The sequence below is a fragment of the Allobosea massiliensis genome, assembly GCF_042655245.1.
In the GTDB taxonomy this organism is placed as follows: domain Bacteria; phylum Pseudomonadota; class Alphaproteobacteria; order Rhizobiales; family Beijerinckiaceae; genus Allobosea; species Allobosea massiliensis.
The window spans coordinates 1-54,758 of the sequence record NZ_JBHSLU010000018.1; the positions used below are offsets into that span (position 1 = coordinate 1).

Here is a 54,758-nt window from a genome sequence, read left to right on the forward strand (position 1 = left end):
ACCCCTCGAACGCTTCAGGCCAATCCGGGCTAACCGCTTCAATCCAAACAACTTCAAATTCCCTTAGCGTGTATTAATGTAGAAATGCCCACGGAGCCCCGGATCGGGCTGGAGCCGCGCTGGTACATCGGCGGCTACGCCCTGATCCTCGAAAAACTCATCACCGACGTCCTCGTCGCGCGCTGGCCGAAGCGTCGCTTCGGCAGCGGTTCGGAGGAAGCCACCCAGCGGGCGGCCGAAATCAGCGCCTTGGTCAAGGCGGCGCTGCTGGACATGGACTACGCGATCTCGGTCTACCTGGAGGCGTCCGAGGCGGCCCGTCTTCGCGTCGAGGAGCAGGCCAAGGCGATTGAGCGCTCCCTCGCCGCGGAACGCGAAACGGCCGTCGCCTCGGTCACCGAGGCCATGGCGGCTTTGGCCGACGGCAACCTCACCTTCCGGATCAGCCAGGACATTCCGGCGGAGTACGCGGCCATCCGCGACAACTTCAACGGCGCGATGGACCGGCTCGAGCAGATGGTGTCGACCATCAAGACCAACTCCTCCGCCATCGCCGCGACCTCTCAGGAGATCAATTCGGGCGCAAACGATCTTTCGATGCGCACGGAGCAGCAGGCTTCGGCGCTCGAGGAAAGCGCTGCGACCACCGAGCAACTCGCGGCCTCGGTCAAGACCTCGGCCCAGGCCTCGCGCCGCTCCGTGGCGCTCGCCGACGACGCCACCAAGATCGCCCGCACCGGCGGCGACATCGTCAAGAACGCGACCGACGCCATGGCACGGATCGAGGACGCCTCGAAGAAAATCTCCGAGATCACCAGCGTCATCGACGGCATCGCCTTCCAGACCAATCTGCTGGCGCTGAACGCCGCCGTCGAGGCCGCCCGTGCCGGCGATGCGGGGCGCGGCTTCGCTGTCGTTGCCGCAGAGGTCCGGGCGCTGGCGCAGCGCTCCTCCGACGCCGCCAAGGATATCACCGGCCTGATCGCATCCTCCGATGCCGAGGTGACGGAGGGCGTGAAGCTCGTTCGTCTGGCCGGTGGCACGCTGGAGCAGATCGTCGAGGCCGCGGCGGCCGTCTCCTCCACCGTCGAGGAGATCGCCAGTGCCTCGGGCGAGCAGGCCAACGGCATCGAGGAAATGAGCCAGACGGTCAGCCATATGGACGAGATCACCCAGCAGAACGCCGCGCTCGCCGAGCAGAGCGCCGCCTCCTCGAAGGCGCTGTTGGACCAGATCGAGCAGCTCAACCGGCTGATCTCGAGCTTCAGGACCTCGCAGGACGGCCGCATGGCCGCCCAGCCCATGCACCGCCGCCGCGCAGCCTGAGCGACCCCCGGCGCGTGCGTTGCGCCGGGCTAGCCTGCCAGCCGCCAGACGGTGCTGTGCTTGATATCGGCGTCCTCGAGGGTGCGCGTCACCGGTACCGCGTAGCTCGCGAGGGCCTCGAGCCGCTCCTTCGGCAGATAGCTGCGACCGGGATCGCCGATCAGGACCTGCGCCCCGCGCGCCGACAGTGTCGCCAGCCATGCGACGACGCTGTCGGCCATGGCGCGCTCGTAGCAGACATCGCCGGCGCAGATGACATCCCAGCCTTCGTCGCGCCCGATCAGATCCTCCAGCCGGATCGTCACTGAGACGCCGTTGGCGGCGGCATTGAGGGCCATCGCCTCCGCCGCAAAAGCGTCGATGTCGCAGGCCTCCACGCTCGCGGCCCCGCAGCGGGCCGCTGCAATGGCGACCAGTCCCGAGCCGCTGGCGAAGTCCAGCACCCGACGGCCGCGTGCGATGACCGGTTCGTCGAGGAGGTAGCGCGCCAGCGCCTGACCGCCCGCCCACGCAAAAGCCCAGAAAGGTGGCGGCAGCCCGATCGTGGCGAGTTCGTCCTCGGTCTTCTGCCAGAGCTCCGTCGCCTCCTCGGCGACATGGATCGCGATCTCAGGCGCATGCGGCACCGGTAGCAACCGGGTATGTTCGCGGATGAAGGCGCGCCGGTCGAGCGCCGGGGCGCTCACGCGGCAATGTCCGTCGTCGGCCGCGAGAGCAGCCCGCGATACAGCGCCTTGACCGCGTTCATGACATCGCGCTCGGTGTGGCCGTCGATCAGCCGCGCCCGGGCGCTCGCGCCCATGCGTTCGGCGAGAGCCGGCGCGCGGGCGAAGACGATCAGCGCCCGCGCCAGCGCCGCCGCATCACCCGGCGGGACCACCATGCCGTCCTGGCCGTCGCGCACGAAGCTGCGGCAGCCCGGGACATTCGTCGTCAGGATCGGGCGGCCGCAGGCTGCGGCCTCCAGGATCGTGCGAGGCAGACCCTCGCCGCCGCGCGAGGGCAGGATGCAGAGATGATGCTGGCGCCAGACGCCCTCGATGTCGCGCGTCGGGCCGGCCCAGTCGATCCCAGGGCGCGCGGCCCACTGCTTCAGCGTCTCCTCGGGAACCGCCTTGGGATTGGAGGGATCCGGTGCGCCATGCAGCGTCAGCTCGACCCGCGCCCCCTCGGCCCGCGCCAGCCTCACCGCCTCCACTGCGAGATCGACGCCCTTCGACCAGAGCAGTCGGGCGACCAGCGCCACCTTGAATGGCGGGGCCGGCGGCATCGGCTCCGGCATCAGGATGAGCGGATCGACCCCCGCCCCGCCGACGAGGGCGACCTTGGCGCGATCCTGCGGGTCGAGCCCCAGCGTGACGGGGTCGTCCGGGTTCTCGAACAGGAACCGCACCTGCGGCCCGTCGATCACGCCGCGCAGCCAGGCAATCGCGGCCCATCGCGCCGCTGCTGCCACCAAACCCTGGCTGGCCCCGAGAAATCCGAGCCCGGTCAGCGCGTAGACGCGCCGCTCGACACCAGCCAGCCGACCGGCGAGCCCCGCCAGCGCGATCGGCTTCAGCGCGATGCAGTGCAGGATGTCGGGCCGCTCCTGCTCGATCAGGCGCCGCAGCGCCACGATCTGCCGGAACAGCACCCGCGGGTCGAGGCTGCGCCTTTCCGCCTCGAGAGGGATCAGCCGCACGCCCACCGCCTCGAGAACGCGGCGGTGATGGCGCTCGCGCGCGATCACCGCGACATCGAAATCCAGCTCGCGCGCAGCCCGTGCCATCGGCAGGAAATGCGAGGCGAAGAACCAGTCCTCGGTGGCGACGAAGAGAAGGCGGGGGCGGCGCATGGGCGGACATCAGTCCGATGCGGCGGCCAAGGTCAAGCGGCGCGATGCGCCGCGGCGCCGCTCTCCGCTTGAAACGACCGCCCACCACCATGCTAGGCTGCCTGGAATGCAGGAGACGGACATGCACGGGACGGTCGAGACGGCGGCAACAAGAGACTTTCCGGCCGCACTGGCGCGGCTACGCGAGGCACTCGCCCATGTCGCCAACGGCGAGGTCGGGCCGATCAAGGCGCTCTATTCCCATGCCGACGATGCCACCAGCATGTATGGCTGGGGCGGCTACGAGAAAGGCTGGGAGGCCATCTCGCGGCGCTGGGACTGGGCCGCCAAGCAGTTTCGCGGCGGCACGGTCAGCCATCAGAATGTCACGACCGTGGTCGGAACGGAACTCGCACTCGTCACCGACATCGAGAACTTCGAGGTGCTGCTTCCGGATCTGGACGCGCCGACGCGCTGGACCAACCGCGTGACCCATGTCTTCCGCTTCGAAGGCAGCGAATGGCGCCTGCTGCACCGCCATGCAAACCGGCTGGAGCAGCAATACGAGCCGGCGCCGCGCCTCGCCCCGGCGTCAGGGACGTGAGGCTGTGAGCGGCTGGGCCCGCGACAGGGCAGCGGCGGCGTCGATGCGGCCGGCACCGTAGACGGGGTCGCGCCCGCGCGATCCGAGATCGACCGCCGTCTCCGTCAGCAGGCGGCGCATCGCCGCAACGTCCAGCTCCGGCCGCTTCTCCAGCACCAGAGCGACCAGCCCCGAGACATGTGCGGCGGCGATCGAGGTGCCGGACGAGAAGACGTAGCGCCCCTCGGGCTCCGCCGCGAGCACGTCGACCCCCGGCGCCGCCACGGCGATATGGCTGCCGCGATTGGCGCGGACGTAAACCCGGTCTTCGGCATCCGTCGCCGTCACCGCGATGACATTGGGATCGACCGCGGGATGGAGCGGCGCCGAGGCCGGCCCGGCGTTCCCGGCAGCAGCGACAGCGACCACACCCTTGGCCGCGAGTCCCGCGAGACCGCGCGACAACAGCCGGTCCTCAGGGCCGGCGAAGCTGAGATTGACGACGCGCGCGCCCTGATTCACCGCCCATTCGATCGCCGAGAGGATTTGCAGGCTGGTGCCGTTGGCTGCGCCCGATCCGGCCTTGCCGGAAAAGGCCCGCGCCACCAGCAGCCTTGCGGCAGGCGCAACGCCCTGCAACTGTCCCTGCGCGACGATCGCCGCCGCCATCGAGGTGCCGTGGGCATGGGGTTCGAACGGCCCGCCGAGCGCATCATAGGCGCCGAGGATCGCCCCCCTCAGTTCCGGATGCCCGACATCGACCCCGGAATCGATCACGGCGACCCGGACTGCATTGCCGCGCGCGACCTTGTGGACCTCCCCGAGGCGCAGCTTGTCGACCACATACTGCGCCGGCAGCTCGCGCCGGACCGGCGGAGCGCGCAGGGCCGCGGGATCGGACAGGCGCAGCGTCGGGACATCCGAGCGCGTGCTGGTCGCGGTGGTGCTGACCGGCTGTGCCAGATCCTGCTGGAGTTCGAAGGTGAAATTCGGCTGGGCCCCTGCAATGGCGTTGTCGCTCGCCATCTGGGTCAGGACGGCGCGCAGGTCGCGCCCTTCCGCGAGCCGGGCGCGGATGATCGTCGTGCCCGCCAGTTCGACGCGCCGGCTCGCGATCAGGGTCGCGCCGTAGCGGCGCAGCACCGCCTCGGCCTGGGCGTCCGGCGCAAGCTCGAACAGAATCTCCCCGGGCACGAAACGGGTCTCGTCGGCCGCGGGGACGACGGTGCGCGACGGCCGCTGGCCGAAGATGCCCGGAACCTGCCAGGCCGGCGGCGGCACGGTGATCGCGCGGGTTGAGCCTCCGGGCGGGCTGGCCGGCGGCGTGTTGCCCTGGCCCTGCTGCTGCGCCCCCGCGGGCGCTGCACCCAGCGCCAGCGCGACGCAGCCGGCAGCCATGAGCAGCCCGGTCAGGGAACGGAACGACCTCATGATGCGCTCTCCCGATGCGCTCGGATGCGGCGAAGCCTTACCAGAACCATGCCCCGCCGTCACCGCCGCGCTCAGGGCGCCGGCGCGACGAAACGCACGATCGCGGCCTCGGATTTCATCCGGGCCGCGATGGCGTCGACCTGGGCCTGGGTCAGCGAGGCATCGCCGACGCGGACCTTGAAGAAGCCGTTCGCGCGGGGGCCATCGACGACCGAGGCGTCGAAGCGCTTGAAGAAGGAGGCGATGTCGCCCGCCCGCGCATCGGCCGAGAAGCTCAGCAGCACATAGCGCTCGGACGCCTGCGACACGCTCGAGGCGGTTTCGAAACCGGTCCGCTCGCGCAGGACGAGGCTGGTCAGCGCGATCCCCTGGATCGCGACCAGCGCGATCGCCGCCGCACCCGCATAAGCGAGCCGGCGCGGCGGCTGCGCCGCGAGCAAAGTCCCGAGCCAGGTGAAAAAGCCGCCCTTCGCTGAGGAGAGAAGGCTCTGGCGGCGCGGCTCGGCCTCGATGCCGGCCATCAGCCGGTCGAGGACCCGCGGCGAGGGCGCGCCGAGCCGCTCGTTGAGCAGCACGGTCTCGGCCATGTCGTCCCGCACGATGTCGAGACGCAAGGCAAGGTCGCGATCCTCCGCCAGGGCCGCCTCGACGCGGGCCTTGTCGGCCGGCGACAAACGTCCCGTGGCATAGAAGGGCAGAAGCAGCTCGATTTCGGCCCGCTTCGGATCGGTCGCGATGGCGTCGGTCATGACTGAACTCCGGAATCGCGCACCGCCTGGAAACGGATGGCGCAGGGACGGAAACGCATCGGCATGGCGGAGCTGCGACCTGCGGCGCGCGGCGTCCCCTCAGGGCCAGCCACGGTCGATCCCGGCCGCCTTGAGCAGCTCTCCCAGCTTCTTGCGAGCGTGGAAGAGCCGGGTTTTGACGGTGTTCTCGGGGATGCCGACGATCCGGGCAACCTCCTCCACTGAACTCTCGTGATAGTAGACCAGGTCGATGACCTCGGCATGCTCTCGCGAGAGCTTGGACAGGCAGGCCCGGATTGCGAGCCCCTTGTCCTGCTTCTGGAGAACGACCTCGGGGTCGTCCGCCTCGTCTTCGATCCCGGCGGCGAAATCGTCGTCCAGCCCCGCATCGCGCCGCTTGCGCAAGGCCGAGTAGGACTTGTTCCGCGCGATGGTGAGGAGCCAGGTCGTGACCGAGGATCGCGCCTCGAACCGGTCGGCCTGACGCCAGAGGTCCATGAAGACGTCACCCGTCACATCCTCCGCCATCGTCTCGTCGCGCAGCAGCCGCAGCGCAAAACGATAAACCCGCGTCTGGTGCCGCGAGAACAGCACCTTCATCGCGAGCCGGTCGCCACCGGCGATCCGCTTGACGAGTTCTTCGTCGGATTCCGTATGCATCGCCCTCGAGGCCTGACATCCGGCTCGCGAGGGTTGGTCGCAGCGAGCGTAGGAGAGGTTCAACCGCCGGCACGAAAAATTCGCCTGCGACGATTTCGCCTACGTTATCGGCGCGGCGGCCCGACGGAAAGGGGGAAATCCCGCGCAGCTCAGACGCGGCGACGTCCGCGCGCAAAGGGCACGAGACGCGAGGAGGGTTCCGACGCCACAGATGGGTCTGATATGCCGCCGTCAGGCGGCGGGCTTGGCCTTCGCCCGGCCCTTGCCGGCTTCGGCCTTGCTGGCCTTCGCGGCGGCCTTGGCCTCGGCGATCGCGGCCTTTGCCTGCGCCTGTTCGGCGGCGACGATGGCGGCGGTCTCGGCGTCGGCGGCTTCCTTGGCGAGGCGCAGCGCCCTCAGCCGTGCCGTCTTCTGGAGAACGGCCTCGCGGGCGAGCTGCTCGGCCTCGAGCGCGCGGGAGGCTTCCTGCTTGCGCGCATCGACCTTGTCGAAGGCGCGCTGGGCGCGCAGCTTGAGTTCGTCGGACGAAAGGCCTCGCGTCGCCATGGCGGCTCGCTCCGGGTTCGCGGCAGCGGCGGGTTCACGGTCCGGCCGGAGGGCGCGGAGCGACCCGCCCCTGTGGGAGGCATGTCACGGCGGAAACCTCGCTGGGTCCCGCGGCCTCGGCAGGCGGTCGATCAGGCGATCCGGCCGCCGGGGCCAGGTCTGACGGGCAGGGCAGAGCCCGGCCGGACAGCAATCAGCGGCGGCCCTTGCCGGCGGCGCGCATCTGCGCGTACTGCACGGCCTCGAGCAGCACCTTGCGCGGGCGCTCGGCGTCGCGCTTGGCCTGCTCGGCCTTGCGGGCGGCCTCGCGGGCGAGTTCGGCGATCCGCTCTTCCTCTTCGCGGCGCAGACGCTCGATCTCGGCAAGACGCTCCTGTTCGGCGCGGATGGCGGCCTTTTCAGCCTCGCGCGCGGCGCGGGCGGCGGCGATGGCTTCGCGTTCCGCGCGTCGCTGCTGCATGATCGGGTCATCCGGACCCGGCCTCGCCTTGAAACGCTCCAGGAGCGCTTTCTTGGCGGCCGCGGAATTGGCCTGACGATCAGTGAAGCTGCGGTCGTTCGGGTTCTTCAAGGGTGGCCTTCTCTCGGGTTGTGACGGGCGCATCGCGGCCCGCGAGGGCGCATTAATCCAAAATGCGCCCGAATGGTATCGAAATCAGCGCGGCGCGGGTGCGCTTCCAGCGCGCACCGGGCGCGGCTTCGGCTTCGGGGCGGCGATCAGGCCCTCGCGCTGCATCTGCTTGCGGGCGACCTTGCGGGCGCGGCGGATGGCGTCGGCCTTCTCGCGAACGCGCTTCTCGGACGGCTTCTCATAGGCCGAACGACGCTTCATCTCGCGGAACACGCCTTCGCGCTGCATCTTCTTTTTCAGCACCCGGAGGGCCTGGTCGACATTGTTGTCGCGGACGAGAACCTGCATCTGTCACTCCCTTGGTTGGAGAATGGAAAAAAGGGCCGGCACGGGCACCGACCCTTCGTCACGCCGCTCTGGCTCAGGCTTGGAAACGGGGGCGCCAGTACATCCGTGGTCGCCCTCCTGCTGTCCTGGCCGGCCGTCGCGGCGATCGTCTCAGTCGGCGCGGAGCTGGTCGGCCGACATCTTGCCCGAGCGCTTGTCCTGCGTGAGCTCGTAGGAGATCTTCTGACCTTCCCGAAGATCGCGCATGCCGGCGCGCTCGACGGCGCTGATGTGGACGAACACGTCCTGACCGCCGTCATCCGGCTGAATGAAACCGAAACCCTTGGTCGAATTGAACCACTTGACTGTACCGGCGCTCATGACGAACCCTTTCACGGTATGATTGTGCGACGCGGACGGATGTCGCGCGCCGTTTTTCGAATTTTGAGCGGGAAGGTCGTCAGCGTGCGCAGCTGAACTGCGCGGGGCCAAGTCGTTCGGCCTAAATATCGACAAACCCCATATGGGCGCTTGAACCCACAATGTCAATGCAACTGCCGCGCGAATGCGCCGACGGTGCCCCCGCCCCCGCGCTCACGCGCTTTACAATGACGCGCTTTTCGCCAAGAGGCTGGCGGCGCAATCGCAACCCTGCGGATTTTCTCTCCGTGCAGACGCCTTCGCTGAACCAGTTCCGTCGCATCGTGGTGAAGGTCGGCTCGAGCCTTCTCGTCGATCGCGACCGCGGCCGCCTGCGTCAGGCCTGGCTCGCCGCTCTCGCCGAGGACCTCGCCGATCTGCATCAGCGCGGCGCGGATGTGCTCGTCGTCTCCTCGGGCGCCATTGCCCTGGGGCGCACCGTGCTCGGCCTGCCCTCGGGCCCGCTGCGCCTCGAGGAGAGCCAGGCCGCCGCCGCGGTCGGACAGATCGCGCTTGCCCGCACCTGGGCCGAGGCACTGGGCCATCACGCGCTCACCGCCGGGCAGATCCTGCTGACCCTCGCCGACACGGAAGAGCGCCGCCGTTATCTCAACGCCCGCGCCACGCTCGGCCGCCTGCTCGATCTGCGCGCCGTGCCGGTGATCAACGAGAACGACACCGTCGCCACCACCGAGATTCGCTATGGCGACAACGACCGGCTCGCCGCCCGCGTCGCCACCATGGCGGGCGCCGATCTGCTGGTGCTGTTCTCCGACATCGACGGGCTCTACACCGCCCCGCCCGCTCGCGATCCGGCGGCGCGCCATATTCCCGTCGTCGAGCGGATCACGCCCGAAATCGATGCGATGGCCGGCGGCGCGGCGTCCGAACTGTCGCGCGGCGGCATGCGCACCAAGATCGAGGCCGGCAAGATCGCCGCCAGCGGCGGCACCCACATGCTGATCGCCGACGGCCGCGGCAAGAACCCGCTCTCGGCCATCACGCAAGGCGCGCGCTGCACCTGGTTCCTGACCGCCTCGACGCCCGCCACCGCCCGCAAGACCTGGATCGCCGGCTCGCTGGAGCCGCGCGGGACGCTCCATGTCGATGCGGGCGCCGCCCGCGCGCTCGCCGGCGGCGCGAGCCTCCTGCCCGTCGGCGTCAGCCGGATCGAGGGCGAGTTCGCCCGTGGCGACGCGGTGCTGATCCGGGACGGGGACGGCCGCCTGCTCGGGCGCGGGCTCGTCGCCTATGACGCGGCCGAGGCCGCGCTCGTCCTCGGCAAGGCCTCGCGCGACATCGCCGCCATCCTGGGATATCCCGGACGCGCCGAGATGATCCACCGGGACGACATGGCGCTCGGCGTGAGCTAAGGTTGCGGGAAGATGGCGTCTGGCAGGGTGGACATGACGAGCGAAGCGGTGCTCCGCGTGGTCTCGAACGAGGGGCTCGCCCGCGACGGCGGACCGGCGCCGGATCTGGCCGCCGAGATGCTGGCCCTCGGCCGGCGCGCCCGCGCGGCCGCGCGACAGGTGTCGCTCGCCTCCGCTGAACGGCGCGATGCCGCTCTACTTGCCATGGCCGGCGCCTTGCGGGTCCGCGCTTCCGCCATCCTGGCCGCCAATGCGCTCGACCTCGCCGATGCGCGCGCCGCCGGCCAGACAGCGGCTTTTGTCGACCGCCTTCTGCTGGACGATCATCGCCTCGCCGGGGTGGCGGACGCAGTCGCCGGCATCGCCGCCCTGCCCGATCCGCTCGGCCGCGTCCTCGCGAGCTGGACGCAGCCCAACGGCCTGCGCTTCGAGCGCGTCACGACGCCGCTCGGCGTCATCGCGGTGATCTTCGAAAGCCGCCCGAACGTGACGGCCGATGCGGGAGCGCTCTGTCTGAAGAGCGGCAACGCCGCGATCCTGCGCGCCGGCTCCGACAGTTTCCGGACCTCGACCGAGATCGCGCTCGCCCTGCGCGAGGGGCTGACGGCGGCCGGCCTTCCGGCGGATGCGATCCAGCTCGTGCCGACCCGTGACCGCGCCGCCGTGGGCGAGATCCTGAAGGGGCTCGACGGCAGCGTCGACGTCGTCGTGCCGCGCGGCGGCAAGAGCCTGGTGGCGCGCGTGCAGAGCGATGCGCGGGTGCCGGTCTTCGCGCATCTCGACGGCAACTGCCATGTCTATGTCCACGCCGCCGCCGATCTCGCCATGGCGCGCGACATCGTGCTCAACGCCAAGCTGCGCCGCACCGGCGTCTGCGGCGCGGCCGAGACGCTGCTGATCGACGAGGGCTGCGCGGCGACGCATCTCGAGCCGCTGGTGACGGCCCTGATCGACGCGGGCTGCGCGGTGCGCGGCGATGCCCGCACCCAGGCCGCCGTGGCCCGGGCCGAGGCGGCGACCGAGACCGACTGGGCGACCGAATATCTCGACCGCATCATCGCGGTGAAGGTCGTCGCGGATCTCGACGAGGCCGTCGCCCATATCGAGCGCTACGGCTCGCATCACACCGACGCGATCGTGACCGCCGACGAGGCCGCCGCCGCGCGTTTCCTCGCCGAGGTCGATTCCGCGATCGTGCTGCACAACGCCTCGACGCAGTTCGCCGATGGCGGCGAATTCGGCTTCGGCGCCGAAATCGGCATCGCCACGGGCAGGATGCATGCGCGAGGCCCCGTCGGCGTCGAGCAGCTCTGCTCCTTCAAGTACCGCGTCCACGGCAACGGCCAGATCCGACCGTGAGCGACGAAACCGGGGCCCCGTCCCCCCACCTCGCCCTCGAGCATCTGCGCCTGCCACCCCACGCACCGGGGCTGCGCATCGGCCTGTTCGGCGGCACCTTCAACCCGGCCCATGACGGCCACCGCATGGCGAGCCTGACCGCGCTGCGCCGGCTCCAGCTCGACCGCATCTGGTGGCTGGTGACGCCCGGCAACCCGCTGAAGGACAATGCGGCGCTGCCGTCGCTCGCCCAGCGCATCCGCTTCGGGCGCAAGCTCGCCGACCACTCCAAGATCCACGTCACCGGCATCGAGGCGATGCTGCGCACGCGCTACACCGCCGACACGCTGCGCGCGCTGAAGCGCCGCTGTCCCGGCGTGAATTTCGTCTGGATCATGGGCTCGGACAATCTCGCCAGCTTCCACCGCTGGAACGAGTGGCGCACCATCGCGAGGATGATGCCGATGGCGATCATCGACCGCCCGGGATCGACCCACAGCGCCGTCGCCTCGCCAGCCGCCAACTGGCTCTCGCGCTGGCGGATTTCGGAAAGCCAGGGCGCCGCTCTGGCCCTGACGAAGCCGCCCGCCTGGGTCTTCCTGCATGGACGCCGCTCCGAGCTTTCGTCGACGATGCTGCGCGAACAGGCCGAACGCGATTGAATTTCGGGCCGATTGCGCGTATTTTGACCTTACCGCGCCGCGAGCGCACAAACCCGTGAGGATACGGATCTGACCCCTTCAACCCGTGGCGAAGCCGAGCCCAAGCCGCTTCCCCAGGAAGCCGTGCAGGAGAATCCTTCTGCCGACAGCATCGCCCTCGCTCTTCACGTCCTGGAGGACATGAAGGCGGAAGACATCACGGTCATCGACCTGGTCGGCAAGACCTCGCTGGCCGATGCGATGATCATCGCGACCGGTCGTGTGAACCGGCATGTCGCCTCCATCGCCGATTCTCTCATCGAGGCGATCAAGGGCTCCGGCCTTCCCGCGCCCAAGGTCGAGGGCATGCCGGCTTGCGACTGGGTGCTGATCGATACCGGCGACATCATCATCCACGTCTTCCGCCCGGAAGTGCGCCAGTTCTACAATCTCGAGAAGATGTGGGGCGCGGACCGCCCCAGCGAGCGCCTCGTCGGCTGACGGCGCTCCCCGCGCATGCGCCTCGCCCTGATCGCCGTCGGCCGTCTCAAGGACGGCCCGGAACGCGAACTCTGCGAGCGCTATCGCGAGCGCGCGGCCGCGCTGGGGCGCGGCCTCGGCCTCTCCGGCCCCGACATCGTCGAAATCGCGGAAAGTCGCGGCCGCCGCCCCGAGGAGCGCAAGCGGGAGGAGGCGGCTGCGATTCTCGCGAGGCTGTCCCCTGGCCTCGTCGTCGCGCTGGACGAGCGCGGCCGCAGCCAGGGCAGCGACGCCTTCGCCGCAGGGATCGCGGCGGCACGCGACGCCGGCACCGCCTCCTTCAGCCTCGTCATCGGCGGCGCGGACGGGCTGGCGGAGGAAATCCGCGCCCAGGCGGCGCGGACGCTCGCCTTCGGCGGCCTGACCATTCCCCATCAGCTCGTGCGGGTCCTCGTTCTGGAGCAGCTCTACCGCGCGATGACGATCCTCGCCGGTCACCCCTATCATCGCGCATGAACGCGCTTCTCCCTCTGATTCGTTTCCCCGGCGCCGGTCGCTCCCGGCGGTTGGCGACACTCGCGCTCGCACTCCTCCTGGCCGGCGCCCCGGCGGCGGGACAGCCGCAGCCGGCCGACCCCGAGGCGCTCGCGCGCGAGGCGATGCAGAAGCTGGTCGAGAAGCAGGCGCGCGAGGCCGAGCTGAAGACAATCGAGGAGCGCCTCGCCGGCAATGCCGAAGCCCGCGCGAAGCTGGAGGCGGAGATCGCCGCGATCCGGGCCGACCGGGCCGCTCTCAACAAGGCCCTGCTCGATACCACCGCCCGGGCCCAGGGGGCCGAGCAGCGGATCAGCGCTCTCGAACAGCGCCTCTCGCTGCTGCAGTCGAGCGAAACCGCCATTCGCCGCTCGCTTGAGGGGCGCCGCGGCCTGATCGCGGAGGTGCTCGCGGCCCTTCAGCGCATCGGCAGACGCCCGCCGCCCGCCGTTCTGGTGCGTCCGGAAGACATTCTCGAAGCGGTGCGGGCTTCGATGCTGCTCGGCGCCGTCGTGCCCGATCTACGGCAGGAGATCGAGGTTCTCGGCACCGATCTCGGCGAACTGGTGCGGCTGCGCGAAAGCATCGGCACGGAGCGCAAGGCGTTGTCGGGCGAACTCGAGCAGCTCGCGGGCGAGCGGCAGCGCATCGCCTCCCTCGTCGAGGCCCGCCGCCAGCGCGAGGCCAGCGCCAGGCGTGACGCGGAAGCGCAGCGCGGGCAGGACGGCGAACTCGCCGCCAAGGCGAGGAGCCTGCGCGATTTCGTCGAGCGGATGGAGAAGGAGATCTCCACCGCCAATCGGGCTGCTGAGGCGGCGCGCCAGGCGCTCGAGGCGGAGACCCGCGAACAGCGCCAGCGCATGGCGGCGCTCGCCTTCAAGGACCCGGCACGCCTGGCTCCCAAGATCGCTTTCGCCGAAGCGCGTGGTCTGTTGCCGCTGCCGGTGGCAGGATCACAATTGCGTGGATTCGGCGAATCCGACGGTGCTGGCGGCACCACACGCGGGATTTCCTTGGAAACGCGGCCCGGCGCCCTAGTTTCGGCGCCTTCGGACGCTTGGGTCGTCTATGCGGGTCCTTTCCGGTCTTTCGGGCAACTCTTGATCCTGAATGCCGGCGGGGGGTACTATCTCTTGCTCGCCGGGATGCAGCGGATCGACGTGGCTCTCAACCAGTTCGTTCTCGCGGGGGAGCCGGTTGCGGTGATGGGCGAAACGTCGGAAGCTGCCGCGACGATCGTGGGCTCGGGAGCAGGCCTTCCGGTGCTGTATATCGAGTTCAGAAAAGACGGCGTGTCGGTCGATCCGGCCCCGTGGTGGACGAAACCGCTTGGCGAAAAGGTTCGCGGATGATGCGCAAGGTTTCTCTCGTTTTCGCCGGGGCTGTGCTGGGTGCGGGGCTGACCGGCATGGTCACGCAGACGCGCCTGCTCACCTCGACCAGCGCGGTCGCGGCCTCCGCCGAGGTCTATCGCAGCCTCAACCTCTTCGGTGACATCTTCGAGAAGATCCGCACCGACTATGTCGAGAAGCCGGACGAGCAGAAGCTGATCGAGGCCGCCATCAACGGCATGGTCTCCTCGCTCGACCCGCATTCCTCCTATCTCGACGCCAAATCGTTCCGCGACATGGACACCGACATGCGCGGCCAGTTCGGCGGCCTCGGCATCGAAGTCACCATGGAGGAAGGCATCCTCAAGGTCGCCAAGCCGATCCGGGACACGCCGGCCTTCAAGGCCGGCATCCTGGCCAACGACATCATCAGCCAGATCGACGGCCAGGAGGTGAAGGGCCTCTCCCTGACCCAGGCGGTCGAGAAGATGCGCGGCATCATCAACACCCAGGTCAAGCTCAAGGTCGAGCGCCCCGGCAAGCCGGAGCCGCTGGAATTCACGCTGACGCGCACGACCATCGTCGTTCCCGCCGTCGAGGAGCGCGTCGAAGGCGATGTCGGCTATATCCGCATCGGCACCTTCAGCGAGCAGACCTATGAGGGCCTGCGCAAGGCGATCGACAAGGTCAATGCCGACATCGGCGCCGACAAGCTCAAGGGCTACATCATCGACCTTCGCAACAACCGGGGCGGCCGCCTCGACCAGTCCGTGCTGGTCTCCGATGCCTTCCTGGAGCGCGGCAAGATCGTCTCGACCCGCGGGCGCAACGCCGAGGAGACTCAGGTCTTCAATGCCAAGGCGGGCGACCTCACCAAGGGCAAGCCGGTCGTCGTGCTGATCAACGGCTCCTCCGCCTCGGCCGCCGAGATCGTCGCCGGCGCGCTGCAGGACCACAAGCGCGCCACGATCATGGGCACGCGTTCCTTCGGCAAGGGCTCGGTCCAGACCGTGATACCGCTCGCCGGCAATGGCGGCCTGCGCCTGACGACGGCGCGCTACTACACGCCGTCCGGCAACTCGATCCAGGCGAAGGGCATCTCTCCCGACATCGAGGTGGTGCAGGACATCCCGCCGGAGCTGAAGGACAAGATCGCCGAGAACAAGGGCGAGGCGGCGCTGAAGGGCCATCTCAAGGCTGGCGACGGCAAGGACGAGCAGTCCGGCTCCGCTTCCTATGTGCCCAACGACCCGACCAAGGACACCCAGCTCATCGCCGCCCTGAACCAGCTCCGCGGCGTCAAGAAGGATGCCGCCGCCCCGCAGGCCGAGGCGCCCAAGCCCAATTGAGCAGGGCCCGCGCGCCTTCGGCGGCTGAGGTCGCGGGAGGCTGTCTGATTCCGTTCGAATCCGACATACTCTCGCTTCGCGGACCACTGATTCGGGTCCGTTCGCAAGCTTGAGGACGGCTTCGCTTGGCCGGAACGCCGCTCACTGAGCTCAACCGGCCACTCGGCCAGGACCGCCCGACATCCCCGGCCCGGCCATGGGGCCGCTGGGCCGTGTTCGCGGGGGCTGGCCTCGTCGGTCTGGCCTGGATCGGGCTTCTGCTCGTCGTCGCCATCCGACGCGATCCGGATGGCGGTCAGCCGATGGCGACCGCCCGTATCGAAACCCGCCCGGCACAGCCCTCCGTTCCCGCTGGCCCGGCCGTTGCGACCGCCCCGGCCGACGCGTCCCGCACCCAGGCCAGCGCACGCCAGCTCGAGAGCGAATCCGGCGTCACCGTGGTGCGCCCGGGATCGGATGCGCCCGGCGCCATCGTGATCACCATTCCCGACACCCCCACGGTCGTGAAGCTGGCCCCCGCGCCCGACAATCGCCTCGTCGAGCGGACCCGGCACGGGATGCTCCCGAAGATTGCTCCGGACGGCACGACCCCAGCCCAGCACTATGCGCGCCCGCTTGGCCCGCCACCGGCCGGCAAGGTCAATGGACGCGTCGCGATCCTGGTCGGCGGCCTCGGCATCAGCCCCACCGGGACCGCCGACGCTATCACGAAGCTGCCCGGCCCAGTCTCGCTTGCCTTCGCACCCTATGGCGCCGAACTGGAGCGGACGGTCCAGCGCGCCCGCGGCGAGGGCCATGAGGTGTTCCTGCAGCTGCCGATGGAGCCGTTCGACTATCCCGACAGCGATCCCGGACCCCACACGCTGCTGACCGGCCCCAAGGGCGCCGAGAACATCGAAAGGCTGCACTGGGCGCTTGGCCGCTTCACCGGCTATGTCGGGATCGTCAACTTCCTCGGCGGCCGCTTCACCTCCGACGAGGCGGCGCTGTCCTCGATCCTGCGCGAACTCGCCGGCCGCGGCCTGATGGTCGTCGATGATGGCTCTTCGGCGCGCAGTCTTCTCGCCGCTTCCGCGCAGCGGGCCCAGATCCCGACGCTGAAGATCGACCGCGTGGTCGATGCGGTTGCCCGCCCCGACGCGATCGACAAGGAACTCGCCGCGATCGAGGCCACGGCCCGTGACCAGGGCGTCGTCGTGCTCGGCGCCAGCGCGCTCCCGGTCTCGATCGAGCGCATCGCGCGCTGGGCGCAGACGCTGGAAGCGAAGGGCCTCGTCATCGTGCCGATGAGTGCGGCCCGGGGCCTGCGCAGCCCCAAGACCACCGGATCCCTCAGATGATCACCGCCACGCCGCCGGACGGCTACCGCCCCTGCGTGGGGCTCGCCCTGTTCAACGCCGAGGGCTTCGTCTTCGTCGGTCGCCGCGCCAACAGGTCCCAGCGCGAGCATGTCGCGCCCGGCCATGAATGGCAGATGCCGCAGGGCGGCATCGACGCCGTCGAAACACCGCTCCAGGCCGCCATCCGCGAACTTCAGGAAGAGACCAACGTCACCTCGGTGGCGCTGCTGGCCGAGAGCCCGGGCTGGCTCGCCTATGATCTGCCGACTGCCATCGGCAAGGAGGCCTGGAAAGGGCGCTGGCGCGGTCAGGCGCAGAAATGGTTTGCCTTCAGGCTGACGGGCCCCGACAGCGAGATCGACATCGCGACGCCGGCGGGCGGCCACAAGGCCGAATTCGACGCCTGGCGCTGGGAGCGGCTGGAGCGCACGGTCGATCTCATCATTCCGTTCAAGCAGGGCGTCTATCGCGAGGTCGCCTCCCTGTTTGCGCCCTTCGCCGCCGCCTGACCTACTTTCGCCACCCGGGACCCGCTCATGACATTCGACGGTGATCCCGGGCCGGTTTCGGCATCCCTGCGCGCGCGGCTGGCTCCGGACGGCATCCTGCGAGCGGGCATCAACCTGTCCAATTTTCTGCTCGTCTCCGCACGCGCGGCCGACGGTGTCCCGGTCGGCGTCTCGCCGGACATGGCGAAAGCGATCGCGGACCGACTCGGCGTCGCGCTGCGGCTCGTGCCTTACGCCTCGCCCGCTCTGCTGGCCGATGCGGCGGGCCGCGACGAATGGGACATCGGCCTGATCGGCGCCGAGCCGCAGCGCGCCGAGACGATCGCCTTCACCGCCGCCTATGCGCAGATCGAGGCGACCTATCTCGTGCCGGCCGGCTCGCCGCTCAACACGATCGACGCCGTGGACGCCCCCGGCATCCGCATCGCCGTCACGGGTGGCACGGCCTATGGCCTCTGGCTGGATCGTAACATCCGGCGCGCCGAACTCGTCCGCACCGCCACCATGGACAAGACCTTCGCCGATTTCCGCGACCAAGGGCTCGACGCCCTGGCCGGCCTGCGCATGCGCCTGCTCGAAGACGCCAAGCAGATGCCGGGCGCGCGCCTGCTCGATGGACGCTTCATGGCCGTGCAGCAGGCGATCGGCGTCCCCCGCAGGTCTGACGGACTGACGGAGGAGGCGGTCGCCTGGCTCGGCCGCTTCGTCGCGGCGGCCACCGCGTCCGGCTTCGTCGCGGACCGCATCCGCCATCACGGCATCATGGGGCTGAGCGTCGCGTGAAGGAACCGGGCTTGCCGGACCCGACGGCGCGGCCCAATTTCCGACATCGGGAACCGCTCTCAGACAAGCGGGTTGCCGGAGCGGCGCCAGGGGCGTCGCGGTCAACAGGAGCGCAATGGTGCAGGATCTGATCTGGGCAAAGCTGGCGGAACACCATCAGGCCACGCAAGCCCGCCCCTTGCGGGCTCTCTTTGCCGAGGATTCCGCCCGCTTTACCGACTTCTCCGCCCGTCTCGACGATCTGCTCCTGGATTACTCCAAGACCGCTGTGACGGCGCAGACACGCGCGCTCCTGCTTGAACTGGCCGAAGCCACCGGCGTTGCCGGTCAGCGCGATGCCATGTTCGCGGGCGAGGCGATCAATACCACGGAGAAGCGCGCTGTCCTTCACACCGCCCTGCGCGCACCGAAGAGCCATCGCGTCCTGGTCGACGGGCAGGACGTGATGCCCGCGATCCACGAGACCCTCGACCGGCTCGGCGCCTTCGCGGACGGGGTTCGCGGAGGCCGTATCGCGGCCTCGGACGGCGCGCCCTTCACCGACGTCGTCAATATCGGCATCGGCGGCTCCGATCTCGGCCCCGTCATGGTGACGCTGGCGCTGGCGCCCTATCATGACGGGCCGCGCCTGCATTACGTTTCCAATGTCGACGGCGCCCATATCGCCGACACGCTGGCGCGGCTCGATCCGGCGCGGACGCTCTTCATCGTCGCCTCCAAGACCTTCACCACGGTTGAGACCATGGCCAACGCCGCCACCGCACGGCGCTGGATCGCGGCTGCGCTCGGCGAGGCTGCGGTCGGCGCCCACTTTGCCGCCGTCTCCACGGCGCTCGACAAGGTCGCCGCCTTCGGCATCGCGCCGGACCGCGTCTTCGGGTTCTGGGACTGGGTGGGGGGCCGCTATTCGGTCTGGTCCGCCATCGGCCTGCCGGTCATGATCGCGGTCGGGCCGACGCACTTCCGCGCCTTTCTCGCCGGCGCCCACGCCATGGACGAGCACTTCCGCACCGCGCCGCTCGCCCATAACCTGCCGGTCCTGCTCGGCCTGATCGGCATCTGGCACCGCGACATCTGCAACTATCCGGCGCGCGCGATCCTGCCCTACGACCAGCGCCTGCTGCGCCTGCCGGCCTATCTCCAGCAACTCGACATGGAATCGAACGGCAAGCGCGTCCGCAAGGACGGCTCGCCCGTCGAACGGCCGAGCGGCCCGCTCGTCTGGGGCGAGCCCGGCACCAACGGCCAGCATGCCTTCTACCAGCTCATCCACCAGGGCACGGACACCATCCCCTGCGAGTTCATGGTCGCGGCAGAAGGGCACGAGCCGGAGCTGGCGCATCATCACCGGCTGCTGCTGGCCAATTGCCTCGCCCAAAGCGAGGCCCTGATGAAGGGCCGCACGCTAGAGGAGGCGCGCGAGTTGCTGGCGAAACAGGGGCTGTCCGAAGCGGACATCGCGGCATTGGCGCCGCACAAGGTCTTCCCCGGCAACCGCCCCTCGGTCACGCTGGCCTACCGCAAGCTCGATCCCTTCACACTCGGCCGCCTGATCGCGCTCTACGAGCACCGCGTCTTCGTCGAGGCCGCGATCTGGGGCATCAACGCCTTCGATCAATGGGGCGTCGAACTCGGCAAGGAGCTGGCGACGGCGCTACTGCCGGTCATCGAGGGCAAGGCTCCCGCCGACGCCCATGATTCCTCGACCGCCGGCCTGGCGGGCTATCTGACCGCATCGTCTTGATTCCAGTCAGGGCGGCCTCAGCGGGCCCGGTGTCCGCAGCACCGGTCTTGCATCGGCGGAACAGGCGGTCCCACGCTTCGGTGACGAAGGCGATCCGACGATGAACGACAGCACAAGCGGCCGGTCCGGATCGACTCATCTTGGCCCACCCGCTGATCCCCGCTCGCTGCGGCGGCGGGAGGACGCACGCTTCCTCACCGGGCGCGGCGATTACCTCGGCGATCGCGCCCCGGACGGCGAATTCGCCGCCGTCATGCTGCGCTCGCCCCATGCCCATGCCCGCATCCGCGCGATCGACCGCTCTGCAGCGGCAAGCCTCCCCGGCGTGCACGGAGTCTACACCGCCGCGGATCTCGACGGCCTCGCTCCGCTGCCGACCTCGATCGTTATCGCTTCCGTCGAGCCGCTGATCGTGCCGCCGCGCTGGCCATTGGCGCGCGACATCGTCCGCCATGTCGGCGAACCCGTCGCCTTCGTCGTCGCCGACACCGAGGCGCTGGCCCGCGAGGCCTGCGAGCACATCAGCATCGATTACGACATCCTGCCGGCCGTCACCGATCTGCGCGGCGCGACCGACCCGGAGGCGCCGCAGCTCTGGCCGCAGGCGCCGGGGAACATCGCCTTCCGTTTCCGCCGCGGCGATCCCGCCGCCGTCGAGCGCGCCTTCGCCAAGGCCTCCCATGTCGTAAGCTGCGCTCTGGTCAACAACCGCATCGTGGCGGCAGCCCTCGAGCCGCGCATCGCCATCGGCCGTTACGACGCCGGCGCGGACCGCTTCCATCTCGAGATCAGCGGCGCCTCGGTCCACGACATCCGCCGTGAACTCGCGCAGGGCGTCTTCGGCCTGCCGCTCGACCGCATCCGGGTTTCGACGCCCGATGTCGGCGGCGGCTTCGGCATGAAGAACGTCACCTATCCCGAATATGCGCTGGTACTCTGGGCTGCGCGGCGGCTCGGCCGGCCGGTGCGCTGGAGCGCCGAGCGCATCGAGGAGTTCACCGGCGGCGCCCATGCCCGCGACAATCTCAGCACCGCGCGGCTGGCGCTCGACCGGCGCGGGCGCTTCCTCGCGCTCGATGTCGAGACGATCGCCAATCTCGGCGCCTATGTCTCCTCGCTCGGCCCCGGCAGCGCGACCAATGCACCTTCAGCGGCGATGGGCGGGCTCTACGACATCCCCGCCATGGCGATGGACGTGCGCGGCGTCTTCACCAACACCGCCCCGATCGACGCCTATCGCGGCGCCGGCAAGCCCGAGGCGAATTATCTGATCGAGCGGCTGATCGAGGCCGCCGCCCATAAGCTGCACATCGATCCGGCGGAACTGCGCCGGCGCAACTTCATCCGCAGCTTCCCCTACCGCCGCCCCGCCTTCGGCATGGTGATCGACAGCGGCACCTTTCCGGAGAACCTCGAGCGGGCGCTGGCGGCGGCCGACCGCGCCGGCTTCGCGGCCCGCAAGCGCGCCGCCCGAAAGCGCGGGAAGCTGCGCGGCTTCGGCATCGGCTGCTTCCTCGAAACCTCGCGTGGCCGCCCCGACGAGGAGGCCTGGCTGCGGGTCGATGCCGAGGGCGCCATCGCCATGGCCGTCGGCACCCATTCCAACGGTCAGGGTCATGAGACCAGCTTCGCCCAGCTCGCGGCCGACCGGCTCGGCCTGCCGGTCGAGCGTTTCACCCTCGTCCAGGGCGACACGGCCACCGTCCCGCGCGGCGGCGGCCATGGCGGCGCACGCTCGCTCCATCTCGGCGGCACGGCGCTGCTGATGGCGGCCGACGATCTGCTCGCGAAGGCGAGGCCCGTTGCCGCGCAGCTGCTGCAGGTCGCAGCCGACAGCCTCTCCTTCGCGGAAGGCCGATTCCGCAGCGAGCCTGCCGCGGACGGCCTGCCGCGCGAGATCGACCTCTTCGCCATCTCGTCCCATCTCGCGGAGAGCAGCGGCGCGCCGCTGGAGGGCCATGGCGACAACCGCTGCGACGTCTTCACCTTTCCCAACGGTGCGCAGGTGGCGGAGGTCGAGATCGATCCGGAGACCGGCGCCGTCGCGATCGAACGCTATGTCGCGATCGACGATTACGGAACGCTGATCAACCCGCTGCTGGCGGAGGCGCAGGTCCATGGCGGTCTGGCGCAGGGCATCGGCCAGGCGCTGATGGAGGAAGCGCTCTACGATGAAGGCTCCGGCCAGTTGCTGAGCGCGACCTTCATGGACTATGCCGTACCGCGCGCCGCCGACCTGCCCGCCTTCGATCTCGAGATGGTCGAGGTGCCGACGCGCGCCAACCCGCTCGGCGTCAAGGGCGCCGGCCAGGCCGGCTGCATCGGCGCGCCGCAGACCGTGATCCACGCGATCCTCGACGCGCTGCGCCCGCTCGGCGTGACGCATCTCGACATGCCGGCGACGCCGGCGAGGGTCTGGCGCGCGATCCGGGATGCGCAGGCGGCGAAGGCCTAAGTCATCACCAGCCCGCCATCGACATGGAGCGTCTGGCCGGTGACGAAGCCACTGGCTTCTGAGGCAAGGAACAGCACCGGCCCGGCCACGTCCTCGGGCGTCGCGATGCGCCCCAGCGGCGTCTGGGCGATCAGCATCTCCCGGACCGCCTCAGGCGTCCGGGCACTCGCATCGGTCGGCCAGACCAGCCCCGGCGCGACGCAGTTGACCCGGATGCCGAGCGGGCCGAGCTCGGTCGCGAGGTTGCGGCTGAAGCCGATCAGCGCCGCCTTGGCCGTGGTGTAGTCGTGATAGGCGAGGCTCGGCCGCGCCACGAGATCGGTCGCCATGTTCACGATGGAGCCGCGCCCGCGCCGGCGCATCAGCGGCAGGGCCGCCTGGCAGACATTGTAGGTCGCCCTCAGCGCGCCATCGACCTGCGTCTGATAGGCCGACCATGGCGTCTCCCAGAAGCGCGCGCGATGGTCGGGGTCGAAGACATAGGGCGCAAACGCATTGTTGACGACGGCATCGAGCCGGCCCGCCTCCTCCGCGATCCGCGCCAGCATCCCCGCGACCGCCTCCGGATCGGTGACGTCGGCGGCGATCGCCACCGCCTGCCCGCCCGCCGCCCGGCAGGCCTCGACCACGGCCTGCGCCGCGGCGTCGCTGCTGCGGTAGTTGACGAAGACCAGCCCGCCCTCGGCGGCGAAGGCTTTGGCGATGGCCGCGCCGATGCCCCGGCTCGCGCCCGTGACGAGGATCACCCTGTCGCGGAAGGTCATGCCCGTTCCCTCGGCTGTTCTCGCGGAACTGCGCTGGCCCGCACCGTCATTGCGAGCGCAGCGAAGCAATCCAGTTGGGTTTGCGACGCGCTGGATTGCTTCGCTGCGCTCGCAATGACGAAGACGCTCACGGAATCAGATCCGTCTTCACGACCTGGCTTATATCGATCGGCTTTCCGATCAGTCCGAGCCGGTGGAAGGTGTCGGCGCCCTTCTGCAGCAGCTCCGGATCGAAATGGCCGAGGCCCTTCGCTTGCGTCGTCGGCGACACGGTCGAGATGTTGCGCAGCTTGATGATCTCGAGATTGAGCGCCTCGTCGCGGCCATTGATCGCGCGCGTCACGGCGAGCTTCGCCGCCTCCTCGGGGCTCGCGATCATCCAGGCGGCGCTGTCGCGATAGGCGGCGAGGAAGCGCTTCAGCAGCGGCTTCTTCGCCTCATAGGTTCCTTCCGTCACCACGAAGATGTCGCTCGGCAGGTTGAGATGGTCCTTGACCTCGATAACGTCGACCTCCGGCAGCCCCTTCATTTTCGCGACCAGCAGGCCGGTATCGGTCGCGGCCGTGGCGTCGACCTGGCCCTGGATCAGCGGCGCGAAGTTGAGCAGGCCGGTGACCTCGACCGTGACGTCCTTCTCGGTCAGCCCGACCTGATGCAGCAGCACCTGCAGGTTCTGCCGCGTGCCGCTGGACAGCGAATAGACGCCGATGCGCTTGCCCTTCAGGTCGGCGGCCGTGCGGATGCCCTTGGTCTTGGGCGCGACCACGTTGAAGACGTTCTGCGGATAGATGTTGTAGATCGCGACCAGCTTCTCGCCCTTGTCGAGCGCGAGATAGAGCGCCGCCGGATCGGTGAAGGCGATGTCGGCCTGGCCCGACAGCATGTTCTGGATCGCCGAGCCGCCGCCGGTTCCGGGCACATAGCCGAGATCGATCCCCTTCGCGCGGAAGAAGCCCTTGTCCGGCTCGGCCAGCAGATTGGTGATCTCGCTGATCGGCTGGCTCCAGCCGGCGACGGTGACCTTGTCCAGTGGCTGGGCTTGGAGGGGGCCAAGGCTGAACGCGCCCATCAGGCCGGTCCCGAAGAGCGCCAGCAGATGGCGGCGGGAATGTGGGGACATTGGAGCTTACCCTTTCAGATGGTGGCGCAGCAGCAGCCGCTCGATGAGGAGCGCCGCCTGGTAGAAGGCCATGCCGAGCAGCGTGATGACGATGAAGAGCGCGAACATCAGGCTCGAATCCATCACGCTCTGGGCGGCGATGATCGAGGCACCGAGCCCCGCCCGGCCGCCGATGAACTCGCCGACGACGGCGCCGACCAGCGCCAGCACGACCGCGACCCGGAACCCCGCGAGGATCACCGGCAGCGCACCCGGCAGCTTCAGCCGCAGCAGCGTCTGCAGGCGGCTCGCACCCAGCATCCGGAACAGCTCGCGCCGTCCGGAATCGACCTGCGACAGGCCGGTCAGCGTGTTTTCCATCAGCGGGAAGAAGCAGATCAGCGCCGTGATCACGATGGTCGGCGTCAGGCCGAAGCCGAACCACACGATGAAGAGCGGACCGAGTGCGAGCTTCGGCACGACCTGGCTCGCGACGATGTAGGGATGGAGCAACCGGCGCAGCACGGGAGCCTCCGCCAGCAGGATTCCTGTTGCCAGCCCGACCGCGCAGCCCAGCGCTAGCCCGAGTGTCATCTCGGTCGCGGTCACGGCGAGGTGCGGCAGCAGGCGCCCGCTGGCGATTTCGCTCCACAGCGTGGCGAAGACCGAAGACGGCGCCGGCACGATCAGGGCCGGAACCCGGCCGAGACGGCACCACGCCTCCCAGCCAGCGAGCAGGGCGACGAGCAGGAGCGCCGAGGCCAGCCTTTCCCTCATGGCGCGGCATCCATCGCCTGACGCAGCTCGCGGCAGAGCGCGTTGAAGGCGGGACCATAGCGCATCGCGCGCGCGCGCGGCCGTGGCAGGTCGATGGCGAGGTCGTGGTGCAGCCGCCCGCCGGCCATGATCGCGACCCGATCGGCGAGATAGACCGCCTCGCCGATGTCATGGGTGACGAAGAGCACCGTGGTCGCCTGCAGTCCGCAGAGCGCCAGCAGATCGTCCTGGAGCTCCTCGCGCGTCAGCGCGTCGAGCGCCGCGAAGGGCTCGTCCAGCAGCAGCAGGGCCGGCTGCGTGATCAGCGCCCGCGCCACCGCGACCCGGCTCTGCTGCCCGCCCGAGAGCTGGGCGGGATGGCGGGCCGCGAAGGCCGACAGGCCCACCCTGTCGAGCAAAGCGCGCGCCGTCTCGCGATCCGCCTCGCCCACGCTTCGCTTCAGCGAGAGCGGCAGCAGGACATTGTCGAGAACGCTGAGCCAGTCGAGCAACGTCGGCTGCTGGAAGACGAAGCCGATCCGCGGCCCCGGCCCCTCGAGCGCGGCGCCGTCGATCCGCACCAGGCCCCGGCGCGGCGCCAGCAGCCCCGCCGCGAGCTTGAGCAGGGTCGTCTTGCCGCTGCCGCTGCGCCCGACCAGGCAATGGAACGCCCCGCGCGGGAGCGCCCAGTCGACGCCGTCGACGATGGCCTCGTCGCCATAGCCGAAATCGACCGCCTCGAGGGCGACGAAGGCGTCCAGGTTCGCTTCAGTCGACATAGTCGGCGAAGCCGTCGGCGGCGCGTTCGGCCGATTGCTCGATCTCGGTCAGCCTGACCAGGTCGAGCAGGTTGAAGCGCCCGTCATTGTGCCAGCCGGCCTCGGGCGCCGCCATCGCCCCGAAGCCGCAGATGCGGGTGACGCCCGCGTCCCCCAGCAGCGCCGCGATGCGGAACAGCTCGCGCGGCGAGGCCGCGACCGCCGCAGTCTGCAGATAGGCGCGGGAGGGCGAAACCAGCGCCGGCACCGCATCGAGGCTGTCGACGGCGACGATCTTCAGCGTGCGGTTGAGCGCGCTGGGCGCGAGTGGCTGGGCGGCATCGCTGAAGACCACGCTCCAACCGTCTCCGGCCTCGCCCAGCACCACGGTCCCGTCCTCATCGAAGCCGCGCATCTCTTCGCGGCTGCGCCAGGCGGCAACGCCGGCCGCCTCCGCCACCGAGAGCGCGCGGCGCGGATGGCGGAGCCGCAGCGCGCCGAGCTCCTGCGACACGCGCTCGGCGAATTCGCGCGGCGAGACCGCCCCACCCCGGGCGACGAACAACATCTGCGGCGAGTAGCAGCCCTGCTGCTCCCAGCGCGCCACGTCTTGCGCCACGAGCCGCGCCAGCGGCCCGGCCCGGCGCGTGTCAAGCGCCTCGGCCCCGACCAGCCCGAAGCCGATCCGATGCCCATGCGGGAGGAAGCGCGCCGTCACCGGCACCCGTTCGCGGATCGCCGCCAGCGCCTCATTGCCGCCATAGGCGACGATCGTGTCGGCCTCGTTCAGCCAGGCGGCTTCAGCCTCCGCATCGCCGCCCTTCCACCAGACCACCGCCAGGCATTCGCCGAGCTTCGGATCGATCTCGGCGAGGATCTGCGCGAACCACCCCGCCAGCAGCGGCTCGGCGCTCGCGACCTTGCCGACCGTGCCGGCCTTGACCAGGAGCCCGCAGATCAGGCTCCAGAGCGACAGCCCCGGCACGTTCCCCGCCCAGATATGGAGCAGGAGCTGCGGCCCCTGGGCGCGCGTGAAGCCGCCCTTCATCGCCGGCTGGAAGCCGTCGAGCACGGCCGGATTGGCGAAGTCCTCGGCCAGGAAGCGCTGCAGCTGCGGCGCGCGGAAGCTGCGCAGATAGCCCGACAGCCCGAGGCGCACGCTCTCGCGGTCATAGCCGGTGACGATCGGCAGCACGGCTTCCGCCCGCCGCCGCCAGGGATCGTCCCTGTCGAGCAGCCGGGCGATGGCGGCGTCCAGCGTCGCGACGATCTGCGCGACCGGCAGAGTGCGGAGATAGGTCCGCGCCTGCTCGCGGACATGGCTGGCAAGCGCGCCGGCCTGCGCCGCCGTCAGCTCCGGAACCCGCACCTGCGCGCGCTCACCCCAAGCGCTGAAATCCAGCGTCCGCCAGGCGACCTCACTGGCCGGCAGCCCCGGCAGATGCCCCGCGGTCTCGATCACCGCCTCAGCCCCGCGCCGCCCGCAGGAATTCCTCGACCGCCACCGAACAGCCCTTGGAATCGGCGCCGTCGACGCGGCCGAGCAACCGGAAGCCGCCTTCGACCATCACGCCGGCGTCCTCGGTCAGGATCGCGGAGGCGCAGTTGAAATGGGCGAGGTCGTGATGAACCAGCACGCCGGTCGTTCCCTCCGGCAGGTCGCAACCGCTGACCGGATCGACGACGCGGCTGCGGATCCAGTGCGGGCCGGACTTCACCGGCGGGCAGACTGCATTGCCGTCGTCGTAGAACTGCGTGCTGAGCTCGGTCATGCCGTACATGTTGATGCAGGCCTCGCGCGGTACGCCGAGCGTCACTGAGAGTGCGTCATAGAAGGCGTCAGCCCCCATCTCGCGCGACTGCCCCTTGAAGCCGCCGGTGTCGAGGATCCGGCTGCCTGCAGGCAACGCGAAGCGCCGCCCCTGCGCCGCCAGCGCATCGAGCAGATGTACGAAGCTGAAGCTCGCGCCGAGCAGCGCATAGGGCTCGCCCGAAGCTTCCGCCCGCTCCAGCGCCGCGATCAGCCGCGGCAGGTCGAGCCCGCTTGCGCCGATGAAGCCCTCGCTGTCGGGCGTTCCGCATTCCCGCTTCGCCAGAGCGAGGTAATGCGCCAGCGAGGAGTTCGGCATAGCCACCTCGTCGGGGAAGAGGATGCCCATCGTGATGCGCTCCCGCCCGGCCATGAAGCGGCGGCGGAAATTCACCAGCATCGAGCGGCTCCAAACCGCCATCGTCGGGTGGTGGCTCTTACCCCGCACCCCACCTTGCGTCGTGCCGCTGGTCATGAAGATGCGCTCGGCCGCCTCCGGCGGCGTGCAGCTCAGCGTCAGGGTCTTGAAGGCGCTGATCGGCACGGCCGGGATGTCGCGCCAGCTGCGGACGGTGAGCGTGGTGCGCCCGCGCTGGATCGCGAAACGCCGATAGGGCGCGTTGTGGGCGAACTGATAGGCGAAGACGGCCAGCGCCATGCGCTCGAATTCCGCCTCCGACGCCCCGTCCTGGTCGATGAAGGCCAGCAAGGCCTCGATGATCTCGCTCTGCGTCACGTCCGCTCGCCTTCCCGCAAGGCCACTCGCCCGGCGACATGCCGAGGTTGGAGCCTGACGATCCGACAATGACGGCGCGAGCCTGGAAAAGGGGCGTGATGGTGCCGCCCGATGTCCCGCATCCCTACGCCGGCATGACCCGGATCAGGTTCGGAGGGTCACCGCGCTGTCGAACCGAAGCCCGACCGGCGGAATCTCAGCCTCCTCGCGAGGCACCCCTTGGAACAGCGGCCACCATGATGGCGCGCCCGCCTCGCTGTCAAGGAAGCGTCATGGTCGCGCCCACGGGCTCATGCACCGAAACAATCGCGCATCGCCGGGCGTTACGTCCGGGACAATCCCTGAGGAGACGGATGATGGACACGGCACGCGAAAATCCCGCGCTCGAGATTCCGGATGAGGGCGAACGTCTGGCCGAAGGCGGCGGCGCTGCAGCCACCCACCAAGTCAGCCTGCGGACCAATGTCCATGACGCGGGCAGCGGCGCCAACGAGACGATCGATGGCCTAGATTCGACAAGCGAAGCCATCCGCCATGCGGCGGAGGACATCCCGACCGGACAACGCCCGGAGGGGCCGATGGAGTCGGTGCCCGTTTTCGATCGCGCGGGACTGCCGCCGAAGGTCTGACGGAGGATGGCGAGGACCATGAGGACAGCCTGAGCGGCGGAACCACAGGCGCCCTCTCCCGGTTGCATCAGCAGAGCCCGCAGGAGGCGCCCATGAGATCGACGTCCGCCAATTCCATGGTCGCAGCCGCGACGATCGCCGTCTCGGCGGTCATGCTGACGATGCTTGCGATGGCCGACAACCGCCCTGCCAAGACGCTCTGCCGGGACGTCGTTCCGGGTTCGATCGTCGAGGTCATGAATTGCCCCCAAACCGCACAGGCCCCGCAGCTGGCGAAGTCTGTCGTGCCGGCTCAACAGACGCGGCTCGCCTTTACAGCTGGCCAGTGAACCGGAGCAGAAGGCGGGGAGCTGGCGTCTCGGCGGAAGTGGCGGACAGGGAGGGATTTGAACCCCCGATACCCTTGCGGGTATGCCGCATTTCGAGTGCGGTGCATTCAACCACTCTGCCACCTGTCCGCGGTCGCCTTCGGTCGAAGCGGGCTGGTTACTACACGCGGAGTTCGGCCAAAACAAGCCTTCGCTCGCGCGCCGGTCGCTTTCTGTTTCTCGCCGTCGCCGGGGCTTAGCTTTCGGAGCGCGAGGCGACGCTTTCGCTTGACCTTCGTGACCCTTGCGACTATCGAGCCTCGTCCGGCGTGGGGAAACCCGCGCCCGATCTCTTTTGGCCCATCGGTTTCGCCGCGCGCGAACCTTGAGCCGTCAAGAGCGAACCCTGACCCGTAACGACTGCCAAAAAGCCGTCCCGCATGCGCCTCGTCGAGGCCGTGACAGGGCGGGGCCGAACATGGAGGATAAAATGTTCGCAGTCATCAAGACCGGCGGAAAGCAGTTCCGCGTTGCCGCCAACGATCGCATCACCACCGCCAAGATCGAAGGCAACCCGGGCGACACCGTCGCCTTCGACACCGTGCTGATGCTCACCGACGGCGAGAAGACCACGCTCGACGCCAAGGCCCTCTCCGAGATCACGGTGGCCGCCGAGATCGTCGAGCAGGCCCGCGGCGACAAGGTCATCGCCTTCAAGAAGCGTCGCCGCCAGAATTCGAAGCGCAAGCGTGGCTTCCGCGCCGAGCTGACCGTCATCCGCATCACCGACATCCTCACCGGCGGCAAGAAGCCGGAGATGAAGAAGGGCGAGGCTTCAGCCGTCGCGCTTCAGGCCGGCGCTGCCGAAGCCAAGGCCAAGCCCGCCGCGAAGGCTCCCAAGGCCGCCAAGGCCGAGGCCGGTGCGCTGGACGCCTCCAACCTCTCGCTGATCTCGGGCGTCGGCCCGACCATCGAGAAGAAGCTGCGCGCCGCCGGCATCACCTCCTGGAACGACATCGCCGCCTGGACCGAGGCCGACGTCGCCAAGTGGGACGAGGAGCTCAAGCTCCGCGGCCGCGCCACCCGCGAGGAGTGGGTTGTTCAGGCCAAGGAACTCCTGGCTGGCAAGCCCCCGCGGGCCAAGGCCGACCAGGCCGAGCTGGCTTCCGGCGAGGACTACTGACGCCTCCCGTCAGTCCCGTTTTCGCTTCCCCGCCCGAACCGGCTGGCTTTTGCCGCCGATTCGGGTTAGAGAGACCACATCAGTTTTGAGGTAGGGCGTTATGGCTCACAAAAAGGCAGGCGGCTCGTCCCGCAACGGTCGCGACTCCGAAAGCAAGCGCCTCGGCGTGAAGAAGTTCGGCGACCAGGCCGTCATTCCGGGCAACATCATCATCCGCCAGCGCGGCACCCGTTGGCATGCCGGCGTCAATGTCGGCATGGGCAAAGACCATACCCTCTTTGCGACTACGGCCGGCCGCGTCCGATTCACGACGAAACTCGGCCGAGCTTTCGTGAACGTAGTCCCGGCCCAAGAGGCCGCAGAGTAAGACGGCGGATAGGGACTTCTCCGATCCGCCGGTTCCATCGAACCGGAACGGATCAGGGGTCCAGCCCTCTACGGGGTCACCCAAGGTCAGCGAAAGGGAGGTGGGACCAAATCCCAGCTCCCTTTTTTCGTTTGCGCCGACGGAGAGACCCGATGTTCCCCGAACTGACCCGCGACGATGTCTTCCGGCTCGAGACCCGCCGTCTCTGGCTGCGCTGGCCGCGCATGGCGGACGCTTCCGCCATCCTGCGTCAGGCGGGGGAGAAAGCCGTGGCCGAGATGACGGCCTCGATCCCGCATCCCTATCCGGTGGAAGCGGTCGAGCCCTTCATCTTCGCCATGCGCAAGGGCAATGCGCTGGGCGAGCATCTGGTGCTGGCGATCACGCCGCGGTCCAAGCCCAACGAGCTGATCGGCATGATCGGCGCGCACAGGCAGGCCACGGGCGTGCCCTTCATCGGCTACTGGCTGGGAACGGCCCATTGGGGCAAGGGTCTGGCGACCGAGGCCACCCAGGCGCTGATCGACACCGTGTTCTCGCTGAGCGAGATCAAGGCGATCGAGGCCGATGCGCGGGTCATCAACCCCGCCTCCAAGCGCGTGCTGGAGAAGTCGGGCTTCCGCGCCGAGGGCTCGTTCCTGAAGTCTCTGCCGGCCCGCGGCGGGCTCTTCCCCTGCGAGCAGTACCGGCTCGACCGCTCGACCTGGGCTGCCCTGAAGACCTGGGGCACCAGCGGCTGGACCCATGCGCCGGAGATCGAGCCTTCCGTCGCCGTCGACACGCCGGGCGAGCCCTGCCCGGCGTGAAACCGACTACTTGGCAGCCTACCCCGTCATGCTCGGCCTTGTGCCGAGCATCCACGTCTTGGCAACCCCACTTGGGCAGCGAAGACGTGGATGGTCGGGACAAGCCCGACCATGACGGCGGTATACGCTAACGGCCTACTTCACGAAGGTTCCACCGAGCTCATCCTCGATATGGATGCGGATGATCTCGTCGAAGCTCGACTCGGCCTTGAAGCCGAGCGCGATCGCGCGCTGCGGGTCGAAATTGCGCGGCCAGCCCTCGACGATCTTGTCGATCACCGGGTCGGGCACGCGCTTGATGCGCGCCACGACACCGTCTCCGGCGACCTTGCGCAGCGCCTCGATCTGCTCCGCCACCGTGCAGGAATAGCCGGGCATGTTGAGCGCGCGGCGCGGGCCCACAGCCGCGAGATCCATGGTCGCGGCATGGATCAGGAAGTTGACCGCCGAACGCGGCGAGGCGTGCCAGTGGCGTACCTGGTCCGACACGGGCAGCACCGCGTCGATGCCGTTCAGCGGCTCGCGGATGATGTTGGAGAAGAAGCCCGACGCCGCCTTGTTGGGCGTGCCCGGCCGCACGCAGATCGTCGGGAAGCGGATGCTGAGCCCGTCGAAGAAGCCGCGGCGGCTGTAATCCGACAGCAGCAATTCGCAGATCGCCTTCTGCGTGCCGTAGCTCGTCAGCGGCGTCGTGAAGAACTCGTCGCCGATCTTGTCGTGGAACGGCGCCCCGAACACGGCGACCGACGAGGTGAAGACGACTCGCGGCTTGTAGCCGTCGCCGGTCAGGCGGATCGCCTCGAACAGGAAGCGCGTCCCGTCGAGATTGATGCGATAGCCCTTCTCGAAATCAGCCTCGGCCTCGCCGGAGACGACCGCCGCGAGATGAATGATCAGCTCGGGCCGCGAGGCGATCAGCTTTTCGGCCTCGCCAGGCACCGAGAGGTCCGAGACGATCGCGTCGAAGGCGAAGGCCGCCCCCTTCGGCGCCTGCGCCGCGACGACGTCCTGCGCCGTGACCTTGACGATGGGCTTGCCGCCCAGTTGCCCGTCACGGGCGAGACGCTCGATGAATTTGCGGCCGGCCATGCCGGCCCCACCGAGAACGAGAATATGCATGGGCTTTCTCCCTGTTGTTGTTCTTGTGCGCTCAGAGAGCGAAGCCGCCATCGGCGAGATGGATCTGGCCGGTGGTGTAGCTCGCCTCGTCGGAGGCGAGATAGACGGCGAGCCAGGCGATCTCCTGCGCCGTGCCGAGCCGGCCCATCGGCTGGCGGTCGATGAAGGCCTGCCGCGCCGCCGCTTCCGTGGTTTTGGTCGAAGCCGCCAGGTCTTTGATGCGCTGGTCGAGCGAGGGGGACTGGATCGTGCCGGGGCAGATGGCGTTGGAGCGGATGCCCTTCTTGATGAAATCGGCTGCGACCGCCTTGGTTAGGCCGATGACCGCCGCCTTGGTCGTGCCATAGGCGTAGCGGTTCGGGATGCCGCGCACGGAGCCGGCGCCCGAGGCGATGTTGACGATCGAGCCCGAACCCTTCTCCAGCATGCCCGGCAGGAACGCCTTGATCGTGCGGTGCATGGAGGTGACGTTGAGGTCGAAGGAGAAATCCCAGGCCTTGTCGTCGGTGTCGAGGACCGTGCCGTGATGGACGTAGCCGGCGGCATTGACGAGGATATCGATCGTCCCGACCTTGGCGGCGAAGCTCTCTACAGCCCGGCTCGACAGGACATCGAGCTTGCGCTTCTTCGCCTTGGGAATGCCCTCCAGCAGCGCGACGTCCTTGTCGGTCGCCCAGACGGTCGCGCCCTCGGCCACGAAGGCCTCCGCGATCGCGCGCCCGATGCCCTGGCCGGCGGCGGTGACGACCGCGACCTTGCCCTTCAAACGTCCTGCCATGTGAAGTCCTCGCCTTCGCGTTTCTTGGTGGTGAAATTAGGCCTGAGCGGCCCTGAAGCTTTCGAGACGGGCCTTCTGTTGGCCGTCCGAATCGAAATTGCCCGGATCGAGCCAGGCCTCGAAGGCGGCATTGATCGCCGGCCATTCGCTGTCGAGGATCGAGAACCAGGCGGTGTCGCGGTTCTTGCCCTTCACCACCATGTGCTGGCGAAAGAGCCCCTCATACTGGAAGCCGAAGCGCCGCGCCGCACGCTTGGACGGCTCGTTGAGATTGTTGCACTTCCACTCGAAGCGCCGGTAGCCGAGCGAGAAGCCATAGGCGCCGCAGAGATGGATGGCTTCGGTCGCCACCCGCGTTCTCTGGAGCACGGGCGAATAGGTGATGTAGCCGACCTCGAACACCCCTTGGTCGGGCCGGATCTCCATCAGCCAGAGATGGCCCTTGGCCTTGCCGTCGGCCGTGTCGATGATCGCGAAGGGGACGATGCCGGCCTTGCCCGCCATCATCGCCAGCAATTCGCCATAGGCTTCCTTCGTCTGCGGCGGATGCGCCGGCATCCACTCCCAGATGGGGTCCTGGCCGGCATTGACGGCCCAGATGTCGTCGAGATGCCGGGCGGGGTCGATCGGCTCGAGCCGGCAATAGCGCCCCTCGAGCACCCGCGCCGGCGGAAAGGGCGGTGCCGTCCAGTTCAGGACCGGATTGTGCTCGGCGGTCGGCGTTGCGGTGCTCATGGCTTAGTCATCTCCTGCCAGCCCGCGAGATCGGCCGAGACCGACCAGCCCGCGCCGAGCTCGGCCGCGATGGCCGCCGTGATGGCGTGCCCCTCGGCCTCCCAGGCGCGCTGCTCGGCTTCGCTGGGGAAGCGCGAGCGGGCCTCGGCATCCTCTTCGTAGATCGCATCGAAGGCGTCCATCCAGGCTTCGAGCCGGTCCGCCAGATCCTCGCTGAGCCCGATCTCCTCGGCATCGACGGCGCTGCGGCGGCCCTTGGCATCCAGCGTCCAGAGACCGCTCTGCCCGAGCCAGGCCGGCGCGATCAGGAGCATCCGGCTCATGAGCGAGCCTTGAGATCGTCGCGGAAAAAAGGCTCGATCGGTGCAGTGACGGAATTGCCCGCAAAGCCGCTGAAGCGGCCCTCCTCCCGGATCAGCCGGGTCGATTCGATAAAACCCGCCCAGGCGGAGCGGGCGGAAGCCCCCCCCGTGGACAGGCGCCTGACGCCCAGCGCATCGAAATCGGCGACGGTCAGGCCGAAATCGGCGAAGACGACGACATTGATGGGCTTGCCCCGCGCCGCCGCGACGACTGCGGCGATCTGCTCGGGGGTCCGGACCCAGGGCGCGTAGAGCACGTCCGCTCCGGCGTCCGCGAAGGCGCCCAGACGGCGCACCACCTCGGGCAGCGGATCGGGATGGCCGGTGAGGAAAGCCTCCGCCCGCGCCGTCAGCACCACCCCCGAACCGGTCTCGTCGATCGCCCTGCGCGCAGCGCGGATGCGTTCCACCGCGAGCTCGAACGGATAGAGCGGATCGGCCTCGCGCCCCGTCGCATCCTCGATCGAAAGCCCCGCGACCCCGGTCGCGACGCAGAGCTTGATGTTGGCGGCGACGCCGTCGGGCGTGTCGGCATAGCCGTTCTCGAAATCGGCGTTCACCGGCAGGTCGGGAACCGCCTTCACCATCTCGGCGATGTGCGCGAGCATCATGTCGCGCGGCACGTCCTGGTCGGCCCGCCCCTGCGTGAAGGCGAAGCCCGCGCTCGTCGTCGCCAGCGCCTTGAAGCCCTGGCCGCGCAGCCAGCGCGCCGAGCCGAGATCCCACGGGTTCGGCATGACGAAGCAGCCGGTCTCGTGGAGCGAGCGAAAGGCAGCGACCTGAGCGGAATAGGCCATTTTAAATCGTTTCAGAGAGGCATTGGCAACCGGCCGCGCATAGTGTCCGCAAAGGCGTGCCTTGTCAGCCCCGGTGGCACGCGCAGCGGGAGCGGCGCCGATGCGTGCGTGGAATGGCACCCGTTGGCGTCATTCTCGGGCGGCGCATGGCGCCGACCCGAGGATCTCTTGCCGAAGATGCTCGGGCCGAGCCCGAGCATGATTCCCCGCCCGATCAGTGATTGTCGCGCGGCACACCGAATTTCTTGTGGATTTTCTGGTACTTGACCGCCGGTTTCAGCACCATGCCCTCGGAGAGTTCACCGACGATCTTGCGCTGGATCTCCTGCCAGGGCGTCTGGCTCTTGGGGTATTTGTAGCCACCGGCCGCCTTCAGTGCGGCGCGGCGCTGTGCCAGTTCCTCATCGGAGATCAGGATGTTGGCGGTGCGCTTGGTCAGGTCGATACGGACCTTGTCGCCCGTTTTCAGCAGGGCGAGCCCGCCGCCCGTCGCCGCTTCCGGCGAGGCGTTCAGGATCGAGGGCGAGCCCGAGGTGCCGGACTGGCGCCCGTCGCCGATGCAGGCCAGCGCCGAGACGCCCTTCTTGATGAGGTAATCCGGCGGCCGCATGTTCACCACTTCGGCCGCGCCGGGATAGCCGATCGGCCCGACGCCGCGGATGAACAGGATGCAATGCTCGTCGATGGCGAGCGCTGGGTCGTCGATGCGGTGGTGATAGTCCTCCGGCCCGTCGAAGACGATGGCGCGGCCCTCGAAGGCATTGGGATCCTTCGGGTTTTCGAGATAGCGCTTGCGGAATTCCGGCGTGATCACGCTGGTCTTCATGATCGCGGAATCGAACAGGTTGCCGGACAGGTTGAGGAAGCCCGACTGCGCCTTCATCGGCTCGTCATAGGTCTTGATCACGCGCCGGTCGACCGAGAAGAAGCCTTCGCAGTTTTCGGCGAGCGTGCGGCCGTTGGCCGTGATCGCCGGCTTGATCTTGCCCTTGGCGACGAGCTCGGCCACCACGGCGGGAACGCCGCCGGCGCGGTAGTAGTCCTCGCCGAGATACTCGCCCGCCGGCTGCAGGTTGACCAGCAACGGGACGTCGTAGCCGATACGGGTCCAGTCCTCGTTGTCGAGCGGCACGCCGATATGCTTGGCGATGGCGTTGACGTGGATCGGCGCATTGGTCGAGCCGCCGATCGCCGAATTGACGACGATCGTATTCTCGAAGGCCTCGCGCGTCAGGATCTTCGAGGGCACCAGGTTCTCCCAGACCATCTCGACGATGCGCTTGCCCGTCAGATAGGCCATCTCGTAGCGGTCGCGATAAGGCGCGGGGATGGCGGCGCCGCCCGGCAGCGTCATGCCCATCGCTTCGGCGAGCGAGTTCATCGTCGAGGCCGTGCCCATCGTGTTGCAATGGCCGGCGGAAGGCGCCGAGGAGGCGACCAGATCGACGAAGCCTTTGTAGTCGATCTCGCCGGCCGCCATCATCTGGCGCGCCTTCCAGACGATCGTGCCCGAGCCGGTGCGCTCGCCGCGGAAGTTGCCGTTGAGCATCGGACCGCCCGGCAGGGCGATGGCGGGAATATCGACCGTCGCGGCGGCCATGATCTGCGCCGGCGTGGTCTTGTCGCAGCCGGTCGTCAGCACAACGCCGTCGAGCGGGTAGCCGTAGAGGATTTCGACGAGGCTGAGATACTGCAGGTTGCGGTCGAGCGAGGCGGTCGGCCGCTTGCAGGTCTCCTGGATCGGATGGATCGGGAACTCAAAGGGCACGCCGCCCATCTCGCGGATGCCGTCGCGAACGCGGTGGGCAAGCTCGATATGGTGCCGGTTGCAGGGCGCGATGTCCGAACCGGTCTGGGCGATGCCGATGATCGGCCTGCCCGATTGCAACTCCTCGCGCGACAGGCCGAAATTCATCGTGCGCTCGATATAGAGCGCGGTCATGTCGGCATTCGCGGGATTGTCGAACCAGGCCTTCGAGCGCAGCTGCTCCGGCTTGATGCGCCGAGGCGCCTTCTTCTTCGTCGTGGCGACCGGGCGCTGATCGCGCGGCAGGTTGCTTTCGGGGGTCTTGGCCATCCTCGTCTTCCTCTCGCGCGGCGCGGACACTGACGGCCGCTTGCCGATCTCTGCTTCCACCAATTCGAGACAGGCACATCATGCCCATCGGCCGGGGCGCGGCAAGAGCCGATCCGGCGATAGTCATACTATTTACGCGGCCTGCATACAGCATGCAATCGAGCGGATCGGCGGCGACAACGCTTGCCAGCATGCCCCTTTGACTCCAAGAGAGACGGCAAGAGAGGACAAGGCCCCGTTCCCAGCGGGCCGCCGCGCGACCAAGCCCGAGGAAATCCGTCATGACGCTCCATGTCGTCCCCGCCTTCGCCCGCATCGGCGAGGAGAACGCCTTCGCCGTTCTGGCACGCGCCACCGAACTGCAGCGCCAGGGCAAGGACATCATCAATCTCGGCATCGGCCAGCCCGACTTCCCGACGCCCGACCACATCGTCGAAGCCGCCGTGAAGGCACTGCGCGACGGCCATCACGGTTACACCCCGGCCAACGGCATCCTGCCGCTGCGCGAGGCGGTCGCGGCCGATCTGCACAAGCGCTTCCAGGTCGAGGTCTCGCCCGAGAGCGTGATGATCGTGCCTGGCGGCAAGGTCACCATGTTCATCGCGATCCTGATGTTCGGCGAGCCCGGCGCCGAGATCCTCTATCCCGACCCGGGCTTCCCGATCTACCGCTCGATGATCGAGTACACCGGCGCGACGCCGATTCCCGTGCCGATCCGCGAGGAGAACGGCTTCGCCTTCTCGGCCGAGGAGACGCTCGCCCTGATCACGCCGAAGACACGGCTCCTGATCGTGAACTCCCCGGCCAACCCGACCGGTGGCGTGACGCCGAAGGCCGAGGTCGACAAGCTCGTCGCCGGGCTGGCGAAGTTCCCCGACGTCGCGATCATGTCCGACGAAATCTACGACCAGATGCTCTATGACGGCGAGCAGCATGTCTGCCTGCTGAGCTATCCCGAGGTCCGCGACCGGCTGATCCTGCTCAATGGCTGGTCGAAGACCTATGCCATGACCGGCTGGCGCATGGGCTGGTCGGTCTGGCCGAAGCCCCTCTACGACAACGCCCGCAAGCTCGCCGTGAACTCGCATTCCTGCGTCAACGCCCCGGCCCAATGGGCCGGCCTCGCGGCGCTGACCGGCCCGCAGGACGCGGTCGGGATGATGCTGGCGGAGTTCGACCGGCGCCGGAAGGCGGTGGTGAAGGGGCTGAACGCCCTGCCTGGCGTCTCCTGCATCGTGCCGAAGGGGGCCTTCTACGCCTTCCCGAACGTCTCGCGGACCGGCTGGAAGGCCAAGAAGCTCGCCTCCGCCCTCCTCGAGGAGACCGGCGTCGCCACCATCGGCGGGCCGGATTTCGGCGTCCATGGCGAGGGTTATATCCGCCTCTCCTACGCCAACTCGCTGGAGAACATCGAGCGCGCCCTGGAGCGCATGGGCACGTTCCTCGAGAGCGCGAAGGCCGCATGAGCTTTGGCGCCGCGAGCTATCTCTACCTCGCGGCGGCGATCGTCAGCGAGGTCATCGGGACTTCGGCGCTGAAGGCGTCGAACGAGTTCACGCGACCCGTGCCGACGATGATCATGCTCGCCGCCTTCCTCAGCGCCTTCTATTTCCTGACGCTGACCTTGCGGACGATCCCCGTCGGCGTCGCCTACGCCATCTGGTCGGGCGTCGGCATCGTCATGATCAGCATCATTGCGCGGGTACTGTTCGGACAAAAGCTGGACCCGCCCGCCATCATCGGCATGGCGCTGATCGTGGCGGGCGTGCTGGTGATTAACCTGTTCTCCAAATCGACGGCGCATTGAGGCGCTTTCAGCCCCTCCATCGTCATCCTGGACCAGCCGCGAAGCGGCGCAGGCCGGGATCCATCATAGAGTGATGTCGCGTCCTACGATGGATCCCGGGACGACCTTCGGTCGCCCAGGATGACGCCCGTTTCCGAACAGCGGAGCGTGGCGATAGGCCCCGCCGCCTCAGTTCCTCGCCGTGCTCGCCGTCATGCCGGGATCGACCTTGAAGCTCGAGGCTTCGAGCACGGCGGTGCCGATCATGGTCTTCACCGAGACCCGCACGGGCACCATGACGTTGGTGCCCGCGACCGGGGCGAGCCAGGTGCTGATGTCGCGGTTCTCGATCATGAACTTCGTGCTCGGCCGCTCCGAGCGATGCCCGGCGATCGGGACATAGCGGACCTGGCAGACAGCGACCGGGCCGCTATAGCCCTCGAGCTTGACCTCGCGCGTGCCGGACTGGCTCATCTTGATGTCGTAGCGCGCCGCGCCGTCGAAGATCTGCAGCGTCCGGTTGCAGGCATTGGCCAGCCCCTTGCCGACGACCGGCATCAGGAAGGCGCTGAGCGGGTCGATCACATTGCGGCGATGGCCGTCGTTCAGCGGCACGCGGTCCGGCTTGGCCTCGATCGGCGGCTCGATCTCGACCGCCGCCACCGCATTGCTGTCGAGCGCCATACGCACGGTGCGGCTTTCGCTGGAGCTGGCCGAGCTGACCGCGAAACTGGTCGGCGAAAGCTTCGTACCGTTCAGATTGCCGGTGGCGGCACCGGAGCCGCGCCCGCCGGTGAAGCCGCCGACCAGACCGGTGAGCTTGGCGGTCAGGTCGAGCTTATAGGCCGAGCCCTCGATGCCGCCGGTCAGGTTGGCGGTGCCGAGCGTCAGGCCCAGCAGCGACACGTCGTAGCGGGCATCGAGCGAGGCGGCGGCGGCCGGAACTGCGAAGCTCGCGGCACCGAAAGCGAGCATCAACCCGCCGAGAGACGATGCGATGGCGGGTTTCATCCACTTCCTCCAGACGGCTATGCTGCCGACATGCCCTGCGAATCGGTCCGAATCGTGACCCTTTTCGACGGTCTTGGCGAGCGCGCAGATGCCGCGGCGGGCCCTTGCCCCATCGCCCGCCCGTTTCCGCACGCGGCTGAGCGGTTTTCCTTGACGGCCCCGCCGGCCTTGGCTATGGAACCGCGACTTCAATTTGACTTCCGGTGCTCATGTCCGGCACGTCGCGTGTCGGCATTTTTGTTTGAGCCAGCCGGTTGGATGTAAGGATCGACACCATGGCGCGCCGTTGCGAACTGACCGGGAAGGCCACCCTCACCGGCCACCTCGTCAGCCACTCGAACCGCAAGACGAAGACCGTCTTCCGGCCCAACCTCGTCAACGTCACGCTGCAGTCGGACGCGCTCGGCCGCTCGGTGCGTCTGCGTGTCTCGGCGAACGCCCTGCGCAGCGTCGATCACCGCGGCGGTCTCGACGCCTTCCTGATCAAGGCCTCGGCCTCGGATCTTTCGGCCGGCGCCCTGACGCTGAAGCGCGACATCGAGAAGAAGCTCGCCACCGCCTGAGGGGGCGATCCTTTTCGGATCTGAAGGAAGCGGCCGCGAGGCCGCTTTTTTCGTTGGGGCACCGCCGTCATGCTCGCCCTTGTGGCGAGCATCCACGTCTTGAACACCAGGCTCGATCAAGGGAGACGTGGATGGTCGGCACAAGGCCGACCATGACGGAACGACCGCTTCAACCCAGTTCGAATTCCAGCAGCACGGTCCGCTGCAGGAACGAGAAATTATCGTCGGAGACCAGGGTCAGCACGGTGCGCCCCTCCTCCCGATGGACCGCAAGCCCTTCCATATTGTCGATCTCCTGGCCAAGATCGGCCTGGATCAGCGTCGGTCCGTCGAGCAGCGCCCCGGCCTTCAGGTTCGCGCCGGGGATCCGGCGGATTCGCATGCCGACGCCGCGCAAGGTCCGGTACCAGCGCTCCAGCACCACGAGGTCGCCGTCGGGCAGAAAGGCGAGGTCGGTGATGTCGAAGCCGTCGTGGCGGGCCACCTGGAACAGCCCGGGCTGACGGCCCAGGATGACGCCCAGCGTCGGCTCGTCCTCTCCTCCGGAGCGCTCGGCGATGGCGATGATCGCGCCCGCCAGCGGCTGGCCGGGAGGCACCACGCCGATCGCCTCGAGCCCGCGATTATCCGGCAGGCGCTTGACCTCGCGCGGCACCAGCACCAGCCGTGCCCGTGCCATCACGCCCTCAGTCGCCCAATCGAAGCGCAGCACGTCATGCGTCCGCTCGACGCCGAGATAGGCGACGCCGTCGGCGATGCAGAGGCTCTCGGTGTCATAGTAGCGCGAGCGATGCAGCGGCCGGCCGGAGCTGCCGAGGATCGGCGCCAGCTCGGCATCCTCCAGCCCGGTCAGCCGCCCCTCGCGCGAGGCGAGACGGCCCGTCAGCCAGAAGCCGTTATCGGTGATCGCGACGAGATCGGCGCCGCCCGCTCCGCGCCACAGCCCCGACAGCCCGCCGAAGCGGGGGTGGCTGCCGCTGAGCACGAGCCCGCTGCGGAAGATGAGCTGGCCGAAGCGCGTCTTGTCCGGGTTGCGCGGCTCGAAGGCGGCGATCGGACGGGCCGTCACCGCGAGCGGGATGCGGCCCGTGTCGGGAGAAGCAGCCTCGGCCGGGCCCGCAGCAGCCCAGGCGCCCAGCCCGGCGAGCGCGGAGCGGCGCGTCAGGCGCATCGGGAGGACGCGTCTGTCTGCGAAACCCCGCTCACTGCAGCCGCCGAGATCCGCGCGACGGCTTGGCGGCGAGCCCGGCATCCTCCTCGAACAGCTCGGCCAGCTTCTCGGTCATGACACCGCCGAGTTCCTCCGCATCGACGATGGTCACGGCCCGGCGGTAATATCGGGTGACGTCATGGCCGATGCCGATGGCGATCAGCTCGACCGGCGAACGCGTCTCGATCTCGGCAATGATGTGGCGCAGATGCCGCTCGAGATAGTTGCCGGAGTTGACCGACAGGGTCGAATCGTCGACCGGCGCACCGTCCGAGATCACCATCAGGATCTTGCGCTGCTCCGGCCGCGCCAGAAGGCGCTTATGGGCCCAGTCCAGCGCCTCGCCGTCGATGTTCTCCTTGAGCAGGCCCTCGCGCATCATCAGGCCGAGATTCTTGCGGGCCCGGCGCCACGGCGCATCCGCCGCCTTGTAGATGATGTGGCGCAGATCGTTCAGGCGGCCGGGACTCGCCGGCTTGCCCGATTGCAGCCAGCTCTCGCGCGAGAGACCGCCCTTCCAGGCCCGCGTCGTGAAGCCGAGCAGCTCGACCTTGACGCCGCAGCGCTCCAGCGTCCGCGCCAGGATGTCGGCGCAGGTCGCCGCGACCGTGATCGGCCGGCCGCGCATCGAGCCGGAATTGTCGATCAGCAGCGTCACCACCGTGTCGCGGAAATTCGTGTCCGATTCCTGCCGGAAGGAGAGCGGCTGATAGGGGTCAATGATGATGCGCGGCAGGCGTGCCGGATCGAGCGCACCTTCCTCGAGATCGAACTGCCAGGAGCGGTTCTGTTGCGCCATCAGGCGCCGCTGCAGCCGGTTGGCGAGCCGCGCTACCACGCCCTGGAGATGGGCGAGCTGTTTATCGAGGTAGGCCCGCAGCCGGGTCAGTTCCTCGGCATCGCAGAGGTCCTCTGCCGTGACGACCTCGTCGTATTTCTGGGTATAGGCCTTGTAGTCGGTCTGCGGACGGTCGTTGGCCTTGCTCTCGCGCGGGCGCGGAGCCTCACCGGCCTCGTCGGCTTCCGAGTTCTCGTCCTCTTCATCCCAGTCGCCCGAGGGCGCATCGGAGGCTTCGGTCGCCCCCTCCTGCAATTCCTCGGTCGCATCGTCCGAGACCTCGACCTCGGAGCGCTCGCCGGCGCTCTCCTGCTCGGCCTCGCCGTCCTGCTGCTGCTGTTCCTCGGAGGACTGGTCCTTGTCGTCCTCGTCCTCCTCGGATTCCTCGCCCTGCGCCGTCTGCTCGGCCATGTCGAGCGAGGCCAGCATGTCGCGCACGGTGCGGGCGAAGGCGCGCTGGTCCTCGACCGATTTCGACAGCCGGTCGAGATCGGCGCCGGCCTTGGCCTCGATCTGCTCGCGCCAGAGATCGACCAGCTTCTCCGCCGCCTTGGGCGGCTTCAGCCCGGTCAGCCGCTCGCGCACCATCAGTGCGAGCGCGTCCTCGAGCGGCGCGTCGGCGCGGTCGGTGATCTCCTCGTAGCGGCCGCCGCGGTGATAGCGGTCCTCGAGCATGGCCGTGATGTTGCCGGCCATGCCGGCCATGCGCCGCGCCCCGACGCATTCCACCCGCGCCTGCTCCACCGCATCGAACACGGCGCGCGCCGCATCGCCCTCAGGCGCGGCGCGGCGATGCACGGATGCGTCGTGGCAGGCCAGCCGCAGCGCCATCGAATCCGAATGGCCGCGCAGCACCGCGACGTCCTGCGCCGTCAGCTTGCGCGGCGGTTCGGGCAGGCGGGCGCGCTCGCCGACCAGCGAGGGTTTGTCGGCGGCGAAGACGATCTCCATCTCCGGCTTGCGCGCAATCGCCTTCATCGTCGAGGAGATCGCCCGCTTCAGCGGCTCCGCCGGCGCTTCCTTGGTCGTCCCGGGCTTGCGGTTGGAAATGCTCATAGCGCCTTCGCGAAATGGTGGATCCGATGGCCGGCGACGGGATAGTCCTCCATCACGCCGCAGGGCTGGTAACCCAGCCTGGGATAGAACTGCGGCGCCTGGATGCTCATCGTACTCAGATAGACGCCACGGGCGCCGCGCTCGCGCGCGGTCGTTTCAGCCAGTGCGACCAGCGCCTCGCCATGGCCGGCGCCGCGATGGGCCTCGTCGATCCAGAGCAGATCGATATGGAGCCATTCCCACTTCAGCTCCCCGATCAGCCCGCCGACGATCACGCCATGATCGTCGCGCAGGCTGAGCGCCAGCGGCTCGCTGTTGCGCGGCCCGACCCGGGCCGCATTGTAGGCGCTCAAGCCCGCGACCACGGCCTCCCTCGTCGCGGCGACATCGCTCTCGCGCTGGAGGGTCGCCATGGCGGGGACGGCCCTCAGCTCAGGACGACGTTCGCCGCGCTCTCCGGCAGTTCCTTGCCGAAGGAGCGCTGGTAGAACTCGGCCACCAGCGTGCGCTCCATCTCGTCGCACTTGTTCATGAAGGTGACGCGGAAGGCGAAGCCGACATCGCCGAAGATCGCGGCGTTCTCGGCCCAGGTGATCACCGTGCGCGGGCTCATCACCGTCGAAAGATCGCCGTTCATGAAGGCGTTGCGGGTCAGGTCGGCGACGCGGACCATCTTGTCGATCGTCGCCTTGCCCTCGGGCGTGCCCTGGAAGTGCTTCGACTTCGCGAGCACGATCGCGACCTCGTTGTCATGCGGCAGATAGTTCAGCGTCGTCACGATCGACCAGCGGTCCATCTGGCCCTGATTGATCTGCTGCGTGCCGTGATAGAGGCCCGAGGTGTCGCCAAGGCCGACCGTGTTGGCGGTCGCGAACAGCCGGAAAGCGGGATGAGGGCGGATGACGCGCTTCTGGTCGAGCAGCGTCAGCTTGCCGGACTGCTCGAGCACGCGCTGGATCACGAACATCACGTCCGGGCGGCCGGCATCGTACTCGTCGAAGACCAGCGCGATGTTGTTCTGCAGCGCCCAGGGCAGGATGCCGTCCTGGAACTCCGTGACCTGCTTGCCCTCCTTCAGCACGATCGCGTCCTTGCCGACGAGATCGAGGCGGGAGACATGGCTGTCGAGGTTGACGCGAACGCAGGGCCAGTTGAGCCGGGCCGCGACCTGCTCGATATGGGTCGACTTGCCGGTGCCGTGATAGCCCGAGATCATCACGCGCCGGTTATGGGCGAAGCCCGCCAGGATCGCGATCGTGGTGTCGTGGTCGAAACGGTAATCCGGGTCGAGATCGGGCACATGCGCCTCGGTCTTCGAATAGGCCGGCACCTCGAGATCCGAATCGATTCCGAAGGTCTGGCGCACCGACAGCTTCATGTCGGGCAGGCCGGCGGCAGTCGTCACTGTCATCATCAAGTCTCCGGGCGTGGGAGCATGACCGGAGAAGACCGGTTGTCCCGACGCCGACCGAGGAGGGAGGCAATGTCTCCCTAATTAGAGACAAAGCCCGGGACCGGCAATTCGCAAAGCGCCGGGTCGGCACTTCGCGGCAGGCATGCCGGGCTTGGCAAGAGCCGTGCCGCGGTCGCTGTCTCAGACGCTTGTCCGCTGCGCCAACAGCCGCGAGAGGATGCCGCCGATACGCCCGGCGCCGTCCAGATCGATCGAAGCGCGTGGCCGTTCTTCCTGCGCCAGTGCTGCGGCAACCGCCGCTGCCAGATCGGCAGGATGGGCGGGGTCGGGCCCCGAGAGACGCAGGCAGCGCGCCAATCCGGCTCTTTCCATGGCTTCGGCGCGGATCGACTGCTCCGTCTCAGCCCCCTCGTCGAAGGGCACCACGACTGCCGGCCGCCCTGCGGCGACGAGGTCGAGCACCGTGTTGTAGCCGGCCTGGCTGATCGAGAGCGCCGCCCGCGCCAGCAGCGCCGGAAAATCGGCCCGCACGCGCTCCACCGTGACGTTGGGCGAGGCTGATTGCCGCAGCGCGGCGACATCGCTCTCCGCCACGGCCTTGCCGACGAGGATGCGCCAGCGACGCGAGGCGTCGCCCAGCCGCGCCGCACCGAGGCAGAGCCGGAACAGCGGCAGCGCCGCAGCGGAGCCGCCACCCGAGACGAGCACCTCGCCCGCCCCCTCCCCATCGGGACCGCCCGGCGCCGGCACCGGCGGCGGCGCCATGTAGCCGGTATAATGCAGCCGCGCCGCCAGAGCCGGCGAAACCGGCCAGGAGGCCTCCAGCGGCAGGAAGTTCCGGTCGCCATGGACGAGGACGCCGTCGAACAGCGAGGCCAGGCGCTGCTCCGCCTCGGCGATCCGGTCAGGGCGTGGTGTCACCAGCACGTCGCGCACCGAGGCCAGCACCAGCGCGGACGGGTTGGCGGCCTTCGCCGCGGTGATCAGCGTCAGGAACTCCTCCGCCAGCTGTCGGCGTCCGAAGGGGAAATGCTCGGTCACGACGACATCGGGCTTCAGCGTCGTCGCCAGCGCCGCGAGCATGGCCCGGCGCCGCGCCAGCCGGCCGGCCTCGATCGGAGCCCCCGCCTCGTCGAGCAGATTGCGGAAATCCAGCCCCTCGACCTTGACCGGGGGCAGTTGCACGAACGCAAAGGGCTCACCCGCCATGTCGCGCAGCGGCATCCCGCCGCTCGCGAGCGTCACGGCGAAGCCGCCAGCCGCCAGCGCCCGCGCCAGCTGCGCCGCTCGCACCAGATGGCCGCTGCCGAGCAGATGCGTCACCGCGATCAGGACGCGCGCTGGCTCCCCCAGGACCCTCACGGCACGAGCCCCGCCGAGGCGCGCAGCCGCGCCGCGATCCCGTCAAGGCCCGCCTCGGCCGAGAAGGCACCGGTCAGCCGGGCCAGAGCCGCCTGGCCGAGCGCGCTTCGCCGCGGCGGCGCCTCCGCCAGGTCGGCGACAGCATGGGCCAGCGCCGCGACGTCGCCGGGCAGCACCAGCAGCCCCTCGACGCCGTCGCGCACGAACTCCGGAATCCCGGCGAAATCGGTCGCAACGATCGGCAGGGCCTGGCTCGCGGCCTCCATCACCACATTGGGCAGCCCGTCGCGATCGCCGTCCTCGCCCCTCTTCGAAGGCAGCACGAACAGATCCGCCTCGCGCAGCGCGGCGATGACATCGCCCTGCGCCTTCGGTCCGGCCCAGGTCACGCGCTCCCCGAGCCCCAGCCCCACGGCCTGAGCCTGCAACGCCTTCAGCCTCTCGCCGCCGCCGATATGGGTCAGGCGCCAGTGCAAGCCGGGCGGCAACCGCGCGAGAGCCGCCAGCAGATCGTCAAAACCCTTTTTCTCCACCGCCCGGCCGACGGTGACGATGCGGACAGGCGCGCCCGGGTCGCTCCCGTCGCGCGGCGGGCGCGGCGGTGGCGCGGGAAAGCGGCCGAGATCGAGCCCGTGATAGACCAAAGCGACCTTGTCGTGCCGGTCGGCCAGGCGCTGCAATTCGCGGTGGCCGTCCTGTGTGCAGGTGACGCCCCAGGCGGCCTCCGCGATCTTCTCGCGCTTTTCCCAATCCGGCGTGGTCCAGATGTCCTTGGCATGGGCCGAGAACGACCAACCGATGCCGCGCAGCAGGGCGGCGTAGCGGATCACCGAGGCGGGCGTGTGCAGATAGTGCACATGCAGGTGAGCCGTGCCGGGCGGCAGCTCGCGGGCCATCACGCAGGCCTGGCCGAAGCGGCGCAGGCGGTTGCGCGTGCGATCACGGACGAGGTCGCGCAGGAGGACGGGCAGCAGCCGGAGCAGGCCGGGCCGCGCGAGGGCGCCGATAACGCCGCGCAGAACGCGCCCCGGCTCCTCATGCAGATACTCCGGCAGATAATGCACCGGCACGCTGATCTGATCGTGCATCAGATGGCGCGCCGCGTCGGTCGGACGCCGCAGCGACCAGATCGCGAAGGGCACAGCGCGCTGCTGCAGGCCGAGCAGTTCCTGCGCGATGAAGGTCTCCGACAGGCGCGGATAGCCCTTCATCGCGATCGCGATGACAGGCTCGGTCATCGCCGGCCGATCAGCATGAAGCGGGTGTAGTTCTTCGTCGGCAGCGCGCCGGCGAAGAGCGTCTCGGAGAGGCCGGCCTGTGCCTGGAACGCCTCCAGCGAGGGCACGCAGCTGCGGTGGTCGGGCTCGCGGACATAATCGTTCGACTGCAGCAGCAGCGGCAGCCCCGTCGGCAGCGTGGCGAGCCAGCCCGGCACATCGACGAGATGCTCGCAGCTGGTGTTGATCACGAGGCCCGGGCTAGGCTCCTGGGCGGCGAAACCCAGCGTCATCATGTCCGCGGTCACGGCACGAAACCGGCCTTCTGCGACATGGCGGCGGTTCAGCCGCTCCGCGACAGGCGCGCAGGCGGGATCGAGATCGACGCTGACAACAGCGGGGATGGTCAGACGCGGATCATCGAGCAGCAGCGCCCCGAGCACGCCATACCAGGCTCCGAGCACCCAGACCGGGCCGTCGGGCCGCGGCAGGACCTCCGCCAGCGCATCGACCAGCCAGCGTTTCGAACCGATCTGCTTGTGGTTGAAGGCGATCCAGAGATCTTGCGGCATCCCGTCCGCAACGAGGCGCGCGAGATCGCCGACGACGCGGTTGCCGGTCAGGGCTGCGACGCCGCGCAGAATGTCATAGAAGGCGTCGGGCGGCGCGTCGGACGTCATGTCGTTTCGAAGAGCGGGGATCGAAGGTGGCGGGACCATATGCAAGCGCGGGCCCAAAGGCCAGCGAAGCCGGCCACGATCCGGACGCCCTCGCCGGCACCCGCCTGCCGCATTTGGCGAGCCCGGCAGCGGCGTTGCGACAGGTGCTGGCGGCCCATGCCCTGCGCCGCTGCGCCCATATCGTCGAGATCGGCGGCGCCGGCCTCCCGATCACCGGCTTTTTGACGCACCATCCGGCCAGCGTCACCGTCATCGATCCGAAGATTCCCGCTTATGAGGCCGACACGCTGAACGGTGCGCCCTGCCGCCTGCGCCACGTCGCCGCCAAGCTGCAGGAGGTCGAGATCGCGCCGGCAACGCCTTTTGGACTGGTGCTGCTCGGCCTCTCGCTCAAGCCCTTCGGACGCCGCGCCGCGACGCCGCCGGAACTGCTCGCCCTGGCCGCGGGCGCGGCCGTGCTCGTGATTGATTACGCGCTCGAGCTGGAACGGGCGCTGGGACAGATCGGCGCCCTGACCGCGACGCGCAGCGACGCGCCGGCCATCGATCTCTCGCTGACGATCCATGACGAGGCGCTGCGCGCTGCCGGCTTCGACCGCAGGCGCTTCCTGGTCTTTGGCGACGCCTGAGGCACACGGCCGCTCGCGGCTCAGGCGCCTGCGTCCTCGGGCGGCGCGGTTTTCTTCGGCGCAGCCTTGCGGCGCGGTTTGCGCGCGATCGGCGCCGCGGTCTCCTCGCCCGCTGCCGGCGCGGGAGCAGCCGTCTGCCCCGGCGCCGTCGCGGCCGCCTCCAGGACGGCCAGTCCGCCGGTCGCAGCCGGCGCATCCGCCGCTGCGGGAACGATTTCGGGCGCCTCTTCGAAGACCGGCGGCGCCGTCACGCGATCGTCGCGCTCGTCGGCCAGCTCCGGCGCGCTCGCGAAACCGATCGCGTTGATCGGCTTCTCGCGGCCTCGGATGGTGATCTTGAGTGCCGTCGTCCCGCGATAGCTGCGTCCGCTGGCGCGAATCGCCTCCTCCGAGACGAGGATGTCGGCCAGCACGCGGCGCGTCGCCAGTTCGAGCTGGGCGGCCACCGCCACCGTCTCGCCGACGGTGATGTCGCGCCGGCCCATGCTCTCGTTCTCGACCGCCCCGGTGATCGCCTGGCCGCTGTGGATGCCGATGCCGATGCGCAGCGGCAGGGGCAGCGCCGCCCCGAATTCCCGGTTCAGCGCCTCGACCGCCCGCACGATGTCGCCCGCGGACGCGATCGCGCTCTGGGCGCTGCGCGCCGGCGTGCCCTCCAGCCCGAACACGGCCATGAAGCCGTCGCCATAGAAGGCGTCGATGCGTCCACCATGGGCGGTGATCGCCTGGGCCATCTCGTCGAAGAAGCGGTTCAGGAGCCCGATCAGCTCCTGCGGGAGCTGGCGAGCGGAGAGCGCAGAGAAGGCCCGCAGATCCGCCACCACCACGGTCAGCCCGCGCTTGCCGATGCTGGTGTCGGGCTCGAGCTGGCCGGGCGTCGTCGCGCTCAGGCGGGACGCCAGGAGGATCTGCACCTGGACGTCGTCGCGCGGGCGGATCTGGCAGGCGAGACGCACCCGTTCTGGCGCCGCAATCCGGCGCAGCAGCTTCGCCTCGTTGGCTCCCGGAGGCGGCAGGCTGTCGCCGCCATCCAGAACCAGAACGCGGCATGTGGCGCAGCGCGCCCGCCCCCCGCAGAGCGCCGCATGAGGGATGCCGAAGCGGCGGAACATCTCCAGCACGGTCAGGCCGGGCGCGAGCTTGCGCACGCCATGGCCGACGAACCGCACGGTGATCTGCCGCGTGGTCCGAACCCGGATCTCGCGGATCGCCACGAAGGCGACGAAGCACCCGACCAGCCCATAGAAGACCGTCTTCGCCCAGGTGACGTTCTGGTTGAACATCACGATCTGGGCGTCCGACGAGACCTCTGGCGGCATCGCCATTTGCCCGGCCTCGCGCCCGCCGACGGCGAAGCCGATGAGGGCGAGGATCGGGATCAGGATCGCCAGCAGCAGGAACGGGTCGCGCCAGCGCTGATAGCCGTCACGCGAGCGCAGCGTGAAATGCAGGCCGATGATGCCGTGGACCCAAACCAGCAGCAGCAGGATCGTCTGCGACATCGCCAGCCCCGGCCAGAGACGGCGCAGCACGGCGCGGTAGCTCTCGTCGAGATGAAAGAAGCTCCCCATCACCCGTGTGCCAACGATATGGTCGATCAGAAAGAGCGGGATGGCGAGCCCGAGCGCGATCTGCAGCATCTCGCGCGCCGGCATCTTGAAGGTGCGCCGCTGTGCCACCCGCACGAGGGCGAAGAAGGGATGGACGATCAGCGCCCCGTAGAGCGCGATGGTTCCCGCCCAGGAATGCCACAACCAGTAACGCCATTCCTGCGCCTGCTCCATCGCCGCGACCCCGGCGATCCCGGCGGCATGGTTGAGGAAATGCGTCGTCGCAAAGAACAGCAGGATCATCCCGGAGGCGAAGCGGATGTCGCGGCTCCACGAGGAGACCTGATCCATGCCCATGCCGCTGCGCGTCACCGCGGTTTGCTGAAGGCTCATGCGGAAATCCGGTTCGTCAATGCACCTTCTCCGCATGCAGCGTGCGGTCCGCCAGCCGGTAGAGCCGCGACGCCAGGTCGCGCGTCAGCGCCAGGCTGAAATCGGGGATCGTCTCGAGCAGTTCGAAGAACAGATCCTTCGGCAGACGCAGCGCCACGACGGCCGTCTTGGCGGTGATCGCGCCGACATAGCTGCGCCCGGAGAGAAGCGGCACGTCGCCGACGAGGCTGCCGGTATGGAGCGGCAGCCTCGGCCCCTCCCCGTTCGCGCCGCCATGTGAAATCTCGAGTTCGCCCTGCAAGACGACGAAGACACCTTCAGGCGTCTCGCCCTCGGCGATGATCTGCGTCCCAGGATCGAAACGCAGCTTTTCTCCCATCAGCGCGACGAGCTTCAGCCGCGGCAGGGGCAGGCTCCGGAACAGCGGGACTTGCCGCAGGCATGAAATGTCCGTTTCGAGGGTCATGACCGCGCCTCCATGGTCTCGATGCCGTTCCGTTGACGCGTCGGGGGCGGCATCGCCGCCTCGTCCTCCTCCTCGGTCCCGCTCTCGAGGGTCGCCGAAGGCCCATTGAAGACGATCCTGAGGGGGATGTCACCGACGAGATGGTCGTCCCTGACGAGCAGGAACAGCGTCATGCCGGCGCAATGCTCGCGTAGCCGGGCAATGACCGCCTCGGGTTCCGCGGTCGTCGCGAGGAACGCGCCGAGATCGAGGATCGCGATCTGCGGCGCCTTGATCAGCGCCTGCGCCAGCGGGATGGCGAGCTTGAGCCGCGTCGGCAGGAACCGACCGCGAATGCCGCAATCGGTGTTGAGGCCGATGCGATAGAGGTCACCGTCGAGCCCCGCACGCGCCAGGGCCTTGCGGACGATCATCGCCACCTTCTTCCGCGCATCGGCGATACCGTGGCCGATGCGGCCGAACATCAGGTTGTCGCGCAGGCTCGCCCCGAGCATCACCTTGTCGGGATCGTAGAAATCGACGTCCTCCACCGCGTCGGCCGGCAGATGCATCTTGAAGCTCGCCCGCGCCCGCAGGATACGCTCACGCAGCCGCTCATCGAGCAGGTTGAGCCGGTGTTTGGGCTCGATATAGCCCAGCGCCAGAGCCACCAAATCGCGCTCGGCCACGGCGTCGAGGGGGCTGCGCATGTCGTGCTTGTCGAGCAAGGCCGCCAATTCGCCCATCCGGTCGAAATCCAGACCCGAGCCGAAGGAGTAACGCTCGAAGAGGGCATGGCCGTGCGGCAGCCCGGCGAAGATCTCGGCGACGGTTCCAGCGATCCGCGAGCCGACCTCGACCAGCGGCTCGACCAGCGACTCTGCCTTCAGGATCGCATGGGCGTAGGGCTCGAACAGCAGCGTCTCGTTGGCGAAGCGGGGGCTCATCCGGGCGCCGAAGATCAGGTTCTCGGCGATGGTCGCATTGTCGTTGTAGCTCTCGGGGTCGAAGGGCGTGATCAACCCGGCGAGCTTGCTGCGGGCGAGCTCCTCGGCCACCGCCCAGCGCGCATCCACGATCTGCGCCTTCGCCTCGGCGCGCAGACCGGCTGTCACCTTCCCGTCGAGGCCCAGCTCATAGACGTCCTCCGCACAGCCAAGCACATCGAGCACCGTCCTCACCCGCTGCGCCAGCTCTGCCTCGTCGGCCACGCCCGCTCCCTGGTAATCCGTCCAGTCGGCCTCGAAGGGTAGCGGCGTGTTGCCCGATCGCAGCGACTCGACGAAGCGCCGGTGTTCGCTGGTCGAAAGCCGGCCCTGGGGGCGGATGTCGGGACGGCGTCGCTTCAGCGGCAACAGGATGTTGTCGCGGATCGTGCCCGCGATGATCTCGGTCTCGTTGCCGGCATAGCCGATGAGATGGCTCGCCCGCTCGACCGACATGCGCGCCAGCGGAGCCGAGTCGAACATCACCCGCCCGGAATAATTCATCGCCTGCCGACCGAGGATGCGTCCCAGCACCTCCAGCCCGCCGCCGGCCGGACCGACCAACGCGACCTCGCCCGGTCGCGGAATGCGGACGGTCAGCGGCATCAGCAGGGGCTGGCCCCGATTGTCCAGCATCTGCACGCCGTCCAGCCGGATCTCTCCGGTCTCCGGCAAGCGCTCGACACCGCCCTCTTCGTCGAGCTGGACACGGTCTTCGGTGTTGAACTGAGCGATGACCTGCTCGTACTTGATCGTGACGTCGTTGCGCTGCTGGTCCCAGTCGATCAGCTCCTTGATCGGCGGCGGCAGGTCGCGATAGGCGGCGATGACGGCGACGAGCTGGCCGATATCGAGGCGCCCCTGCAGAGCGAAGAAGCCGCCGATCGCGTAGAAGAAGAAGGGCGTGATCTGCGCCAGCAGGTTGTTCAGGAACTTGACCGCGAATTTGCGCTTGTAGAGCGCGTAGCGGATGTCGAAGAGCCGGCCCAGCCGCCCGGCGATGTCCGACTGGACATAGGTCGTCGCGCCATGACCCTGGATCGTCGGCCCCGCATCGACGATTTCGCCGATCCGCCCGGCGAGCTGGCGGGAGGCGAGCTGGCGCTCGCGACCGAGCCGCAGCTGCTCGCGCCGCAGGATCGGGACGATGATGGCCTGTGCCAGCACGATCACCAGAGCGATCGACCCCAGCCAGACGCTCTGCACCATGATGAAGGTCAGCGCCGTCAGCGCCTGCGTCAGGAGGAAGACCGGCTGGATGAAGGCGTCGCCGACGAAGCCGCCGATCGGCTCGACCTCGTCCTTGATCATGCTGGCGACCTCGGCCGGCTTCACCGCCCGGATGTCCTCGGGGCGGAAGCGCATGAGCTGGCTGAAGAGGTCGTAGCGCATCCGCCGCAGCATGCGCTCGCCGAGGATGCCCTTGCGCACATTGATGACGTATTTGAACGCGCCGTTGACCAGCACCAGGAACAGGAAATAGCTACTCAGCCCCAGCAGCAGCCCGAGCTGACCGACCTGGAATCCCTCGAACAGCTTGAAGCTCGCACCCCCGAGGAAGGAGGGAAGGTGCAGGGTGAAGTCGAGCAGGGTCGCCGTGGTCTTGCCGTCCTTGAAGGCATTGCCCTGGATCGCATCGTTGACGATGCGCTTGGGCACGTCGAAGGACGCCCAATAGAATGGGATCGAGGCGAGGATGATGAGCAGGACGATGATCTGCTCGCCGCGGCTCTTCTCCCAGACATAGCGGAAGAGGCTGGTCTCCAAGAGGAATCCTCGCCGGTGCGCCGCAACCCGGCGCCCGTCTCCTGACCTTCGAAGGTCCATATGTGTGCCAGCCGCGCCGCGAGCGCAATGAGCCCGCTTTCACGCGACCGTCATCGCCGGGCGACATGGTCCGGCGCGGTGTCGCAGTCGGTCGAACCCCGTTGGCAAAGCGGCACTTTCCGCGTCTAGTGACGTTGTGATGAGGAACTGGGGGCGAAGCTCCGGCGAAAGCGGCTGATGGATATTCTTCGGATCAGCGATCTGCATATCGGGTTCACCGTTCACGGCCTCGCGCGCGACGTCGTGAAGGGCGTGAGCCTGCGTGTGCCCGCGGGCCGCACCGTCGCGCTGGTCGGCGAGTCGGGCTCGGGCAAATCGGTGATCTCGCAGGCGATCATGGGGCTTTTGCCCCGCGCTGGCGGCGTGACCGGGGGGGAGATCCTGTTCCGCGATCCGCTCAC

General features: G+C 68.7%; 56 protein-coding genes, 1 tRNA gene and 1 riboswitch (1 of these 58 running past the window's edge). Of the genes, 24 read left to right on the plus strand and 33 right to left on the minus strand.

Going from position 1 to position 54,758, the window contains the following annotated elements:
• The first annotated feature begins 84 nt into the window (after positions 1-84).
• Entirely contained in the window at positions 85-1,326 is a 1,242-nt protein-coding gene (locus ACFPN9_RS09700) for a methyl-accepting chemotaxis protein (RefSeq protein ID WP_377816732.1), read from the plus strand.
• 29 nt (positions 1,327-1,355) lie between these two features.
• Here the strand turns inward: ACFPN9_RS09700 and ACFPN9_RS09705 are convergent, their stop codons facing one another.
• Together ACFPN9_RS09705 and ACFPN9_RS09710 are read right to left on the minus strand one after the other, a co-directional pair.
• Positions 1,356-2,012, minus strand: coding sequence for a class I SAM-dependent methyltransferase (locus tag ACFPN9_RS09705; RefSeq protein WP_066723504.1), 657 nt, complete (start codon positions 2,010-2,012; stop codon positions 1,356-1,358).
• Positions 2,009-3,163: a glycosyltransferase family 4 protein gene (locus ACFPN9_RS09710; RefSeq protein ID WP_066723507.1), complete on the minus strand. Its 1,155-nt coding sequence runs from the start codon at positions 3,161-3,163 to the stop codon at positions 2,009-2,011. The genes ACFPN9_RS09705 and ACFPN9_RS09710 overlap by 4 nt, the downstream gene beginning before the upstream one ends.
• Before the next feature lie 121 nt (positions 3,164-3,284).
• On the opposite strand from ACFPN9_RS09710, the gene ACFPN9_RS09715 reads away from it, so the two are divergent.
• On the plus strand, positions 3,285-3,746 hold the full coding sequence (locus ACFPN9_RS09715; RefSeq protein ID WP_197426680.1) for a YybH family protein: 462 nt from the start codon (positions 3,285-3,287) through the stop codon (positions 3,744-3,746).
• On the opposite strand, the gene ACFPN9_RS09720 is transcribed toward ACFPN9_RS09715, so the two are convergent.
• The 7 genes from ACFPN9_RS09720 to ACFPN9_RS09750 all read right to left on the minus strand — a co-directional run bounded on the left by ACFPN9_RS09720 (position 3,735) and on the right by ACFPN9_RS09750 (position 8,390).
• Entirely contained in the window at positions 3,735-5,156 is a 1,422-nt protein-coding gene (locus ACFPN9_RS09720; protein ID WP_066723514.1) for a S8 family serine peptidase, read from the minus strand. The two genes, ACFPN9_RS09715 and ACFPN9_RS09720, sit on opposite strands and share 12 nt — an antisense overlap.
• Positions 5,157-5,227: 71 nt before the next feature.
• Positions 5,228-5,905, minus strand: coding sequence for an anti-sigma factor family protein (locus ACFPN9_RS09725; RefSeq protein WP_066723515.1), 678 nt, complete (start codon positions 5,903-5,905; stop codon positions 5,228-5,230).
• A 99-nt stretch (positions 5,906-6,004) separates the two neighbouring features.
• Positions 6,005-6,565, minus strand: coding sequence for a sigma-70 family RNA polymerase sigma factor (locus ACFPN9_RS09730; RefSeq protein ID WP_066723517.1), 561 nt, complete (start codon positions 6,563-6,565; stop codon positions 6,005-6,007).
• Positions 6,566-6,796: 231 nt separating this feature from the next.
• Positions 6,797-7,111 (minus strand): hypothetical protein, encoded by a 315-nt coding sequence (locus tag ACFPN9_RS09735; protein ID WP_066723519.1) that lies wholly within the window; start codon positions 7,109-7,111, stop codon positions 6,797-6,799.
• A gap of 193 nt (positions 7,112-7,304) precedes the next feature.
• Positions 7,305-7,682 carry a DUF6481 family protein gene (locus ACFPN9_RS09740; protein ID WP_067997043.1) on the minus strand — a complete coding sequence of 126 codons (378 nt, stop codon included), beginning with the start codon at positions 7,680-7,682 and terminating at the stop codon, positions 7,305-7,307.
• A gap of 84 nt (positions 7,683-7,766) precedes the next feature.
• Entirely contained in the window at positions 7,767-8,030 is a 264-nt protein-coding gene (rpsU, locus tag ACFPN9_RS09745) for a 30S ribosomal protein S21 (RefSeq protein WP_066723523.1), read from the minus strand.
• 150 nt (positions 8,031-8,180) lie between these two features.
• Positions 8,181-8,390 (minus strand): cold-shock protein, encoded by a 210-nt coding sequence (locus ACFPN9_RS09750; RefSeq protein ID WP_066723525.1) that lies wholly within the window; start codon positions 8,388-8,390, stop codon positions 8,181-8,183.
• A gap of 227 nt (positions 8,391-8,617) precedes the next feature.
• On the opposite strand from ACFPN9_RS09750, the gene proB reads away from it, so the two are divergent.
• The 12 genes from proB (at position 8,618) to ACFPN9_RS09810 (ending at position 22,306) form a co-directional block, all read left to right on the plus strand.
• Entirely contained in the window at positions 8,618-9,802 is a 1,185-nt protein-coding gene (proB, locus tag ACFPN9_RS09755) for a glutamate 5-kinase (protein WP_082735247.1), read from the plus strand.
• A 117-nt stretch (positions 9,803-9,919) separates the two neighbouring features.
• The gene (locus ACFPN9_RS09760; protein WP_066723624.1) at positions 9,920-11,161 is read left to right on the plus strand and encodes a glutamate-5-semialdehyde dehydrogenase; all 1,242 of its coding nucleotides are present in this window, start codon (positions 9,920-9,922) and stop codon (positions 11,159-11,161) included.
• Positions 11,158-11,802 (plus strand): nicotinate-nucleotide adenylyltransferase, encoded by a 645-nt coding sequence (locus tag ACFPN9_RS09765; RefSeq protein ID WP_245282441.1) that lies wholly within the window; start codon positions 11,158-11,160, stop codon positions 11,800-11,802. Before ACFPN9_RS09760 ends, ACFPN9_RS09765 begins: the two co-directional genes overlap by 4 nt.
• A 123-nt stretch (positions 11,803-11,925) precedes the next feature.
• On the plus strand, positions 11,926-12,282 hold the full coding sequence (gene rsfS / locus ACFPN9_RS09770) for a ribosome silencing factor (RefSeq protein WP_066723528.1): 357 nt from the start codon (positions 11,926-11,928) through the stop codon (positions 12,280-12,282).
• Between the two features lie 15 nt (positions 12,283-12,297).
• Positions 12,298-12,777 carry a 23S rRNA (pseudouridine(1915)-N(3))-methyltransferase RlmH gene (gene rlmH, locus ACFPN9_RS09775; RefSeq protein ID WP_066723529.1) on the plus strand — a complete coding sequence of 160 codons (480 nt, stop codon included), beginning with the start codon at positions 12,298-12,300 and terminating at the stop codon, positions 12,775-12,777.
• Positions 12,774-14,147 (plus strand): murein hydrolase activator EnvC family protein, encoded by a 1,374-nt coding sequence (locus ACFPN9_RS09780; protein WP_465247893.1) that lies wholly within the window; start codon positions 12,774-12,776, stop codon positions 14,145-14,147. The genes rlmH and ACFPN9_RS09780 overlap by 4 nt, the downstream gene beginning before the upstream one ends.
• Complete coding sequence (locus tag ACFPN9_RS09785; RefSeq protein ID WP_066723636.1) at positions 14,147-15,475, plus strand: S41 family peptidase; 1,329 nt, start codon at positions 14,147-14,149, stop codon at positions 15,473-15,475. The genes ACFPN9_RS09780 and ACFPN9_RS09785 overlap by 1 nt, the downstream gene beginning before the upstream one ends.
• Before the next feature lie 125 nt (positions 15,476-15,600).
• The gene (locus ACFPN9_RS09790; protein ID WP_082735243.1) at positions 15,601-16,815 is read left to right on the plus strand and encodes a divergent polysaccharide deacetylase family protein; all 1,215 of its coding nucleotides are present in this window, start codon (positions 15,601-15,603) and stop codon (positions 16,813-16,815) included.
• Positions 16,812-17,324 (plus strand): RNA pyrophosphohydrolase, encoded by a 513-nt coding sequence (locus tag ACFPN9_RS09795; protein ID WP_066723533.1) that lies wholly within the window; start codon positions 16,812-16,814, stop codon positions 17,322-17,324. The genes ACFPN9_RS09790 and ACFPN9_RS09795 overlap by 4 nt, the downstream gene beginning before the upstream one ends.
• Positions 17,325-17,351: 27 nt before the next feature.
• A complete protein-coding gene (locus ACFPN9_RS09800) occupies positions 17,352-18,107 on the plus strand; it encodes a transporter substrate-binding domain-containing protein (RefSeq protein ID WP_066723535.1) in 756 nt (251 codons plus the stop codon).
• 115 nt (positions 18,108-18,222) lie between these two features.
• The gene (gene pgi / locus ACFPN9_RS09805) at positions 18,223-19,851 is read left to right on the plus strand and encodes a glucose-6-phosphate isomerase (RefSeq protein WP_066723536.1); all 1,629 of its coding nucleotides are present in this window, start codon (positions 18,223-18,225) and stop codon (positions 19,849-19,851) included.
• Positions 19,852-19,951: 100 nt separating this feature from the next.
• Entirely contained in the window at positions 19,952-22,306 is a 2,355-nt protein-coding gene (locus tag ACFPN9_RS09810; RefSeq protein ID WP_066723537.1) for a xanthine dehydrogenase family protein molybdopterin-binding subunit, read from the plus strand.
• Here ACFPN9_RS09810 and ACFPN9_RS09815 read toward each other — a convergent pair.
• From ACFPN9_RS09815 to ACFPN9_RS09840, 6 genes are all read right to left on the minus strand, one after another.
• Entirely contained in the window at positions 22,303-23,070 is a 768-nt protein-coding gene (locus ACFPN9_RS09815) for an SDR family oxidoreductase (protein ID WP_066723540.1), read from the minus strand. The genes ACFPN9_RS09810 and ACFPN9_RS09815 overlap by 4 nt on opposite strands.
• A 127-nt stretch (positions 23,071-23,197) precedes the next feature.
• A complete protein-coding gene (locus ACFPN9_RS09820; RefSeq protein WP_066723542.1) occupies positions 23,198-24,190 on the minus strand; it encodes an ABC transporter substrate-binding protein in 993 nt (330 codons plus the stop codon).
• A gap of 6 nt (positions 24,191-24,196) precedes the next feature.
• Positions 24,197-24,946, minus strand: coding sequence for an ABC transporter permease (locus ACFPN9_RS09825; RefSeq protein ID WP_066723544.1), 750 nt, complete (start codon positions 24,944-24,946; stop codon positions 24,197-24,199).
• Positions 24,943-25,704 carry an ABC transporter ATP-binding protein gene (locus ACFPN9_RS09830; protein ID WP_066723547.1) on the minus strand — a complete coding sequence of 254 codons (762 nt, stop codon included), beginning with the start codon at positions 25,702-25,704 and terminating at the stop codon, positions 24,943-24,945. Before ACFPN9_RS09830 ends, ACFPN9_RS09825 begins: the two co-directional genes overlap by 4 nt.
• The gene (locus ACFPN9_RS09835; protein WP_066723549.1) at positions 25,694-27,145 is read right to left on the minus strand and encodes an acyl-CoA reductase; all 1,452 of its coding nucleotides are present in this window, start codon (positions 27,143-27,145) and stop codon (positions 25,694-25,696) included. The genes ACFPN9_RS09830 and ACFPN9_RS09835 overlap by 11 nt, the downstream gene beginning before the upstream one ends.
• A gap of 4 nt (positions 27,146-27,149) precedes the next feature.
• Entirely contained in the window at positions 27,150-28,229 is a 1,080-nt protein-coding gene (locus ACFPN9_RS09840) for a LuxE/PaaK family acyltransferase (protein ID WP_066723551.1), read from the minus strand.
• Positions 28,230-28,333: 104 nt separating this feature from the next.
• Positions 28,334-28,459, minus strand: a riboswitch (TPP riboswitch).
• 126 nt (positions 28,460-28,585) lie between these two features.
• Here ACFPN9_RS09840 and ACFPN9_RS09845 point away from each other — a divergent pair.
• Both ACFPN9_RS09845 and ACFPN9_RS09850 read left to right on the plus strand, forming a co-directional pair.
• Complete coding sequence (locus tag ACFPN9_RS09845) at positions 28,586-28,858, plus strand: hypothetical protein (protein WP_066723555.1); 273 nt, start codon at positions 28,586-28,588, stop codon at positions 28,856-28,858.
• A 92-nt stretch (positions 28,859-28,950) separates the two neighbouring features.
• Entirely contained in the window at positions 28,951-29,187 is a 237-nt protein-coding gene (locus tag ACFPN9_RS09850) for a hypothetical protein (RefSeq protein ID WP_156446618.1), read from the plus strand.
• Positions 29,188-29,226: 39 nt separating this feature from the next.
• Here the strand turns inward: ACFPN9_RS09850 and ACFPN9_RS09855 are convergent.
• Positions 29,227-29,316 (minus strand) — tRNA-Ser (locus ACFPN9_RS09855).
• 340 nt (positions 29,317-29,656) lie between these two features.
• On the opposite strand from ACFPN9_RS09855, the gene rplU reads away from it, so the two are divergent.
• From rplU to ACFPN9_RS09870, 3 genes are all read left to right on the plus strand, one after another.
• Positions 29,657-30,349: a 50S ribosomal protein L21 gene (gene rplU / locus ACFPN9_RS09860; protein WP_066723572.1), complete on the plus strand. Its 693-nt coding sequence runs from the start codon at positions 29,657-29,659 to the stop codon at positions 30,347-30,349.
• A gap of 100 nt (positions 30,350-30,449) precedes the next feature.
• Positions 30,450-30,716, plus strand: coding sequence for a 50S ribosomal protein L27 (gene rpmA / locus ACFPN9_RS09865; RefSeq protein WP_066723575.1), 267 nt, complete (start codon positions 30,450-30,452; stop codon positions 30,714-30,716).
• Between the two features lie 152 nt (positions 30,717-30,868).
• A complete protein-coding gene (locus ACFPN9_RS09870; RefSeq protein WP_082733283.1) occupies positions 30,869-31,522 on the plus strand; it encodes a GNAT family N-acetyltransferase in 654 nt (217 codons plus the stop codon).
• A gap of 135 nt (positions 31,523-31,657) precedes the next feature.
• On the opposite strand, the gene denD is transcribed toward ACFPN9_RS09870, so the two are convergent.
• The 6 genes from denD to ACFPN9_RS09900 all read right to left on the minus strand — a co-directional run bounded on the left by denD (position 31,658) and on the right by ACFPN9_RS09900 (position 37,390).
• Positions 31,658-32,641 (minus strand): D-erythronate dehydrogenase, encoded by a 984-nt coding sequence (gene denD / locus ACFPN9_RS09875; RefSeq protein ID WP_066723578.1) that lies wholly within the window; start codon positions 32,639-32,641, stop codon positions 31,658-31,660.
• 31 nt (positions 32,642-32,672) lie between these two features.
• Positions 32,673-33,419 carry an SDR family oxidoreductase gene (locus ACFPN9_RS09880; protein ID WP_066723581.1) on the minus strand — a complete coding sequence of 249 codons (747 nt, stop codon included), beginning with the start codon at positions 33,417-33,419 and terminating at the stop codon, positions 32,673-32,675.
• Between the two features lie 36 nt (positions 33,420-33,455).
• On the minus strand, positions 33,456-34,154 hold the full coding sequence (locus ACFPN9_RS09885; protein WP_066723585.1) for a GNAT family N-acetyltransferase: 699 nt from the start codon (positions 34,152-34,154) through the stop codon (positions 33,456-33,458).
• On the minus strand, positions 34,151-34,477 hold the full coding sequence (locus ACFPN9_RS09890) for a hypothetical protein (protein ID WP_066734603.1): 327 nt from the start codon (positions 34,475-34,477) through the stop codon (positions 34,151-34,153). The genes ACFPN9_RS09885 and ACFPN9_RS09890 overlap by 4 nt, the downstream gene beginning before the upstream one ends.
• Positions 34,474-35,313, minus strand: coding sequence for an isocitrate lyase/PEP mutase family protein (locus ACFPN9_RS09895; RefSeq protein ID WP_066723591.1), 840 nt, complete (start codon positions 35,311-35,313; stop codon positions 34,474-34,476). The genes ACFPN9_RS09890 and ACFPN9_RS09895 overlap by 4 nt, the downstream gene beginning before the upstream one ends.
• Positions 35,314-35,527: 214 nt before the next feature.
• The gene (locus ACFPN9_RS09900; protein WP_082735244.1) at positions 35,528-37,390 is read right to left on the minus strand and encodes an IlvD/Edd family dehydratase; all 1,863 of its coding nucleotides are present in this window, start codon (positions 37,388-37,390) and stop codon (positions 35,528-35,530) included.
• A 281-nt stretch (positions 37,391-37,671) separates the two neighbouring features.
• On the opposite strand from ACFPN9_RS09900, the gene ACFPN9_RS09905 reads away from it, so the two are divergent.
• Both ACFPN9_RS09905 and ACFPN9_RS09910 read left to right on the plus strand, forming a co-directional pair.
• Complete coding sequence (locus ACFPN9_RS09905; protein WP_066723594.1) at positions 37,672-38,856, plus strand: pyridoxal phosphate-dependent aminotransferase; 1,185 nt, start codon at positions 37,672-37,674, stop codon at positions 38,854-38,856.
• A complete protein-coding gene (locus tag ACFPN9_RS09910; protein WP_066723597.1) occupies positions 38,853-39,197 on the plus strand; it encodes a DMT family transporter in 345 nt (114 codons plus the stop codon). Before ACFPN9_RS09905 ends, ACFPN9_RS09910 begins: the two co-directional genes overlap by 4 nt.
• Before the next feature lie 168 nt (positions 39,198-39,365).
• Here the strand turns inward: ACFPN9_RS09910 and ACFPN9_RS09915 are convergent, their stop codons facing one another.
• On the minus strand, positions 39,366-40,187 hold the full coding sequence (locus ACFPN9_RS09915; protein WP_067254842.1) for a DUF3108 domain-containing protein: 822 nt from the start codon (positions 40,185-40,187) through the stop codon (positions 39,366-39,368).
• Positions 40,188-40,462: 275 nt separating this feature from the next.
• On the opposite strand from ACFPN9_RS09915, the gene rpmB reads away from it, so the two are divergent.
• The gene (gene rpmB / locus ACFPN9_RS09920) at positions 40,463-40,750 is read left to right on the plus strand and encodes a 50S ribosomal protein L28 (protein WP_066723603.1); all 288 of its coding nucleotides are present in this window, start codon (positions 40,463-40,465) and stop codon (positions 40,748-40,750) included.
• Between the two features lie 169 nt (positions 40,751-40,919).
• Here rpmB and ACFPN9_RS09925 read toward each other — a convergent pair whose 3' ends face one another.
• From ACFPN9_RS09925 to ACFPN9_RS09955, 7 genes are all read right to left on the minus strand, one after another.
• The gene (locus ACFPN9_RS09925) at positions 40,920-41,921 is read right to left on the minus strand and encodes an esterase-like activity of phytase family protein (protein WP_066723605.1); all 1,002 of its coding nucleotides are present in this window, start codon (positions 41,919-41,921) and stop codon (positions 40,920-40,922) included.
• A 31-nt stretch (positions 41,922-41,952) separates the two neighbouring features.
• A complete protein-coding gene (gene cobT, locus ACFPN9_RS09930) occupies positions 41,953-43,854 on the minus strand; it encodes a cobaltochelatase subunit CobT (protein WP_066723607.1) in 1,902 nt (633 codons plus the stop codon).
• Entirely contained in the window at positions 43,851-44,267 is a 417-nt protein-coding gene (locus ACFPN9_RS09935; RefSeq protein WP_066723609.1) for a GNAT family N-acetyltransferase, read from the minus strand. The genes cobT and ACFPN9_RS09935 overlap by 4 nt, the downstream gene beginning before the upstream one ends.
• Before the next feature lie 14 nt (positions 44,268-44,281).
• Positions 44,282-45,265 carry a cobaltochelatase subunit CobS gene (cobS, locus tag ACFPN9_RS09940; protein WP_377816762.1) on the minus strand — a complete coding sequence of 328 codons (984 nt, stop codon included), beginning with the start codon at positions 45,263-45,265 and terminating at the stop codon, positions 44,282-44,284.
• A 183-nt stretch (positions 45,266-45,448) separates the two neighbouring features.
• On the minus strand, positions 45,449-46,630 hold the full coding sequence (locus ACFPN9_RS09945; RefSeq protein WP_067254838.1) for a glycosyltransferase family protein: 1,182 nt from the start codon (positions 46,628-46,630) through the stop codon (positions 45,449-45,451).
• Positions 46,627-47,868 carry a glycosyltransferase family 4 protein gene (locus ACFPN9_RS09950; protein ID WP_066723618.1) on the minus strand — a complete coding sequence of 414 codons (1,242 nt, stop codon included), beginning with the start codon at positions 47,866-47,868 and terminating at the stop codon, positions 46,627-46,629. Before ACFPN9_RS09950 ends, ACFPN9_RS09945 begins: the two co-directional genes overlap by 4 nt.
• Positions 47,865-48,527: an SAM-dependent methyltransferase gene (locus ACFPN9_RS09955; protein WP_067254836.1), complete on the minus strand. Its 663-nt coding sequence runs from the start codon at positions 48,525-48,527 to the stop codon at positions 47,865-47,867. Before ACFPN9_RS09955 ends, ACFPN9_RS09950 begins: the two co-directional genes overlap by 4 nt.
• Before the next feature lie 26 nt (positions 48,528-48,553).
• On the opposite strand from ACFPN9_RS09955, the gene ACFPN9_RS09960 reads away from it, so the two are divergent.
• Entirely contained in the window at positions 48,554-49,156 is a 603-nt protein-coding gene (locus tag ACFPN9_RS09960; protein WP_156446498.1) for a hypothetical protein, read from the plus strand.
• 20 nt (positions 49,157-49,176) lie between these two features.
• On the opposite strand, the gene ACFPN9_RS09965 is transcribed toward ACFPN9_RS09960, so the two are convergent.
• The 3 genes from ACFPN9_RS09965 to ACFPN9_RS09975 are packed head-to-tail and all read right to left on the minus strand — an operon-like array spanning position 49,177 to position 54,297.
• On the minus strand, positions 49,177-51,099 hold the full coding sequence (locus ACFPN9_RS09965; protein WP_066719449.1) for an adenylate/guanylate cyclase domain-containing protein: 1,923 nt from the start codon (positions 51,097-51,099) through the stop codon (positions 49,177-49,179).
• 16 nt (positions 51,100-51,115) lie between these two features.
• Positions 51,116-51,565, minus strand: coding sequence for a cyclic nucleotide-binding domain-containing protein (locus ACFPN9_RS09970; protein WP_066719456.1), 450 nt, complete (start codon positions 51,563-51,565; stop codon positions 51,116-51,118).
• Positions 51,562-54,297, minus strand: coding sequence for an ABC transporter transmembrane domain-containing protein (locus ACFPN9_RS09975; RefSeq protein ID WP_066719462.1), 2,736 nt, complete (start codon positions 54,295-54,297; stop codon positions 51,562-51,564). The genes ACFPN9_RS09970 and ACFPN9_RS09975 overlap by 4 nt, the downstream gene beginning before the upstream one ends.
• Positions 54,298-54,534: 237 nt before the next feature.
• On the opposite strand from ACFPN9_RS09975, the gene ACFPN9_RS09980 reads away from it, so the two are divergent.
• A protein-coding gene (locus tag ACFPN9_RS09980; protein ID WP_068076288.1) for an ABC transporter ATP-binding protein crosses the window boundary here: on the plus strand, positions 54,535-54,758 show its start. 1,657 nt of this gene lie beyond the right edge of the window; only the first 224 of its 1,881 coding nucleotides appear in the window; the start codon lies at positions 54,535-54,537; its stop codon lies beyond the right edge, outside the window.

What these genes read in the sequence shown, in the direction of transcription:
- ACFPN9_RS09750 (WP_066723525.1), bottom strand. Translation starts at nt 8,390, where the DNA reads ATGAGCGCCGGTACAGTCAAGTGGTTCAATTCGACCAAGGGTTTCGGT.
- ACFPN9_RS09915 (WP_067254842.1), bottom strand. Translation starts at nt 40,187, where the DNA reads ATGAAACCCGCCATCGCATCGTCTCTCGGCGGGTTGATGCTCGCTTTC.
- ACFPN9_RS09800 (WP_066723535.1), top strand. Translation starts at nt 17,352, where the DNA reads ATGACATTCGACGGTGATCCCGGGCCGGTTTCGGCATCCCTGCGCGCG.
- pgi (WP_066723536.1), top strand. Translation starts at nt 18,223, where the DNA reads ATGGTGCAGGATCTGATCTGGGCAAAGCTGGCGGAACACCATCAGGCC.
- rlmH (WP_066723529.1), top strand. Translation starts at nt 12,298, where the DNA reads ATGCGCCTCGCCCTGATCGCCGTCGGCCGTCTCAAGGACGGCCCGGAA.
- ACFPN9_RS09785 (WP_066723636.1), top strand. Translation starts at nt 14,147, where the DNA reads ATGCGCAAGGTTTCTCTCGTTTTCGCCGGGGCTGTGCTGGGTGCGGGG.
- ACFPN9_RS09965 (WP_066719449.1), bottom strand. Translation starts at nt 51,099, where the DNA reads ATGAGCCTTCAGCAAACCGCGGTGACGCGCAGCGGCATGGGCATGGAT.
- ACFPN9_RS09950 (WP_066723618.1), bottom strand. Translation starts at nt 47,868, where the DNA reads ATGACCGAGCCTGTCATCGCGATCGCGATGAAGGGCTATCCGCGCCTG.
- ACFPN9_RS09970 (WP_066719456.1), bottom strand. Translation starts at nt 51,565, where the DNA reads ATGACCCTCGAAACGGACATTTCATGCCTGCGGCAAGTCCCGCTGTTC.
- ACFPN9_RS09700 (WP_377816732.1), top strand. Translation starts at nt 85, where the DNA reads ATGCCCACGGAGCCCCGGATCGGGCTGGAGCCGCGCTGGTACATCGGC.
- ACFPN9_RS09795 (WP_066723533.1), top strand. Translation starts at nt 16,812, where the DNA reads ATGATCACCGCCACGCCGCCGGACGGCTACCGCCCCTGCGTGGGGCTC.
- ACFPN9_RS09810 (WP_066723537.1), top strand. Translation starts at nt 19,952, where the DNA reads ATGAACGACAGCACAAGCGGCCGGTCCGGATCGACTCATCTTGGCCCA.
- ACFPN9_RS09710 (WP_066723507.1), bottom strand. Translation starts at nt 3,163, where the DNA reads ATGCGCCGCCCCCGCCTTCTCTTCGTCGCCACCGAGGACTGGTTCTTC.
- ACFPN9_RS09935 (WP_066723609.1), bottom strand. Translation starts at nt 44,267, where the DNA reads ATGGCGACCCTCCAGCGCGAGAGCGATGTCGCCGCGACGAGGGAGGCC.
- ACFPN9_RS09715 (WP_197426680.1), top strand. Translation starts at nt 3,285, where the DNA reads ATGCACGGGACGGTCGAGACGGCGGCAACAAGAGACTTTCCGGCCGCA.
- cobT (WP_066723607.1), bottom strand. Translation starts at nt 43,854, where the DNA reads ATGAGCATTTCCAACCGCAAGCCCGGGACGACCAAGGAAGCGCCGGCG.
- ACFPN9_RS09730 (WP_066723517.1), bottom strand. Translation starts at nt 6,565, where the DNA reads ATGCATACGGAATCCGACGAAGAACTCGTCAAGCGGATCGCCGGTGGC.
- ACFPN9_RS09900 (WP_082735244.1), bottom strand. Translation starts at nt 37,390, where the DNA reads ATGGCCAAGACCCCCGAAAGCAACCTGCCGCGCGATCAGCGCCCGGTC.
- ACFPN9_RS09815 (WP_066723540.1), bottom strand. Translation starts at nt 23,070, where the DNA reads ATGACCTTCCGCGACAGGGTGATCCTCGTCACGGGCGCGAGCCGGGGC.
- ACFPN9_RS09925 (WP_066723605.1), bottom strand. Translation starts at nt 41,921, where the DNA reads ATGCGCCTGACGCGCCGCTCCGCGCTCGCCGGGCTGGGCGCCTGGGCT.
- ACFPN9_RS09955 (WP_067254836.1), bottom strand. Translation starts at nt 48,527, where the DNA reads ATGACGTCCGACGCGCCGCCCGACGCCTTCTATGACATTCTGCGCGGC.
- ACFPN9_RS09910 (WP_066723597.1), top strand. Translation starts at nt 38,853, where the DNA reads ATGAGCTTTGGCGCCGCGAGCTATCTCTACCTCGCGGCGGCGATCGTC.
- denD (WP_066723578.1), bottom strand. Translation starts at nt 32,641, where the DNA reads ATGCATATTCTCGTTCTCGGTGGGGCCGGCATGGCCGGCCGCAAATTC.
- ACFPN9_RS09820 (WP_066723542.1), bottom strand. Translation starts at nt 24,190, where the DNA reads ATGTCCCCACATTCCCGCCGCCATCTGCTGGCGCTCTTCGGGACCGGC.
- ACFPN9_RS09890 (WP_066734603.1), bottom strand. Translation starts at nt 34,477, where the DNA reads ATGAGCCGGATGCTCCTGATCGCGCCGGCCTGGCTCGGGCAGAGCGGT.
- rpmA (WP_066723575.1), top strand. Translation starts at nt 30,450, where the DNA reads ATGGCTCACAAAAAGGCAGGCGGCTCGTCCCGCAACGGTCGCGACTCC.
- ACFPN9_RS09880 (WP_066723581.1), bottom strand. Translation starts at nt 33,419, where the DNA reads ATGGCAGGACGTTTGAAGGGCAAGGTCGCGGTCGTCACCGCCGCCGGC.
- ACFPN9_RS09760 (WP_066723624.1), top strand. Translation starts at nt 9,920, where the DNA reads ATGCTGGCCCTCGGCCGGCGCGCCCGCGCGGCCGCGCGACAGGTGTCG.
- proB (WP_082735247.1), top strand. Translation starts at nt 8,618, where the DNA reads ATGACGCGCTTTTCGCCAAGAGGCTGGCGGCGCAATCGCAACCCTGCG.
- ACFPN9_RS09895 (WP_066723591.1), bottom strand. Translation starts at nt 35,313, where the DNA reads ATGGCCTATTCCGCTCAGGTCGCTGCCTTTCGCTCGCTCCACGAGACC.
- ACFPN9_RS09735 (WP_066723519.1), bottom strand. Translation starts at nt 7,111, where the DNA reads ATGGCGACGCGAGGCCTTTCGTCCGACGAACTCAAGCTGCGCGCCCAG.
- ACFPN9_RS09825 (WP_066723544.1), bottom strand. Translation starts at nt 24,946, where the DNA reads ATGAGGGAAAGGCTGGCCTCGGCGCTCCTGCTCGTCGCCCTGCTCGCT.
- ACFPN9_RS09870 (WP_082733283.1), top strand. Translation starts at nt 30,869, where the DNA reads ATGTTCCCCGAACTGACCCGCGACGATGTCTTCCGGCTCGAGACCCGC.
- rplU (WP_066723572.1), top strand. Translation starts at nt 29,657, where the DNA reads ATGTTCGCAGTCATCAAGACCGGCGGAAAGCAGTTCCGCGTTGCCGCC.
- ACFPN9_RS09720 (WP_066723514.1), bottom strand. Translation starts at nt 5,156, where the DNA reads ATGAGGTCGTTCCGTTCCCTGACCGGGCTGCTCATGGCTGCCGGCTGC.
- rpmB (WP_066723603.1), top strand. Translation starts at nt 40,463, where the DNA reads ATGGCGCGCCGTTGCGAACTGACCGGGAAGGCCACCCTCACCGGCCAC.
- ACFPN9_RS09885 (WP_066723585.1), bottom strand. Translation starts at nt 34,154, where the DNA reads ATGAGCACCGCAACGCCGACCGCCGAGCACAATCCGGTCCTGAACTGG.
- ACFPN9_RS09850 (WP_156446618.1), top strand. Translation starts at nt 28,951, where the DNA reads ATGAGATCGACGTCCGCCAATTCCATGGTCGCAGCCGCGACGATCGCC.
- rpsU (WP_066723523.1), bottom strand. Translation starts at nt 8,030, where the DNA reads ATGCAGGTTCTCGTCCGCGACAACAATGTCGACCAGGCCCTCCGGGTG.
- ACFPN9_RS09830 (WP_066723547.1), bottom strand. Translation starts at nt 25,704, where the DNA reads ATGTCGACTGAAGCGAACCTGGACGCCTTCGTCGCCCTCGAGGCGGTC.
- ACFPN9_RS09905 (WP_066723594.1), top strand. Translation starts at nt 37,672, where the DNA reads ATGACGCTCCATGTCGTCCCCGCCTTCGCCCGCATCGGCGAGGAGAAC.
- ACFPN9_RS09780 (WP_465247893.1), top strand. Translation starts at nt 12,774, where the DNA reads ATGAACGCGCTTCTCCCTCTGATTCGTTTCCCCGGCGCCGGTCGCTCC.
- ACFPN9_RS09845 (WP_066723555.1), top strand. Translation starts at nt 28,586, where the DNA reads ATGGACACGGCACGCGAAAATCCCGCGCTCGAGATTCCGGATGAGGGC.
- cobS (WP_377816762.1), bottom strand. Translation starts at nt 45,265, where the DNA reads ATGACAGTGACGACTGCCGCCGGCCTGCCCGACATGAAGCTGTCGGTG.
- ACFPN9_RS09725 (WP_066723515.1), bottom strand. Translation starts at nt 5,905, where the DNA reads ATGACCGACGCCATCGCGACCGATCCGAAGCGGGCCGAAATCGAGCTG.